The following is a 55498-nucleotide window of genomic DNA, read 5'->3' on the forward strand; positions in this document are numbered from 1 at the left end:
TCCAGAATTTTCTCATCCGCAGGCTCAAGTGGGGAACCTGTCGAGGATTCCGCCATCTCGGAGAATGAATCGAGGTTTTTCCGGTTTATACCGTCAGATAGTATCTTTACCAGTTGTTCGTCCTTAGTGATTTCTTTCTCCAGCTCAGGGAAATGTAGTGAGTAAAGATCCCGGAATCTTTCCATCTCGGCGTTGAAGTTCTTATTACTTTCATCAAGAAACTCTACGGCTTTCATCATGAACCTGTCACGGTTCTTGTTCTCCTTTAGCTTCTCTCTGGTCTTTTCCAGAGCTTTCTTCCTTTTATCCTCATTTGACATTGTCAGTCACTGAACTCCACGTCGAGCCCCAGCATTCTCATCTTCATTCTAACCTGTTTCTCGTTTCTTCCGAGCTCTTCTGCTATCTCGTCTGGCTCTCTGTTCAGATTGTTCTGTATCATGAATCTTTTCTCCCACTGGGAAAAGCCGTTCCACTCATCTATATCATCAAGTTCTTTCTGAAGATCAGATTCTTTCTCAAGAAATTCCTTCAGCTCTTGGTTGCCCATTTTTTTCCTGTTGTTTGTCAGGTGCTCTATTTCTCTTGGATCAAAAGCAGCCGGAATCTTGCTTTTTCCTTCCTCCTCTGCCTTTTCTATAATATCTCTTTCATTTTCTCGAGTTTCGATTTCTGTCTCACGTTCTTCCGGGTCCGAGGTTTGCTCTTCCAGAAGCTCCTTCGCCTTATCTGCGAGGTAATCCTGGTATTTGTCCTGTTCCATACAATATTATCACTCTAAAGCTTGAAAAAACTCAACCAAATCCCATCCAACTTATTTAAGAAAATAACGAGCAAACCCATCTACACAGTCATGCGGTGTTGGTCCAGCGGCTAAGACTCTGGCCTTCCAAGCCTCAAGTCCTCCGATAAAGAGGATGAGGACAGAGAAGAGGTATGCTCTTCGAAGAAGACAGCCAGCGACCCGGGTTCGAGTCCCGGACACCGCATGCAATAATTTCCAATAATAATTTAAATTCAAAACCTTCTTTCTAGAGAAGATGGCGGTATTTAATTTTTGCCTCTAGATATTCAGACAGACTAGTAAGATGTCAGATACGGACCTAGAAAGTTTCGAAGATTATATCCTTGAAAATACAGATTATACAGATAAGGTCAAAGCTTTTTCCGGTATGGAGTATGACGAGGCTGTCGAGGTAGTTGAAGCTCTCGAAGAAGAACCCGGGATGCAAGAGGTTCTTAGAGAACTAAAGACGGGTTCTCGTGAGATTGGGGAGATTTGGCAGGGTCCGTATTCTACTCACTATATCAACGAATTACAGTCTCGTGGACTTAATGATATAGAAGGTGTAAATGATATAGAAGTAAGAATTACTGTCCCCGGCCGTCTTTACATGGAGTACGTTTCAGAATATGAAAATCTTTAGCCCATGAACTGTTGTTCTTCCCCAAGAGGGCAGTCGTAATTTCGACCGGATTGACTGTAGAGAATTGCCCGGTATATCCGAGAATATCCATTGAAAAGTAAGGAGATAAGGGTTCAAATCTTGGACGCCGCAAATTGTTTCGGTTCGAAGTTAGTTCTTTACACTATTTCTTGTTGATCAAGTCTCTAAGTGTCGAGTATAGTTGTGTGCTTTGTTCTTCTCTTACGAGGAAGACTGTTTCTGTGTAAGTTGAGAACATCTCTAATACTCCTATTCCGTTGCCGATTATCTTCTCTGTTAGATATGAGAGTATGCCATTTGCTTCCAGTACTTCTTCCGGTGAATCAAGAACAACTATGGCAGCGTTTCTTTCTATATGTTTAATGTCTTTTTTGTCTACTTTGTTTTCGATCAGATTGAGGTTGCTTTTGTTTGTGACTATTCCGATTTCTGAGTCGGATTGGAGCAGGTAGATTCTGTCCCCACTTCTTCTATCAATTTGGTCGTATGCTTCCAGTACGAGTTCGTGGTACTTGCGTTCTCTAGGTAGTGTATAGTAGACTATGTCTCCGGCCATGGAAAGCTCTGAGCCCTCAAGAACTCTCTGTATTCTTTCCGTCCAGCTATCTTTCAAAGATAACTCGTCTTCATATCTTCTGATTGCTACAACTATGGAATCAAGATTTACTTGTTCTCTACCTGTTTTTTCCTCAACTTGTTCCTTGAAGTTCCTGGCAAGTCCCCGATAATTGACGGCATCCATATCCATTAATTCCTTTAGAAACGGTTTCTCCTCCAGCAAGCTTCGGGTCGCCTCAGCTACAGAAACATCTTTATTGTGTGATTTCATATAGAAAAATAGTATTTTGTTTGATTTAAAACTATAACTATAACAATTATACATTACAATACTTGGGTATGGACCGAACAACTTTAGGTGAACGCTTTAAATTCAGACGCTTACTTGACTGAAACTCGAAATCTTTACAGCTGTAGTTCTATTAATTCAGAGAACATCAGCCAAATTCTCAGGAGAGCCTCTATCCTTCCGAGCGATGGAGGCAGAAGCTATACTGAAGCCCGTGGAAACTATCATCCTCATTACCCTGAAGAAGGAGAGCAACTTGAAGTCTACCAAATAACACATAACTTCTGGGGAGAAGCTGGCTGTTTCAACCTCGAAACCCAGGATATTGACGCAGGCAGCGATACACTCAATTTCCAAGAGATCATAGAGTTCGATATTATAGGTGATCAAGAATGACAGATGAACGAGAAGAACGACTTGAACAGCTACGAAATCTCAGAGAAAACGACGAAGCCTACTCCTACAACTTCGACCGAAGCCATACGGTGGAAGAGCTAAAGGGATTTGATTCGGGAAGTGAGGAAAAACTTCCAGAAGATAACTTTTCGACTGCAGGCAGAGTAATGGAGATCAGAAACTTCGGAGAACTAGCGTTCCTCGATCTCAGAGGAGAAAAGGAAGAAGTTCAGGTAATTGTCAGAAATGACGAGGAACTACTGGAAGAAGTTGAGAACCTGTATGGAGGTGATATAATCGGAGTAGAAGGAACTCTGACATACACAGATAAAGGAGAGTTCTCACTGATGTCAGAGAACTTAGAAGTGCTCTCTCGTGGTGCGAGGCAAATACCAAAAGAACATTTTGGAGTAGAAGATGAAGAACTGCAGTATCGGGACAGAGCTCTACATCTGATAACAGACATCGATGCTAGAGACATTTTCAGAACAAGAAGCCAGGTTATCTCCGAAATCAGAGACTTCCTAGAAGACAGAGAATTTATGGAGGTAGAAACTCCGACAATCCAGCCTGTCTATGGAGGAGCAGCCGCAGAACCATTCACCACTCACGTCAACGCTCTGGATCAAGAGCATTACCTAAATATTTCGCCAGAGCTATATCTCAAAAGACTGATTATCGGCGGATACGAGAGAATCTTCGAAATCACGAAGAACTTCAGAAATGAATCTATAGACACGACTCACAACCCGGAGTTCACGATGATGGAAGTATATCAGGCTTATGCTGACTATGAGGATATGATGGAGCTGATGGAGCAGCTATATGAGCAAGTCGCTGTAGAAGCTACCGGCTCTGCCGAAGTTGAGTATCAAGGGGAAACTCTAGATTTCTCTGCTCCCTGGCCTAGAATGACGATGAGAGAAGCCATTCAAGAAAATGGCGGTTTTGATGTAACAGAGCTTAGAGATGAGGAAATTCGGGAAAGAATGGAAGAACACGGTGCCGAGCTTGACTCAGAATATGAAAGAGGGTTAGCAATAGCAGAACTATTTGAGGAAGTTGCAGAAGAAAACCTGATCCAACCTATACACATCATTGACCATCCAGAGGAAACTACTCCTCTATGTATGCAGCACAGGAATGAAGACGGATTAATCGAGAGGTTTGAGTCATTCGCAGCAGGCATGGAGCTATGTAATGCCTACACCGAACTTCGAGATCCGATCCGGCAGAGAAACCTGTTTGAGGATGAGCAGCGAAGGCAGGAAGAAGGCGATGATGAAGCACATCCAATTGACATGGACTTTCTCAAAGCACTTGAGCTTGGTATGCCGCCAACCGGAGGACTCGGAATCGGTATAGGAAGGATGGTGATGCTGATGACAGACCAAGAGTCTATTAGAGATGTGCTGCTATTTCCGATGATGAGGTAGCGGCTGCCCGTCTTTTCTACTTTAATTTTTCATTTAGCAGTTGGAAGGTTTCTGTTGTATCTTCTTCTATTATAAGATGAGTATCTTCTCGACAGAATATTACTTCCGTTAGATTGATTTCTCGTTCTGCAAGTATGAAAGAATATATGCTAAGACTCCGGGCGGTTCTTAAGGCTGTTCGGGCTTCTGAGCGTGATGACTACCTGTTTTTGATTGCTTCTCCTTTGCATTCCTGTTGGCGTGTAGACAGGTTTAATGAGGTAAACTGCGACATGTTCGATTCTTGTTCAAGCTTTTTTAGGAGGAGTTCAATTAATTATTATGGATTGGAAGAAAAGGATTCATGGTATTCTATCGAGAGAGGAGAAAGAGGAGGAATTAGAGAACAAGGTTGATCTCCAGATCAATACTTTAGAATCAAGTTTAGATAAAGGAGAGAATCCTTTGGATGAAACTGAAAAAGTTCTTTCTGAGGAGGAACATTTGGAAAGAGAATTACTCGACATTGAGCAAGAGCTACTTGACCTTCTAACCTTTGATGATTCAGAATTGGAGGTCGTATTGGAAAAATCTAAAGACTTCTTAGAGTGGAAGGCAGAGAGCCTGAAGGAAATCGAGGCCTGTCTCAAACCTTTGAAACAAATAGAAAATGGCTTGGCCAGTATCCTTAATTCCATAGAGAATCCTGGCGAAACGCCAAATATTGACCTCTACCAGGTTGGCTGGCAGGAAGTCGTGGAGAACTCAGAGCAAATCTTCGAAATTTTTGAAAAGTTGGAAGAAGAGGAGCAAGAAATCTTCGAAGAGTTCAACCAGAGGCAAGAGGATTCAGTTCGTCTCTTGGAGAAAATGGAGGAAGATAGACAGGCTATCAGCAGAATACAAAGTTTGGTTAAGCACCTTGACTCAGAACAAGGAGAGCTTGAAAGCTTAGAAACTATTCGGCAATCACCTGAACTGAAACAGAAACTAGGTGAGGAAGAAGACAGGCTTTCAACACTTACAAGCAATCTGGGAAGACTTGAAGAAATAGATGAAAAACTGGAATCAGTCGTCTGTAAAAGGAAAGAGCTTGCAGAAGAAGCTAACGAGCGGGACTTATCGGAGTTAGGGAATCTTTACCATATCATTGAGAACGAGTATGAGGGCATTATATCCGATCTTGGGAAGTTAGAGGAGATGAATCAGAAAAATTACTTCACAAGTCAAGAGGAATTAGAGCAACAGATAACCTTAGTGAGAGAATCAGTTGAAATGGTGAACGAGTATATTAACGAGAGATACAATTTTGAGGTAGATGGCGGAGTATCAAGACGCGATCTACTCAGAGGTATGGGAGCTGCACTTGGAGGCTGGACAGGCATAGATACTGCCATAAATGTCTTCAGACAGGCATCAGCAGGACAGTTAAAATTTATGAACCCGGAAGCCATAGGAGGATATGATCCAGCAATAGAGAACTCGTTAAATGGAAATCCCACAGATGTCCATATATTCAATTTATACTTCCAAGAAGGCGATCAGAGATATAACGGGCAGAAAGTGGCCAAGGAGGTAGAGGAGTCTATCAACACACTTGAAGGAGTCCAGTTCAGGGTAAACTGGCATGACTTAAGACCTTGTGTAGAAACAGTTATTGAAAGAAGTGAATATTCAAGATCGGAAATTACAGATGATGAATTAAAGTCGGCAGAACAGAGAGCAGATAAATTCCGACGTTTGGTGAATGACACTACTGTGGTTGCGGAGGATGCTGATGGTGCTAAAATTAATTCTATCAAGAGAATTAATGAAATAGAGGAGTGTTTAGACAATTACTTGCCTGAAGACGTCAGAGGAGTGTTTAGCGACGGAGCTATCAAAGTCATAGCATCAGATTTCAAATTAAAAGACGCATCAGGTGTGAGTTTTGGAGCTAATTCTAAAGATCATATAATCTTCGCAGCAAGGGTTAACGACCAGACCTGGCTAACTAACTTGATAACACATGAACTTGGTCACAAATTGAGCTTACCTCATACTGCTTCTCCCGATATTATGGGTTATTCTGTCACATCTCAGGCTCTGCAGAAGTTTTTCAAAGTTCCTTTCGGTCCAGAATCACAGGCCAATTGGGATAAAGCAAGAAAAATGCATGGAGAAGGGTAGAGAAATATTAAAATGTTTTCTCAGCTTGGTGACAGAATTTTATTCAGTGAGATTCGATCTATTGTGAACTGCCTGAAGTATATACTAAGGAAGCTAAAAATTTTGGAAACGGCGGTTATGGAGATGTATGAAGATGGACCTTTTAAGGAGAATATTTATAACTATGATTGAATAACAACATATCAGGTGGATTTACTGTCAGTTCAAACAGAACGCTCCATAATACCTCAACTTGAAGAGGAGAAAAAACCCGACAGCAAAGAAAAATTACAATCAGAGATAAAGTCTCTGCTAGAAGGAGAAGTAGAGGAACGAACAATATCCGAACAAGAGCTAAGGTACGAATTCCAAGAGGAAACAGAAGATGGAGCCGAATACGAATTAGTAAATAATGATGAACTTGATCTTGATAGTCTCCCAGGTATGGAAGATTTAGAGAATGATTTTACCGTCGTTACAGATACACATGGCGGGGTTGATAGGATAGGCACAGGAAGTAATGGCCATGTCACATTAGAGAATAATGCAGGAACTGAAGAGAAGTATTTCCTCGCAGCAGCCTTTGATGGAGAGATATTCATGAGGAATGATGGCAGTCACTTTGGTGATGGTGAACAAAGAATCTGGCATTATAGTCTGGAAACAGAGGAAATGAGATATGCTAAAGCCGCCACGATGGAATGGAAGGATTACGAGAACAGGGAATTAAAAAACCGATTTGAAAAGGTAGTAGACTTTCAACAGCAGCTCTGGGCTTTGAACCGAGCAAGGAATGAGGTTGAAGACTGGAGCTACAATGAGGGAGACAAAGGGGAAAGAGATAGATTGAAGAGTAGATTTGATACGGTAATGAATCAGCTCGCTTTGAATGGAAAGTATGAAGCGAATGAAACCGTATCGAGAGGTGGTGCTGCTAGTGGTGGAGATCTAGTAGATGACTTTGAGGAAGCCAGCAAAAGATTTCGAGCCTATGGTTTACTCAAATACGGAATTGATGCTTTGGACGAAGTAGAAGTAGCAGGAGACAGTTCAAAGGTTGAGTACTCACCAAGAGAATTCTAGCCTTCAATCATTCATTCTTATATATTGAGTGATAATCTATGGATATGACAGATAGATACGAAAATCTTGATGAACTCGATTTATTCGAGGAAAGAGATGTAGATATGGAACAGTATAGTCTGGATTCAGAATATATTAGTGATAGAGTCGAAGACGTTGACAAAATGTTCATAGATTCAGATCGAGAACCTTTGGTATATCCGGCTGAAGATACCTTACATTCAATTCTTGTAGAGGGCGATGTTCCTGAGGATGAAGATATAGTACTTGCTCTTGTAGGAGATTTCTCTGAATATGTAGGGGAACTGGACGAGGATGATTTTGAAAGTTATCATGGAGAGTACGTAATCCCGGAAGATGTTGATAATACTGTTCTCAAACTCGAAGTCCGAGAAACTGATTCCTTACCTGTCGATATTGATGTAGAGAACATCCGCTTTGAAATCCCTGTAGAACAGCCACCTTTCTATTAGATTAGGCTTCTCTGATACTATCTGTGTATTCCTTGGACAAAACTCCAAGCTGTTGACAAAATAGCCTTCACCGTTGGTTCAAGGTATTGCACGAGTAGTTTTCCTCGTACACAAGAATAAAAAAGAAAATCTGTCTTTGCAACCTGCCTGAATAAAAACACTAGCTCGAACCTACGAGTTTGTTCCCGCGTTCTATCGCTTCTTCCTTGCGGTCATAGTTTTCTAACAGTGTATCCTCATGGAAAGTGTCCCATGTCCCGTTTTTGAACTTCTTGACTTCGACTGTTTCTCCTGATTTTTGATGTTCCCACTTGCGTGGTTTTTGATCCGTTTCGTGTTTTTCGATTCTTTTCCAGATATTTATCACCTAGAGTTTGTTTCAAAGCTTTTTAATTCGTCAAAAGTTTGTTAACCGTCTTTAATCTATTCAAGGGCTGTTAAAGGCCTTAAAGAGCTTCAAACGGTTATTCTATTTTTGTATGGCTCGGTTTATAAAACTAAACTTTTACCGGAGAAAAGTCTTTGTTATAGTTTTGGAGTAGTCAAAAATATTTTAAATAATTTTCGTATCTATATGATCAGCCTTGGGCTTTCAGACAGGTTTCTGATAATTTTAAACGGCATATTATGCCCCTAATCTAGAAAACATTCATTCCCGGAACATTACCTAATTTATCCTTTGCCTCATCGCTCATTTCCTCTGGTGTCCACCTTGGTTCAAAGGTTAGTTCTACCTCAATATCTCCTGCATCAAGCTTTCTTACCTCTTTTTTCACCAGTTCATCAAATACTCCGTGAAGAGGACAGCCAGGTGTGGTTAATGTCATTAAAATATCTATATCTTCCTGTTCATCCACTTCTATCTCATAGATTAACCCCAAATCAACTATATTAACGTCCAGTTCTGGGTCTATGACCTGTTTCAGCTGTTCTCTGACTTCTTTCTCCTTGACCATAAACGATCATTGAGGACTAAATTATTTGAATTCGATCTCTCCTTTTGGACAGTGATTAAAAAGACTAACCATATTTTCGGATTATGGAATCTTTATCAAAAGGCGGGCCGCGTGGATTCCCATTGTCTAGAACTGCCGATTTAAAGGATATATTAGAGGCTCGATTTTTGAGATTAGAGGTTGATGTGGATGAACTCTAAAATCACCAAGGTTCTGTGGTTTGGTGTTTCAACTCTTCTACTTCTTGGTTTGGTTTATTTGGCGGATGCCTCATTATTTCTGGAGGCTATTAGTAAAGCAAATTTATTTTATCTTCTACCAGCTTTGATTTTTGGGATTTTGCCTCTTTCTATCTATAGTTTTACATGGTATAGATTTCTGAATAAAATGGGAGAGAATATATCTTATTTCATGTCCCTGAGAATGTTTCTCGGCGGACAGTTTTTGAACGCTATTACTCCGATCGGTCAGTTCGGCGGAGAACCATTCATGGCTTACGTAATTAAGGATAATACAGGTTTGGAGTATGAAGAGGCTTTTTCGACGGTTTTATCAGCAGACCTCGTTAATTCGGTTCCTGTAATCACATTTTTGTCGGGCGGTGTAGTATACATGCTGTTTCTGAGAGGTTTAAACAGCCTTCTAACGCAGTTCCTTTTTGCAGCTCTTCTTATGATTTTATTGGGTTCTTCCTTAGCTTATCTTCTCTGGTTCAGATCGGGAACTATAGAAAATGCCATATTAGGTATTTTGGGGTTTTTAGTTGGGATACTGGGCAGAGGTGAAAAGATTTATGAGGGGTTGGAGAACCGTTTTGAAGGAGTTGAGAAGGCATTTGAGACTATTGGGGAGGATCCGAGGCATCTTATTGTTACAGCTGTAGTTGTTCACCTGGAATTTATTTTTAGGGTGATAGCTCTGTATTTGGTGTTGTTTTCTTTAGGTGTGAAAACTGATTTTCCACCCCTGTATTTCGTATTGGCATTTGGTTCTGTAGCAAGTTTTGCTCCCACTCCGGGAGGTTCAGGTGTTGCTGAAGCTGCACATTCTGGCTTGATATCTTTCTTCTTGAATTTAAGTCTTGCAACTGCCGCTGCTGCGGCTATTTTGCTCCGGCTTATGATTTACTGGCCTAGTATTGTCATAGGTTATCTGGGACTTCTTTCTCTCAGGGGTGGTGATTAATCTATATATACCGGCTTGCAGGAGATAATCTTGAAATTGCGCGTACAGAGCTGAGAGGATTTCTTCACTCTCAAAATATCGGTGAACAGCCTATCTGGTTCGATCGATACGCTCTTACTAAGTCGGAGCCACAGCGGTTGAAGAGATTGGCTCTTGTACATGAAGCTGCAGAGATTGTAGAAGTATCGGAGGATCTGGAGATAAGTTATCGACCTCAGAAATCATTTGCGGTGAAATCGGAATGTTCGGAAGCTAATGTAGAGGAAGAATTAGGTAAAACTCTAGCGACAGAGGGAAACATTGTTGATCTTGAGGACCCTGATGAGGTTATCAAAGTCTATGAAATTGCCGATAATTACTGTATAGCTCGGATGATTGAGAATATAGATAGAAGCTTGTTTGAAGGACGGAAAAACCAGGAAAGACCTTTTTCCTCACCTATTTCACTTGACCCGGTACTTGCCCGAGTACTTGTCAATCTCTCAAAGGTTTCTGCAGGAGATTCCGTTCTTGACCCTTTCTGCGGAACCGGGGGTATACTGATTGAGTCAGGTCTTTGCGGTGTAGATATACATGGTCTGGATGTACAGCAGGAAATGGTTGAAGGAACTCGTGAAAATCTCGAGACCTATGGTATTATTGGCTATGATATTCGACAGGGAGAGATTTCTGAGGTAGATGAAATTTTTGATCAGGGGTTTGATGCAATTATAACAGATCTTCCATATGGTCAGGCTTCTAGGAAAGAAGGTGAACCTGTTGAAAAATTTATTGAAGTAGCTCCAGAGCTAGCTGATAAAGTTGTTTTCATGTCAGATCAAAAATCCTTGAATGGTTTAGAGCCTGAATTCAGTGTCTACGTTCATAAGAACTTGACTCGGTATATATATTTGATTGATTAGTAAAAGTGCCTTGATTTCTTTCTGGCCTTCGCTGAGTCAGAAAGTGCGGTTTCATCAGCCTCTGTTGATTTAGGATGGCCCATTTCAAGCATCTCAAAGGCACCTTCAATTCCGTATTCATCGACAAGTTGATCTCTAGACGTTTCTAGGCCTTCCGCTACGAGTTCAAGCTCTCTCTCGGATTGATATCTGTCTTCAACAGGATTTATCTCATCCAAGTTCTTGCCGTACTCTGTTCTGTTCAGGGTGTTGAAAATTTGGTCCTCGTAAAAGGTTCCTGCCAATCTGTCCAGGCATGTGTAATTACCGGTTTCTGTATCTGTAATTCCGAGAAGCGTATTCTGTTCAAGATCCATTTTCTCTAATCTTCCAAATGTAGCAACATATCTTCCGTTGCTGTCTATCGGTTGGTGCCGACCAATCTTCATAATGATTTGTTACTTCTTAGTACTTATATAATTTTTGCAGTTGCGGGGTTGAAGTCAAAAAGCTACATGATTAGTATCTTCTATGGATATCTGGACGGTCGGGACATCAAGTGCTGTACCTACTCGAGAGAGAGCTCTTGCATGTAACATGATAAATTACCAGGGAGAGAGAATTCTCTTCGATTGCGGTGAGGGCGCTCAGAGAAGAATAATGATGGACAAGCTTGGGCTAATGAAGATTGACAGAATTTTTATCAGCCACTGGCATGCCGATCACTTCTCTGGACTTCTTGGTTTGATCCAGACACTTGAGATGGAGGGAAGGGAAAGACCTCTCTATATCTACGGCCCTCCAAGAACTGAAGAATTTACTGACAGAATACTGGATACCGGCTACTTTAAACGTAGCTACGATATATTCGTAGAGGATTTAGTTGAAGGTGATGTGATTGCCGGGGACGGCTACGAAGTACATCCTTTCGAAGTTGAACACGGCGTGAACGCCTTCGGTTATGTGTTTGAAGAAAGCTCACAGATTAAGGCAAATAAGCAGAAGATGGAGAAGTTCGGACTTGAAAGCACACCAAAGATCGGAGATCTCAAAGCCGGGGAATCCATCGAATGGGAAGGCCAGACAGTCAAACCGGAGCAGGTCGTAGAGAAAGTACCTGGCCGAAAAATTGTTTACTCGGGTGATACCTCGAAATGTGACAATCTTATCAAGAATTCAGAGAATGCCGATCTCCTAATCCAAGAAGCGACCTGTCTCCATGAAGTTATTGAGGATAGAAAAAACCATACCTCTGCGAAACAGGCGGGCGAGATTGCGAGAAAAGCAGATGCCGAAAAGCTTGTACTCACCCATTTTTCTCGGAGGTACAGAGATGAAGAAGAAAAACTAAAAGAGGAAGCAGGGAAAGAATTTAAAAATGTAGAGTTAGGACAGGAAGGGAAAAGATTTGAGGTTAAACCTCACCGTCCTGAATGACTATCTTACATCTAGGTAACTCTCAACTTCCTCAACTTTTGAGGCGGGTCAACACTTTTTGAGAGAACTTCTAGATTTCTCTGAATTTTCAGTCCAAGTCAAGTTTCAGTTCTACTAGACCTCTTAATGCAGTATTTTATTTCTCTTTAGTCAGTTTTCTATCCTCACTAGGCTCAATCTCTATCTCGGCTCCCTCAAAACTATCCTTAATTTCGCCACATCTTAATCTGTCGAGAAAAACGCTGAGGGCCGCAATCTCGGAATGAGGCTGGTTTCCGACTGAGATGTTGTGGTCAACGTTTTTATAGACCCAGCGATCCACCTTTTCGGCTCCAACGATCACCAGAATATCGCCTTTACTTTCGTATTCCTGTTTCAACTCGTCTAGTTTCTCTCCTATCTTCCTTCCGTACATCGAAAGCTGTAATTTCAATCCGTCAAAATCCTTGATCTCTTTTTTCCATTCACCAGTGTATCTCAGCTCGATATCTCCACCCCACCGATCAATAATATCTCTCTGGCTCTCCATCATGTTTTCATCTTTCTCACCGGAGAAAACTATTTCATCCGCCCCCCACTGCCTTGCTGTTAGGCCAACATGAGTCGAGATTCTATCATCTCTTCCTCTTCTATGACCGAGTCTAAGGACTTTAATCATAACGAACCTTTCCTTCCCTTACCTTTAAATCTCAGAGTATGCAAGATCAGAATAATGAATTTACTTACTGAGTGGCTTAGGACGGCCAAATCAGTATTTACTTCTCCGGGAAAACATTTTCAGCAGGAACAGAGAATGAATGGTACAGATTATCCTCTCAAGTTCGCTCTTATTTCACTCGTGATTGCTGGAGTACTGGATTTCTTGGCAGGAATTATATCAGGAATCGCAGTTCCAACTGGCTCTTTGAGTTTTATTGCATTGGTAGCAGAGGTTATCCAGACAACTTTTAAGGGAATTATAGGTGTTTTCTTTCATGCTGCTTATCTCCACGTATTTGTCTACTTATTTGGAGGTAGAGGATATCAAAAGACACTGGCTGCAGCGGGGTACGCATATGCGGTACTTCCGGTGATATCGGCTATTTACTACCTAACTTTGATAGGGACAATTACAGGAATAAATATCCTTTGGTCTGTTGCAGCATTGCTGGCTATAGCTGTGTTTTTATGGGCGCTCGTGATAGAGTACCGTGCTGTTCAGAACTTTCATGGGTTAAGCTCTCTCAAGGCAGCAATGTCCATAATTTTGCCGATGGCGCTGCTTTTGCTTTTACTCATAGGAACTATTGCAGCTTCATATGCCACTTTAGCGCCCTAAGCTCACCACCATCTGAGCTTTCACACCAATTTCCACTATTCTCTTTCTCCATTCTCTAAAATAGAGCTGATTCTTTACTCTTGAAGCAAAACGTAATTAATAATTCTCCACGCGGTTTCAAGTATGGGCATTGAAGTAGAGCTTCCTGATGGATCAAAGCTAGAAGTAGATGAAAATGCGACAGTTGAAGACGTAGCGTACAAGATAGGGACAGGCCTCGGGGACGCAACAGTCGCCGGAAAAATTAATGGCAAACTTGCAGCCAGAGAGGAGGGAGTGAGCGACGGAGATGAAATTGAAATTGTCACAGATCAGAGCGACGAATATATTGATGTCCTCAGGCATTCGGCAGCACATGTATTTGCCCAGGCGCTGAAAAGAATCTACGGCGATGATGTAAAACTGACAATGGGTCCATGGACTGAAAAAGGGTTCTACTACGATATTGATGGAATAGATCTAGATCAGGAAGAGTTTCCAGAAATCGAGGAGGAAATGCAGGAAATAATTGAAGAAGACCTGGAAATCAAAAGAAAAGAAGTTTCAAGGGAGAAAGCAGAAGAATTCTTCGAAGATAACAGATACAAAAGAGAAATCCTTAAGGAAGAAGCAGGTGAAGGAAAAGAAGTTTCTTTCTACAAACAAGGAGAATTCAAGGATCTCTGTAGAGGACCTCATGTCTCCTCAACAGGCGAAATCGGAGGATTCAAACTCTTGGAGATCGCAGGAGCCTACTGGAGAGGTGATGAGGGAAATGAGATGCTTACCCGTATTTATGGAACGGCTTTTGACTCCGAAAAAGACCTAGAAGAATTCCTCGAAAGAAGAAAAGAAGCCGAAAAAAGAGATCATCGAAAGATCGGTAGAGAAATGGACCTGTTCTCAATTCCAGAACACTCGCCAGGATGCGCACACTATCACCCAAATGGGATGACTGTTAGAAGAGAACTGGAGGATTTGATCCGAAAGCGGAACGAAGAGCTAGGATATGAAGAGGTCTGGACGCCGGAACTCAACAGAAAGAACCTATGGAAGGAATCAGGCCATCTCGACTTCTTTGGTGATGAAGGAGAGTTCTTCCTATGGGAGGAAAATGATGAGGAGTACGGCCTAAAACCTATGAACTGCGCCAACCACGCCTATATCTACCAGAACCAGAAAAGAAGCTACAAGGAACTCCCGATTAAACTTTCAGAGTTCGGAACTTTGTATAGAAACGAACAGAGCGGAGAACTGTCTGGCCTTCTCCGAGTAAGAGGTATGACACAGGACGACGGCCACGCTTTCATCAGGGAAGATCAGATAGAGGGGGAACTGGTCAGAACACTCAATACTACAAGGAAAATCTATGACGAGTTCGGACTCGACGTACGTCTTGTGCTTGAGACAAAGCCTGACAACGCTCAGGGCCCTGACGAACTCTGGGAGAAAGCAGAGGGCACACTCAAGGATATACTTTCAGAAAGAGACGAGGAATACGAGATAGAGGAGGGCGAAGGATCTTTCTACGGCCCCAAAATCGGCATTGAGGCTCACGATGCGATTGGCAGAGAATGGCAGGTCGGTACGGTACAGCTTGACTTTGTTCTGCCCCGAAATCTCGATCTCACCTATGTAGGTGAAGATAATGAGGAGCACACACCAGTCATGATACACCGTGCACTCCTCGGTTCTATAGAGCGCTTCATGGGTGTCACGATAGAACACTTTGCCGGAGACTTCCCAACATGGCTTGCTCCAAAGCAGATAAGGATTCTACCGGTCTCGGATGACAGCCTAGATTATGCCCGACAAGTTCAGGAGAAGCTTTCTGATTTCCGAGTTGAAGTGGAGGATCGAAGTTGGACAGTTGGAAAGAAAATTCAGGCAGCTCACGATGATAGAGTTCCTTATATGATAATTGTTGGAGGCGATGAGGAAGAAGCAGGAGAAATCTCGGTTAGAGACCGGGAGGAAAATGAGGATCGAGGCTTCACAGTAGACGAGTTCAGGGATCATCTTGAAAAGGAAGTTGAGGAGAAAAGATTGGAGCCTGACTTCCTAAGGTAATTATTCTCATTTAATTTCTTTTCCTCTAATCCTTCTCCATTATCGCAACACCAATAAGAGTTATCTACTCAGACTCTTCTGATGGCTTCTACAGAGGTACAGACTGATGGACATATTGAGGTTATAACCGGTTCAATGTTTTCAGGTAAGACCGAGGAACTGATCAGAAGGATTGAAAGAGCTGAGATCGCCGGTCAGGATGTAAAAGTATTCAAACCCTCTATTGATGATCGTTACAGTGAGGAGGAAGTAGGCTCTCATAATGGCTCGAAATGGAAAGCCTATGTTGTAGATCAGGACGAAGATATAGACTCTGTTTTCTCCAATGTAGAGGCTGATGTAATTGCTATTGACGAGGCCAACTTTTTCGATAATTCCCTTGTTGAAAGATGTCAGCAGCTGGCAGATGGCGGAAAAAGGGTAATTGTGTCGGGTATTGACCAGACTTTCAGAGGAGAACCCTTTGAACCTGTTCCAAGTCTGATGGCATCAGCCGAGTATATTGACAAGCTGAGAGCGATCTGTACAGAATGTGGTAAACCAGCGACAAGAAACCAGAGGTTGATCAATGGCGAACCCGCTCATGCTGACGCTCCAACTGTTGATGTCGGAGGAAAGGAAAAGTATCAGGCTAGATGCAGGCACTGCCACGAACTTAAAACCGATTAAACCCGTTCAAGCTGAACCTCTAATAGTCCATTTAAAAGTTTTTGAACTAACTGTCCTTTGTATGACAACTGTATACGATGTAAAAGCAGAGCCTCTCATCAACGAGACTGCGAAGGAACTGGGGGAAAAGTTTGAAGCCCCTGAATGGACACAGTTTGTGAAAACCGGAGTTCATAAGGAAAGACCTCCACAGCAGGATAACTGGTATCACATCAGATCTGCGGCCGTTCTGAGAAAAATCTATATGGATGGACCGCTAGGAGTGTCAAAACTGAGAACTATCTACGGAGGAAACAAAAACAATGGACACGGACCAGAGCACCATGAGAAAGCATCAGGCAAAGTAATCCGAACAGCACTCCAGAATCTTGAAGAAGCAGGACTAGTTGAAGAGGAAGAAGGAGAAGGAAGAAAGATCACAGAGAAAGGACAGTCATTCCTTGACCAAAAAGCTGATGAAGTTCTAGTTTAAGTAAATCTCCGTGACAATGGAGGACGACGAACTGGAAAAACTCCGGGAAGAAAAGAGAGAGGAGATAGAAGAAAACCAGGAATCCCAGGAAGAACAGCAGAAGGAAATGGAAAAACAGGTCTGGGGAAAAGCAAAACAGTACATGACCTCAGACGCAAAAGACCGGCTATCCAACATCAAAGCCGCAGATAAAAGGAAAGCACTAAGCGTTGCCCAGCAGATCGCCCGGATGGGAGAAACAGGCCGCATCAATAAAATAGACAGTTCACAGATGAAAAATATACTCAGATCAATCGAAAACGAAAAGCAGGAAAGCCAATCGGATATAAAGTTCAGGAGGTGAACAAATTATCATGTCATCTAACAAGTCGAAAGGAAAGAAGAAAAGACTGGCAAAAGCAGCCAAGACAGCTAAATCAGCTCCAAGATGGGTATCGCTCAAGGCATTCGGACTAGGAAAAGCAAGAAAGAAATCCATCAAGCCAAGAAAGTCCCGGCACTGGAGAAGAAACGACACAGACGAGTAAAAACTTCTTTAGTCACATATTCTATCCCAAATTTTATTCTGAGGAGAAAAGAAAATGGAAATAGAAAAATACAACTACCAAGGCGATACCAACGTAGGATTCTACGCAACAGTCAACAACAGTTATGCAGTAATCCCGAGACAGTTTGAGGAGAAAGAGTACTTCCCAGAGAAAACAGTACAGACAAGGATCGCAGGAACAAACCTTGTAGGGCTATTCACCGCAGGAAACTCCAACTGCCTGCTTCTACCCGAATCAGTAAAAGAAAGGGAAGTGGAGAAGATCGAGGAATCCGGAATCAACTATCATATTCTGGACTCCATAGAAAATGCGCTCGGAAACATAATTCTAGTGAATGACAGAGGAGCAGTTATAAGTCCAGAACTTGAAGATCGGAAAAAGGAAATAGCAGAAGCACTCGGGGTTGAAGTAGAAATCGGGGAAATCGGTTCAATCGAGAACCCCGGAGTATGCGGCGTAGTAAACTCAAAGGGAGCAGTAATCCATCGAGATGCCTCAACGGAGGAGGCTGAACATGTTAAAGAAGTGCTGCAGCTGGAAGACATCAACATCGGAACAATCAATATGGGGTCTCCATATATTGGCTCAGGATCAGTTGCTTCCGATGACTTCATTCTCGTAGGTCACGATACAACGGGCCCCGAAATCGGAAGACTGGACAGGGTGACGGTAGAAAGAGATTAAACTGAATTTAGTCTTATTCTCCCGACTCTTGGGGAACTTCACCAAAGCGGGCATAGCCGCAACGAATGGGTTTAAAAAGTTGAGAGCGACTCTATTCAGTATGACAACTTATAGATTCTCAGGTGAAATAGATCTCGGGAGAGATAGTCCGGTCTTTGAAAGAGAAGTAAATGCTGAAAGCGAGAAACAGGCGGAAGATAAGCTTTATTCCCAGTTGGGAAGCGAGCACTCGCTGAATAGAGAAAAAATTACTGTAGAAGAAATGGAGGAGGTCTAATTTCTATGCCAGAACAACAGCAGGCTCAGCAGCAGATGCAGCAGTACCAGCAGATCCAGCAGCAGATGGAAGAGGTTGAAGATTTCATTGAGCAGGTACAGGGAAACATCGAGGAAATGGATGAAACTATGAAAGCAATCAACCAGCTGGAAGACCAGGAAACCGGAAGCGAAATTCTGGTTCCTATCGGTTCAGGCGTGTTTGTAACCGGGAAACTTAAAGAAAATGACAAGGTAGTCACCAACATCGGGGGAGAAGCCTTTGAGAAGAAAGATTTGGACTCTGCTGAAACATTGATTCATGACAAGAAAGACGAATTCGAAGATACAAAAGAAGAACTTCACTCCACGATGCAAGAACTCCAGCAGCAGATGCAGCAGATCCAACAGCAGATCCAACAGCAGAGACAGGGAGCAGCTGAAGAATAAGGAAGATGCTTGGAAAGTTCAAGGACTCGGTTAAAGAATTCTCTGAAAATGTCAAATCAACAGTCGCAGAGAAAGAACTTGATGAAGAAACCCTTGATCCACTTCTGGATGAACTTAGACTAAAGCTTCTGCAGAATAATGTTTCTCTCGAGGCTTCGGAGGCAATTGAGGAAGAACTGAGAAGCCAGCTTCTAGGAGAAAAGGTTAAGAGAGGTTCAACCGAGGAAAAGGTAAATAATGCGGTTAAAGAAACATTGCTTGAACTTCTAGATGACGGCTTTGATTTTGAAGCAGAACTGAATGATATAGAAGAACAACCACCTGTAGTTTTCATGGTGGGATTCAACGGCTCGGGAAAGACAACTACCGCTGCTAAGCTAGCTCAAAAACTGGGCAGGAATAGTAGAGAAGTTGTTCTCGGAGCAGGCGATACATTTCGAGCGGCTTCAATTGAACAGCTGGAGGAACATGGTGATGAACTCGGAGTGGAAGTTGTCTCACATGAGTACGAATCAGATCCGGCAGCAGTAGCATATGACGCAGTCGAGCACGCAGAGAAGGAAGATAAAACTGCTCTGATAGATACGGCGGGTCGATCCCATTCAGATGAGAACCTTATGGGTGAGCTTGAGAAGATGATCCGGATAAACGATCCTGATGTAACTTTTCTCGTTGTTGATGCGCTTTCAGGAAACGATGTTTTAGAGCAGTCGGAGGCATACGAAGGTATGTTCGATGCCGTAATTGTCACCAAAATGGATATTGACGAGAACGGCGGCGCAATAATATCAATTTCAGAGAGAAGCGGTAAACCAGTTGCCTATATTGGAACGGGACAGGGTTATGAAGATATTGAAGACTTTGATAAAGAAAAGTTTGTGGAAGAGATTATTGAGTAGAAACCAGTTTTCTTTGGCAAGTTCAAGAAGAATTAGTTAACTGTATGCCTTCTGTTCGTCTAGCCGTTTCTGCATTGATTCTTCCAGTTGCTGTAGCTTGGCTTTTAGAGGTTCGAGATCCTCTTCGAAATCGTCCATTTTTATCTGTTCTTTCCTGCTGTCTTGCTGAATTCTTTCCTTTCTCATCTTGGACATCAAATGATTGATCTCAGCTACAAACTGTTCATATTCTTTCATCTGTGCTTCAATGTATGATATTTCCTCGGTGAATTCTTCCCGAAGCTCCTCAGTTACCTCGTCCTTAAGCTCTTCTTTCATCTGTTTCTTTTCTACTCCGAAAGTCTGCCTCACCGTTCTGTAGAATTTCTCCATTCCCATCAAAATCAGCCTGTAATTACTAGTTAATCGTAAAACTCTTTTAAGTCTTGTGTTGTTCTAGATGTTCTCCGGTACTACCACTCCTGAATGGGTGTACTGGTTCTGTGAGTAGAAACGGGCTGTTATAGCGCCTACAACAGCATCAAACTCACGGGAAGAACCAATATTTGAAGTATCAACTCCGAGCGACTCAACTGAGTCATCACTGTTTAAACTGAGTTCCCTGGAGCTGATAAATGGGTCGAAACGGATGATTTCCGGAGGATTATCCATATGATGTTTTATAGATCTCTCTATCGCTCTTGTTGTCTCCACCTTCTTCTTTTCATTATTAGAGGGAGTGAAACTATAGCCTTCCTCTTTCAGTTCTTCCTCATCCTGTGTTAGATTATCTCCATTTAATTCGGTACCACAGTTAATCGCTAGAATTTCCGGATTTCTATCCACTATCATATCTATCAATTCTTCTGTATTGTTTATCGAAAATGTTTCTGTACTACTGTCTCCTATGAATGCCAGTGATGACTTGTTCCCCTTTCTTGATGCCAGCATCAGTCCTGCAATCATTTTTTCCTAACTTCTACAGCGTTCTTTTCATTTTCACCGAACTCTATTAGCGACCGGTTTTCCTCCGCTGATTTCGTTATCTCTTCTTTCCTGATTTTCTCCTCAACTATATCGAGGAAGTCATTCAATGCCTTGTTGTAGTCTTGTGGTTTCTCGTAGAAGCTGAAAGTACCTGCACGATTTATCATGCTCAATCGAGCATTCAGTTTCCTTGCCTCCTTTATTTCTGAAAACCTATCCTCCTCAGCGTTTATTATGAGGGAGAGGTTATCGGTCTCCACCATATCTTTATTCATAAATGACTCTATATCACTGTAATCAGGCACGTCAAGCTCTCTGACAAACTCTTTTAGAACTCTGTAATCAGTGTATCTCGAGAAAAGACTTTTTCTTAACATTTTAGGATTTCTCTTCGCCATCGCCCAGAAACCCCTGTAAACAGCTTTTGGAGGTAAATTATTTGATCCAAAACCTGTCATGATTGTGGTCTGAACAGATTCATGTCCGCTCAGAGAGCTTATAACAGAGTTTCCGACCGGATTTGATACGAGGACGGCGTTCTGTATACTTTCCTGTTCTAGCACTGCTTCCAGACCTTTTCTTTCTCCTACAAAATCTCTGTAGCTCTCTGTGGGCTGAAATGCAATAGTTCTGTACTTCTTGGAGAAATAACGCAGCTGGTTCTCCCATAGACCTGAGTTAAAGCCTCCTGGAGCAAATATCAGCTGTATATTTGAATCCATCTCTGCCTCTGCGTACTGGATGTTCTCTCCGTTAATTCTCCTCAGTGAGAAATCCATGTAATCATGATTGGGGCATCAAACTCTTATATCAATTTAATGAGAACTCTGGACTATGGATACAAGACTGGTAGCACTAGGGCTTGTGGGAGCGGTAGCAGGTATTGCAGCTTTCCAGGTCTACGAGACAGCGGGGATACTATCAGCTGTAACAGTACTGATTTTCTGTACTTGGGTCCTTTTCAAACTTAGAAGTCCTTTAGGAGTCTGGAACTCGGTTTCAACGCTTTTAAATCCGTTCATCAGCTTCTTCAACATATATCTGATATCATTTACATATCTCTCGCTTCAAGGACACCGGTTTGCGTACTCGGCTTACAGATCGCTGGGATTTGCGCTTCTTGGAACAGCGCTTTCAATGCTGATTTACAAGTACTGGAACATCTAGGTAAACCATTTATGCCTTAGCCCAGAATGGTAGAACATGTTTGACAAAATCAAAGAATCGGTTCAGAAGTTCTCTTCAAAGAGTGTAGCGGATGAAGAAGCAGTAAATCAGCTGGTAAAAGATATACAGAGAGACCTCATCAGGGCGGATGTGGATGTATCTCTCGTATCCGAACTGAGTGACGAGATAAGGGAGGAGGCGCTGAGAGAAGACTTACCGAAAGGATTAAGCCGCAAAGAGCATGTTCTGGAGATAGTTTACAACAAGCTGGAAGAACTGCTCGGAGAAGAGGCAGAAGTAGAGATAGAACCGAAAACCATTCTTTTATGCGGTCTATACGGTGCAGGTAAGACAACGACCGCAGGTAAGATAGCCGATTTCTATAGGAAAAGAGAGCTTAAACCTGGGCTTGTATGCGCTGACACGGATCGCCCTGCCGCGTACGACCAGCTAAAGCAGATAGCCGAAGATATTGGTGCGGAGTTCTATGGGGAGAAACATGCTGAAGATCCTTTAGAAGTGGTTAGAAACGGTAGAGAAGAGCTCAATGTCGATGTACTTGTAGTTGATTCGGCTGGTCGAAACTCGCTTAACGAGAATTTAAGAAAAGAGCTATCAGAGATTGATGAGGTGCTGGAGCCTGAGGACAAGTATCTTGTGATGCCTGCGGATATAGGTCAGAGCGCTCGCGATCAGGCAGAAAGTTTCAACGAAGCGGTCGGTATAAACGGAGTTGTAGTAACAAAAATGGATTCCTCTGCTAAAGGTGGTGGTGCATTGGTTGCCTGCCAGAGATCAGGAGCCTCAGTCAATTTTATTGGAACTGGTGAGCAGATGGATGATCTTAAGGTCTATGATCCGGTCGACTTTGTCTCGGACATGTTGGGGCAGCCAGATCTTGGATCACTTCTTGAGAAGATAGAAGAAATGGATACAGATCCAGAGGATATCTTGGAGGGAGAGTTCACCCTGAAAGACTTCCAAGACCAGATGGAGTCTGTAACCGGTTCAGGTATGATGGAGGAGATGATGCAGCAGCTACCTATCGGCGGAAACCAGATACCGGATAATATAAGCAACCTGACCGAGGGTAAGATCGGAAGCTACTCGGTTATAATGGATTCGATGACTAATGAGGAGATGAAAGATCCTTCTATTATCAGCAAGTCTAGATCGGAGAGAATAGCGGAAGGTTCTGGAACCACGAGAGGAGAGGTTAGAGAGCTAATCAAGCATTACCGACAGACCAAGAACATGGTTGATAAGTTCGATAAGGGATCGATGAAGAGAGGAAATATGCAAGATATGTTTCAGAAGCTGGGGATGTGAATATCAATATTGCTCTTGTTCGCATTGAGGTCTTCAAACTCTTCTTGGCTGTAGAACTTTTGGTTACCCAGTTTTTTCTCCATCAATTCCTCTTTTTCAAGAAACTCTTTCTCAACTTCTTCATCTACTTTTGAAAGCTTATTGTGGGCGATATCGGAGGAAATCCTTATGTTTTCAAGGACTGCAATCCATTTGCTTGGTATCGAGAATTCTGCCTTGGATACTACACGGGTTAGCCCAAGTAAGGCTAATAGAGACTTTCTATACGCTTTTTCTGCAGTCTTTTTCATCCTTTATTGTGTATAATGTCACTCCTCATACTAATCCGTAGCCCCCGTATCTGTAAGTGTTAAGCGGCGCCATATAAAGATTGTCGGAATGTTTTAATCCTCAACTTACAATGGTGGTGTATGATAGCAGTAATCTCTGATTCACATGTTCCAAACCGGGCACCTGAAATACCGAAAAAGATAATCGAGAAAATTGAGGAAGCTGAACTAGTGATTCACTGTGGAGATCTTGCGACTGAAAAAGTATATCAGGAACTGGAACAGTTCAATGAAAATCTAATCTTGGTCAAGGGTAACTGTGATTTCTTCGACCTTCCTAGCTCCGAGACCTTTGATAGAAAAGGCATAATATTTGGAGTATATCACGGTACAGGTATTACGCCTAGAGGGGACCATGAAACACTTCTCGACATAGCCAGAAACAAGCTAGAAGCAGACATACTCCTTCACGGTCATACCCACCAGGAGGAAATCCTCCGAGAAGATGATGCCCTGCTACTGAATCCAGGTTCATGCACCGGAGTAGGCGGAGGCTCGGCACGCCCCTCCAAACCGACCATGATAGAGATTGGGATAGAGGATGAGCTCGAGATAAAACTTCTAAAACTGGAAGAGGAAGAGATGAAGGTCGAGAGAAAGGAAAGCTATCCGTTGCAGGAGTTTAAAAATCCGAAGAGAGAGTGATTGTTTGTAAAATTCATTAAGCTGAATTCCAGGATGATGTATCCCTTTTGTCTCTGTGGAAAATAGAAAGCAGGGCTTTTCAGGTCACAGCTATTTGACAGCTTCAAGAAATCCCTTCTAAAATAGCTTTCACTATATAAAAATAGGACTGAAGTCTTTGCTGTATGTACACGGTTCAGGAAAAACGGGACTTACTTCTCGAAGAAGATCTATGTGATCACTGTCTGGGAAGACAGTTCGCTAAACTTGGGCATGGACTGGAAAACTATGAGAGAGGTGCAATAATTCGGGAAAAAGATGAGGTCAACGAGAACTCTTTCTCAAGAGATAATATTCCGGAAGGAGCTGAACTTGGAGGCTCGTGTCATGTCTGCCAAGAAGTTTTTGAGAAGATGGATCACTGGGTTGAACTGGTTGAAGACTCATTTGAGAGATATGAACTGGACACTTTTCTAATCGGTATAAGACCTCCAAGCGATGTTCTGAAAGCAGAGGAGGAACTATGGGAGGAGTACGGCCTTGAATGGGTTGAACCTATCAAGACCGAGCTATCCCGGTTGATAGGGAAAAGGCTTGAGGAAGAACTGAGGATAGAGGTTGATTTCAAACGGCCCGATATTAATGCGATAATCGAAATGGAGGAATCAAAAGACCGTGTGGAAATGCAGGTCAACTCTCTACTGATCTACGGTCAGTACAACAAATACTCCCGAGAAATTCCGCAGACAGAATGGCACTGCCGCAATTGCAGGGGTGACGGATGTGATGAATGTGACTGGACCGGCAAACAGTATCCTACTTCTGTGCAGGAGGAAATACAGGATCCCTTCATGAGAGAGACAAAAGGTATAGAGGCAAAGTTTCATGGAGGAGGCCGAGAAGATGTGAATGCTCGATGTCTTGGGAAGCGGGAGTTTGTACTTGAAATAATTGAGCCTCTTAACCGTCACCTTGATCTAGATGAGCTCCAAGAAGGGGTTAATGATTCCACGGATAAGATTGAGGTTTTTGAACTTCAGTTCACTCATAAAGACAAAGCAGCTGATATCAAGCAGAAACATGCCGACAAGGAGTATAAAGCATTTATTGAAACTGAGGAAGAGATATCAGAGGAGGACATACAAAATATATCAGAAGTTGTTGGAGAGATAAAACAGGATACTCCGGAAAGAGTCGAGCACAGAAGAGCGGATAAGACCCGTGAAAGAGAGGTGTATGAGGCCAGTTGGGAGAGAACCGGTAACAAAGAGTTCGAGTTAACAGTCAAGGCAGAAGCTGGAACATATATCAAGGAACTTATTCACGGAGATGAGGGCAGAACGCAGCCTAATATCTCAGATTTGATAGGAACTCCGGCCGAATGTGTGCAGCTGGATGTCACATGGATAGAAAAATAACCGTTCACTGAACTACTTTAAAAAGATTTAGCGTAGCATACCTTTTCATAGGTGAACACTTAATGAACAAAAATCAAGGATTTTCAGTACAAGCAGAAAATAACCGCAGGTGACTTTCAAGTGGCACAGAAATCCAGTGGATCACAGCAGGGAGCGAGGAAAAAGCTCTCCAAAGACGGAAGAAAGAAACCAACGGTGAATGATCACTTTAAGGAGTTTGAAGAGGAAGAGAAAGCACTTCTCAAGATCAATCCATCAGTTCAGGAAGGAAGAGTTCATACCCGTTACCATGGGAGAACAGTTGAAGTAACAGGGGAGAAAGGAGATTCCTATGAGGTAAAGTTCGAGGATCAGGGAAAAGAAAAAACTCTGTATATCAAACCAATCCATCTGGAGAAAATTGAGGGATAAGCATGGAAGTAAAAGATGAAGAATACATCTACCCGGCAGAGGCGCTGGAAGCACTTGAAAACAAAGATGAAGAAGAACTTGTCCATGAACAGAAAATCGCACTGGAAAATCTTACACGTCACACAAAAGTGAAAGACCTTGAAACACTTCAAGAGCTTAACGAAGAGCTTTCTGAAATTGAATCACTTAAGCAGAAACATGTCTACAAACTGCTGGAAGTCGTTCCACAGCACGAATCAACAGTTAGAGCCGTATTCTCAAAGGAGAGAGTAAAACTGGAAGACTCCGAAATAGAGGATATTCTGGATATCTGTCATTCAGTTGAGACAGAATAACGGCGGTAAGCTTTTAACTTACAACTTCTCTTTTGTTTCATACCTAGAAGAGAAAAAATGAGCGGAAAAGATGAACACATAAAGGTCCTGGACTTCCTTGAACACGGAAGATCGGGCGAAAAAGACGAGCCCATAGCGCAGGGATTAGGAACAGAGAATTTCAACCTTCTAGAAGTTGTGATGCGTGAGGATGAAAGACCGAAAGGAGGAGAAGAAATCTACATTGGTGAAGGAGAAAGAGAAAAGGTAAAGTACATCAAGACCAAGCTAGAATATGATGACCTGACCGGAAGCGCAAGAAGCGAGATGAAGTACGTGCTCAACGCCCTGGTAAACGAGCAGGAAGACGAATTCGTTGAGTTCTTCAACGAGGCAACACCTGTGACACCTAGAAGACACGCATTTGAACTTCTACCAGGAATCGGAAGCAAACATATGCAGAGGCTTCTGGACGAAAGAGAGAAAGGCGACTTCGAGAGCTTTGAGGATATCAAGGATAGGGTCTCCAGCCTTCCGGAACCAAAAAAAGTGGTCAAAGATAGAATTATAGAGGAGCTGAAGGGCGACGTCAAGACAAACCTCTTCATCTCCTGAAAAATAATTTTTCTCAGCTGAAATAATGGATACAGAAAAAACACTCAGAGAGCTTGGAATAAAGCCGGTTAAAGGCCAGAACTTTCTGATCTCCGAAATAATAGTTGAGGCACTTGTCGAAGCCGGAGAGGTAGAGGATAAGCAAGTACTGGAAATAGGCGCCGGGACAGGCGCAATAACATCGAAGCTCTCCAAGAAGGCAGAGAAAGTCTATGCGGTCGAGAACAACTCGGTGCTCGCAAACCATCTAAAAGAGGAGTTCGTTAGTCTGAATCTGGAGGTCGTTGAAGAAGATATTCTTGAATACGACTTCGAGAATATTGACCGCTGTGTCGCAAACATCCCATTCCATCTCTCTTCAGAAATTATCGAGGAACTAGGCCAGAAACAGGTGCAGAGCGCACTTATAATACAGGAAGATCTGGCGGATAGAATAGTTGCGGAGCCAGGGGAACCAGATTACGGAAGATTCACAGTTCTCGTCAACTACTACTTTATCCCGGTTAAACTGAGAAAAGTTCCGGCATCGAGCTTCAAACCTGCGCCCGATGTAAATGCTGCGATAATCAAACTGTATCCAAACAGGGACAGGCATGGAGTGGAGAACGAGGATTTCTTCTTCAAGATTGTCAGAGCTTTATTCACACACAAAGGGAAGAAGACAAGGAATGCGTTTGTCGACGCCCGGCATATTCTGGATATCACCAAAGATGAGGCGAAGAATCTCAGAGATGAACTACCTAACTCTGAGAAAAGAGTGAACAATCTGAAGATCATAGAGCTGAAGGAGATCGCCGATTTTCTTCAGGATAGAATCTAAGGATTGATCAACCATTTCATATTTATTTCCAGTTGATCGAAATATGTTATGACGAAGTGGATTTTCGTTACAGGGGGAGTTCTTTCAGGTCTAGGAAAAGGACTGGTAAGCGCAAGTATTTCAAAACTTCTACAGCTCCGGGAACAGGAAGTTGTTCCGATTAAGTGTGACGGCTACCTGAATGTTGATCCCGGGACGATGAATCCTCACGAACACGGCGAAGTATTCGTCTTGGAGGATGGTACTGAGGTCGACATGGATTTCGGCCACTATGAGAGATTTCTCGGCATTGAAACAAAAGGAGATTGGAATCTGACCTCGGGAAAAATGCTCCAGAATGTAATAGAGAGGGAGAGGAAAGGTGAGTACCTCGGGAAGACCGTTCAGATGGTTCCTCATGTAACCGATGAGATAAAGAACAGCTGGAAGGAGTCTGCTAAAGAGGAGAATACGGATACCGTTATAATTGAAATTGGTGGTACGGTCGGTGATATGGAGAACCAGTTCTACCTTGAGGCGGCTAGACAGATGCGTTCCGAACTTCCAGAGGAAGATACCTACCTAATTCATACTACACTGGTTCCCTATCTGGAGACAACCGGAGAGCAGAAAACTAAACCAACACAGCACTCTGTGAGAGACTTGAGGGAGGTAGGACTTGAGCCAGATATGATAGTTGGTAGAAGCAAAGATTTGCTGGAAGAATCTGTTCAGGAGAAGATAGCACTTTTCTGCGATGTTGATCAGCGGGAAGTGGTGTCCGATCCTAACGTAGACACAGTGTATAGGCTGCCGATACTTTTCGACGAGCAGAACGCCGATAAGATGATATCGGAGAAGCTGGAGTTACCGGAGAGAACTTCCGGCCTCGGTGAATGGAAGACGCGGGTTGAAAATCTTGCATCAGAATCCATTGCCTCCGTAGCCATATTCGGAAAATACACAGCGATGAATGACTCCTACGCATCAATCGAAGAAGCATTAAAACATGCCTCTGCCGAGCTCGGAGGCTCAGTGAAGATAGATTACAAGGATGCGGAGAATCTGCAACTGAAAAACATAGATGATTATGACGGTATAATCATTCCTGGCGGATTTGGTTCTAGAGGAGTTGAAGGGAAGATGGAGGTAATACGTTACTGCCGGGAGAATGAGATACCGATTCTTGGTTTGTGTTACGGTATGCAGTTAATGGTGATCGAGTATCTCAGGAATTTCAAGGGAATGGATGCGGTCTCGGAAGAGTTCGAGAACGGTGAGGAACGCAAGGTTATTGCGGAGCTTCCAGGCCAGAAAGATATAGAGGAGATGGGAGGAACCATGAGGCTTGGAGCCTACGAAGCCGAAGTAGAAGGGAAGATTAAGGAAATATATGGATCTGAAAGAGCTGTAGAACGCCACAGACATAGATACGAGGTGAATCCAGAGTACCATGACAAGCTTCAGAATGGCAATATAAGAATTTCAGGATTCTCCACCGAGAACAAAGATCTCGCCGAGTATCTAGAAAAAAGGGATCACCCGTTCTTTATCGGAACGCAGGCACACCCCGAGTTCACTTCAAGCTTTGAGGAACCAAATCCTCTCTACCTCGAGTTCGTAAAACAGATCAGTAAATGACAGTTTACAAACCAGATGAGGATTCATTTCTTTTGAAAAACTATGTATCAGAACTGGATCTTGAGGGAAAGAAAGCTCTTGATATGGGAACGGGTTCAGGCGTCATAGCTCTGGAGATGGCAAGTAAAGGAGCTGAAGCCACAGCTATTGACATTAACCCTGAGGCTGTAGAGAAGGTTTCTAGGAAATCAAAGGAGGAAGGTCTGGAAATTCAAGTTATTGAGTCAGATCTATTTGAGAACTTGGGTGAAAGATTTGATCTGATAGTATTTAACCCTCCTTATCTTCCAGGAGAAGAAACTGATGATGATAGAATTTGGTGCGGAGGAAAAAAGGGAACTGAGCTAACTGAAAGATTTCTGGATAAAGTTGATGACTACCTCAAAGAGGACGGATACGCATTAGTTGTTCTCTCAAGCAGAGCTAATTATGAAAAAGTCATTGACGGTTACAAACTTAATATAGTGGAATCTAAAGAGTTATGGTTTGAAACTCTCTACGTTGCGCTCTACAAGTAGATTTTTTAACTACACAAATCCAATTCAATAATATATGTCTGCCAAAAACAGTATTTTCAGTTCTCTGATGCTTACAGCTTTGATTGCCTCTTTGATAGGAACAGCTTCAGCCTATACCATAACTCCCTTAGATGAGCCATATTCTACGGAGTATGTGGGCGATCTTACAGATTCCTCTAGAATGATTAACCTTACCGATAGTGGAGAGCCAGCGAATCCAGATGACATATCCGGCTTCAATTTTACCCACAAATACGATGCTTCAGGAGGAAATAAGGTCAGTATGCAACACCTTTCGGAAGGATACTGGTACGCGGATATCACTCCAGATAGTTTGAAAGGAAACACGATAAACTACACACTTCAGGAAACATCAGGTACAGGAGACGAGTTCTACAATACTGAAACCCTCAAGTTTGGAAACTACAGCGTTGAACTTCTATCCAATACTGGCACCAATCTACCTCCTGGAGGAACTGTCAATGTACGGGTTGATGTGACTGATGAATGGAACAATGAACCAGAGAAAGGCGCCACCGTAAATGCCTACTTTACAAACGGTACGAAGATACATGAAATACAGGAGCTTGGAAATCAAGATGGTTCGGAATACTACAACTCCAAAGTCAATGTACCCGATGTCTACGATACCAGTTATCTGTTGCATGTCAATGTAACAAACAAAGATGATTCCATCAAAAATTCTGATGCATCTTTTACTCATCCGGTTGAAACTAGTCCGGTGATGTCGGGAGAGATAGAAGAGCTAGAATCTTCGGGAACCTGTAACAATTCTTCATTCTTCACTGAATGTGAAAGGGAGGCGGAGATCTCCACAGCATACAACGTGACTGGAGACACACCTAAATCTGTCAATCTTTCATTGAACGTATGGAACAGGTCAAATAGTTCGTGGCAAAATTTTACAGTCAAGGAAATGGGGCAAAACAATAATCTCTATCGATCAGATTTAACTCTTCCTGACCTCAATACCACTGCATTCAGTGAGGAAGTCCAGTTAGTGTACAATGCAACAGGCCCTGAAAAGAATGCTGTAACTGAAAGAAATATTACGGTCAGAACATATGATATCAGCTTCGGAGCATCTTCGACAGCACAACAAGGAGGAGAATACAATCTGGAGATAGCTTTCGGAAAATACTTCTCCTCAAAACCTCTTGATCCATCAAGAATTGACGCAAATATAACGGTGAAAAACTCGACGGAAAATCTTTCGGAATTCAATCTGGAAGATATGGATTATCGAGACGGAGTTTTCCAGAGGGATGTTGACATAGGATCAGACTGGGAGGAAGGTACTTATATTCTGGAAGTAGAGGCAGAAGATATCTACGAAAGTATGAAAACTGACTCAGACAATTTCTTTGTAGAAGATGTTAATCGAACATTCAATATTTCGGGCGAGATCGATGATACAGTTATTACAGGAAAGAATTACAGTTACAATTTTACCGTTGAGAACCTTCAGAACTCGGAGTTAGAGCTTGATGCGGAATACTCTGATGAACTTGAGGGCTTCACCTGGGTAAACGGATCAGACAATCTATCCGTACCTGCTGATTCTGAAATCAATGTAACAGCATTATTTAACATGACAGAAGTTGTGGAGAGATCAGGAGAGATAACACTTACGGATAATTCTTACAATGATTCAGTGGGGGTAGATCTCAATATTCCGGAATGTGACTATCGGAATGGAAGTATCTGTGTGGAAACCTTGGGAGATCTTAACGCAAGCACAAATGAAACCGGAGAAATTGAGAAAGATTACAAAGTTCATTACCTTGCACCTAAGAATGATTCCACACAGCTTAACCAGACATCTAGCGGCAACATATCTTCAATGATATCTTTCAATCCTACAACTGTAGAAATGAATTCTAGCAACAATCAGCAGTTTGTTGACCTAAATTATACTGTTTCAGGATCAGGTTACTTTGTTGGAACAGTTCAGGTTGAGGATGCTGGAATCCCGGTTGAACTTGATTCAGATGCAGAATCCCAAGAGGTTCAGTTCTCTGTTACTTCTACACTGGACCTCGGCACTATAACTAGTGATGAATCAGTGACGGAGCAAATAGAAATTGAGAACACGGGATCTGCATTGATTAATTCTACAAGCTTTGAATCAGATCAGATGACTGTAAATGCTGATTCGGTACAGATCGATCCAGGGGAAAGCAGAGATGTTGAACTCTCAATATCGGAGGTATCTTCCACAGGTTCAGTAAGGGTTACAGCTGAATCATCTGATGATCAAGCTGTTGAAGTAGTAGAAATTACGGGGGATGCCGTGACTGATTATTCGGAGCAGGCATCTACGCTAAGAAATAGAATTAACAGGTTACAGTCACAGGTCTCGGATGGTGAGAATCAGAATATACTGAATACTGCATCGGTGAATGTGTCAGAGATCGAAACCTTATACCAGGAAGGTAGTTATGAGGAAGCTGGGAGAGTTTATGAGGCAACTGAGGCAGAGGTAAACCAAGTTGAGTCTAGAGTTAATTCAGGTAATCAGGGACCTGCACTTGGGGAATCTTCGAGACCGTCCTCGGACGAAAGTTCTATGCTTCCGATTATAGCTGTAGTCATCTTCGTGCTCTTGATTATAGGATTTATAGCATACACCAGTATTGTGCCTGAAGAAGGCGATCCGCTTTACAAGGTGTTAGGCAGATGAATATACCGGTTATATCACAGCTACCCCAGGACGTGGCAACTGTGGTCCTGATACTGTTACTTGTAGTTGTATTTGTGTTAGCATTCAAGGTAATGAGTATGGTTTTCGAGACAGTAATGGTTTCTGCACTCTCTGCAGGTTTCTACGCAGCTCTATCTCAGGTATTGAATTACGGTTTCTCATTTAACCAGATGCTTACATATGCATTCCTGGGAGGATTGTTGTACTTGACGTACAGTTTTCTGGCCTCAGCTTACTCAATAGCAAGAACATTGCTTAAAATACCATACCACCTACTCCAACTGGTAATCAAACCATTCACGTGGCTTTATAGAAAAATTAGGAAGAAGGTAAAGCTGAAAGAATACCAGAGAAAAATAGAGAGAAAGAAAGGCTCAAACTCCTCAAGTCACACAGATTCTAATTCGACGAAGGAAGTCGTCCTTGACAAGGTAAAGAAGGATTCAGAAGACGAGTAGGTTTTATATCCGCAGGTACTCAACTTGTTAATATGTTAGACGGCAAAATTCTTGCAGCGGTTTTGACAACGCTGACAGCGATAGCGATTACAACAGGTCAGGGAGCAAACACTCAAAACATGGATCTGCAGGCACCTGAGTTAGATGAGTTTAGTCCTGAAGGATTGATGGAGAATCCGCTGCAGAAGGTTCGTAACATTGTTACAGATACACCTGAACCTGAAAACAGCGTTAAAGCTAACCTAAAAGTACAGGATCTTGAAGAAGAAACAGTGAATATAGAAGGCGGTGCAAGGGTTAGATCCAATTCGACAGACAGGGTTCAGCTCGGAGATAAAACAATCGAATCAGATACAGAAATAGAATTCTATGGTTTTGAGGGAACTGTCAAACCTGTGAATGAGACTACTATATCTGGTACAGTCCAGGGTGTTTTAACATCAGATGTAAATATTTCCGGTCAGGCGCCCGTAAGCCAGAGCTTCAACACCACCAAACTAGAGGTAAAAGGAGTTGAAGAATCAACTATCAATCTTGGTCAGGTATTAGGATCAATAGAATCAGAGAATGCATCTACGAGCTTCAATTCAGCGAGGCCTCTAAACATCAACTCATTCTCCGGCGATATCATAGTTTATCCAAGAAATTCAACTTTTGTGTTGGATGGAGAAGTTGCAAGACTGGAAGCAGGTTCCTTTACGTTCGGTGGCTAGAAAAGAGTTTTCAAACAATTGTTTTTCCCTTATGGAACGAAAAATAATCCTTGTAGAACCTGAGATACCTGAGAATACAGGCTTTATAGCTAGGTTATCCGCTAACTTCGGATATGATATCCGAATTGTGAATCCTGATTTCAACCTGGCTGAGGCCAGAAAAACTGCATCTAGCGCTCAAGACAAGCTTCGGGAAGCCAGAATTTTTGATTCTGTGAAGGAAGCGGTTAAAGACCTCGATTATATGGTCGGTACTAAACCCGGTAGAGGTGTCTCAGCTAAAGAGTTCCAGCCCTCTGATGAAACATCTCTTATGATTGGAAGAGAGAGCTCAGGCCTAACTGATGAAGAACTTGAGCTATGTGAAACAGTTTTACATATCGATACCGGCAAATATTCCTCGATAAATCAGAGTCATGCATCAGCGATACTAATGCATTGTTTTCATAGCCCGGATCAGAAAGAATCTGTAAGAGAGGGCCAGAAAAGAGCACTTAAAGACAGGCTTCCGGGCAAAGTTTTCTCAGCTGTCTTAGCTTCGAATCCTTCGCCGGATCAGGTTGATTCAATGCTCGGAGAGCTGAATAAGAATTGATCAAGTTACTCTGTAAAATTGAATGTAAAGTGAAGGAGTTTTCAGGTTAGAGAATGAACTAGGTATGTCAAAGAGAATCCTGATACAGACTGATCCGAACAGCGGAATATCATAACTGATTCCAACTTAAATCAGTCAGACAGAAAAAAGCAGATTATCTTATTCTATAAAGTGATTAATAGGCCTTTTGAAACTGTTTTAGCATCTTTTTGGTTCTGAAAAAGTGTGGTTGACAGCAATTATAAAGGTTTAGATTAACGGTCTTCTATGGTCTTTGACGCACTTTTTGCGATAGGTGGTGATGGAATTTTACAGCAAATCTTTATGATTGTACAGATACTTTCATTCCTGATACTTCCGGCTCTGCTAGTATTCTTCCCTAGGATAATGATCTGGCAGGCCGACAGGAAGCTGGAGTCAGCCCTAGTTGACCTAGAGGCATACAGAAACGATACCGAGATCTTGTTCCTGGACAAATTTGCTTCAAACATAGAAAATGACACCAGACAAAAGTTTGACTCCTTGAGAGACTTCAAGTTCTCAGCGCCAACCGGTATTGACCCGGCCGGGATGGTCGGAAAACTGGAAAACGTTCTAGACTCATCAGAGAACAAATTCAATCGGTTCGTTGAAGGAAACGCGGAAACAGAGGATGAAGAAGAACTTGCGGATCTTAACATGGCTTTCAAAGGAGTCATGGGCACGCACCAAATCTTCAAGGTAATGAGACATTTTAGACAGCTGATCAAAAAGACAAAAATGATCTACCTTGTCCAGATGGTTACAATGATGATACCTATCTACAAGGAGCTTGCGGAGGCGCAGAAAGAGGCCACAAGAGCATTTCTCGATCAGGCTCCGATTGGAGACACTATCGGCCCTCTTGTGGCAGCAAAACTGATTGAAAGCGATAAAGGAGAGATTGAAGAAATTGCAGAAAACATAGTTTACAGTGAGGAGGAAATCGACGGATCAAAAGTTCATGTACTGAAGAGTAGCGGTCCAGGCGCCCGATTAGGTAAATACGGTGACGCACTGGAAACCGTTGCTGATGAAAATGATCTCGACGCAATTATCAGCGTTGATGCGGGAGCGAAATTTGAAGGAGAGGAAACAGGATCGCTTTCCGAGGGAGTTGGAGTTATGATGGGCGGTCCTGGAGTAGAGAAATCCAAGATCGAGGATGTAGCGGTTGAACACGATGTTCCGCTCGAAGGAATAATAATTAAACAGTCGCCCCCCGAAGCCTCCAAACCTATGAAGAAAGAGATCTATGAGGCGTATAAACCAGCGGTTTCGAAGGTCAAGGAAATTGCCTCTGAGTTCGATGGCGAAGTAGCCATTGTAGGAGTCGGTAACACCTGTGGTGCCGGAGATACTAGAGATCAGGTTGCCGGAGTCCACAACAGGCTGAGAAAGTACTGGGAAGAGTACGAAGAAAAGGAAGAAGAGGAAGTCTCCTACATGGGAGTGATGGGAGCAATGCCTTCCGGCGGAGAACAGGCTGAATTGCTTCAGGCAAGAGACAACCTGATCTGGAATATGATCAGGTAAAAACTCCTACTTCATCCCTATATTCCGCAGGAGTTAAATCAATTTTTCCAGAAACTGTAGATATGGAAGCAACCATCATCCAGAAAAACGAGACTCCGACCTCTAGACAGTTCTACTTCGTATACAGTGGTGAATTGGGAAAAGGCAGTTTTGTCGAATACGAGAACAATGGAAAGGTAATTGGCAGGGTCTCAGAGGTTTTCCGATTAAATGAATACTTTGAAAATGCGGAGAACGTATCGGAATCTGCCGGGGATCTGAAAGAGAAATTCCCTGTTGATGAATGGGAGGTAAGGATTGCCCGTGCCGAAATCATGGGAAAGTTCAAAGACAGTATGATTAAAAGGGTTTCAGCCTCGCCTTCTCCGGGAATGGAAATTGATGATGCTGATCCTGAGAGAGTAAAGAAGTTTCTGGGACTGGATGAAAATGGCCTTAATCTGGGAACTGTACAGCAACAGAGTATAGATGCATTGGTCAATATGACCGATACGCTTCAGAAACACTTTGCAATACTCGCCCAGTCTGGAGCCGGAAAGTCTTACACCGCCTCCGTTATCCTGGAGGAAATTCTTGATAGAGAGTATGCGCCGGCAATACTGGCAGTAGATCCACACGGTGACTACACATGCTTCGCGGAGGATGAAAACTACATGCAGGATGTGAAGGTCTTTAATGAGAAAGATATTCAGATCGCAGCCAACTCACTCTCAGCAGGACAGATAGCATCATTCTTCACAGGTAACTTTTCCGGAGCACAGAGACAGGAACTAGCCAAAGTCTTTTCGGCTCTCAGCAGAGGAGAAAATAATGATTTCAGTCTAGAAGATGTTATTGCCCGGGTAGAATCTGAGGAAATGAATGAGAAGACAAAGTATGCACTTCTCAGAAAATTGAAACAGTTGAAGGCTATGAACATATTCGGAAAATCGAACAGGCCTTCATCAAAAGACCTTGAACTTGGCAAACTGAACATACTGGATTTGAGCAGTATGATTGATAACCAGAAGAAACAGATTATCACCGCTTTCTTCGGCAAGTACTTCTTCCGCAAGAGGCGAACCGGATCAATTCCTCCGTTCTTATATCTTCTGGAAGAGGCCCACAACTTTGCTCCGGAGAAAACGCCGTCTGCGTCCAAAAATGTATTGGAGAAGATGGCAAGAGAGGGAAGAAAGTTTAACGCATCAATAGGACTGATCTCCCAGCGACCGGTAAAACTCTCCACAACGGCTCTGTCCCAGTGTAATACCAAAGTAATTCTCAGGGTCACCAATCCAAACGATCTTGACCACATCAAGACTTCCTCCGAAGGTATAACTTCTTCTGTTGCATCCCAAATACCTGGACTGAAAACAGGAGAGGCAATTGTCATGGGAGAAGCAGTGAACTACCCTACGTTCGTAGATATGAGGGAGAGAAGATCAAAAGAATCAGACTCTGGAGAAGGACTAGAAGATACACTGAAAGAATGGAAAGAAGAGTTGGAACAGATAGATGAAGACGTAGAAGCATTCATGTAAAGTTTGAAGGGCTTATCCGAACAGAATTTATTAATTCACTTCTTCCACTTCTGTCAGTCCTGTTTCAGTGTTTTTCTTCTCCAGCCTATACAGTTTGCCGGTTGCAGCTGATTCCAGCGCAATGTCGTGAGTTACTATAAACATCTGTTTCAGAAGATTGTCCGAGTTCTGTCTTAGTGTCTCCGCCAGCTTCTCCACAGCTGCCGAATCCATGTTGTGCGTGGGTTCGTCCAGCATCAGTAACTGTATCTTCGGAGATATTGTAAAACTCAATGCCAACCTCATCACGAGCGCTGCAGAATGCCTTTCTCCGCCTGAGACCTCTGCTTCTGCGGATATCCAGTTATTATCAGAGTCCAGGATCTCGACGAGATAGTCTTCCTCCACGTTCAGCCTTATAGAGTAGTAATCGTTATACGGATATACCTGTGTCCAGATATCGTCCATCAAATCATTTAACCGGGCGACGAACTTCTGCCTTAGCTCTATCTGTGTCTCCTTTAAAGCGGTCTTGTAGCTGTAGACATAGTCAAGTACCTGATCAAGCTTCTCCACTTCCTTCTCCAGCTCATGTTTTTTCTCAACCTGTGACTGCATCTGCTCTAGGCGTTTCTCTTTTTCCTCAACTATTTCTTTATCCGATTTAAGCTCTTGTTTCTCCGCAGATCTTTTTTCTTTGAGCTCTGAGATTTCGTCTCGCAGGGTCTCAAGCTTTTCCTCGTCGAAATCGATATCTTCAAGCTCCTCAGCTGTTTCTTCAAGTTTCTCTTCAATGTGTTCTTTCTTTTCCTCAAGTTCCCTGATTTCCTCTACGGATTCCAGTTGATCTATTTTCTTCTCCAGTTCTTCCAGTTTTTCCTCGGAAAATTCTTCTCCAAGTTTCTCAACCTCTTCGACAATATCCTGCAGTTTCTCCTTTTTCTCCTCGAGTTCCTCTCGTTCCTCTTTAAGTTTATCTTCAGAGGACTTGTATTCCAGAAGCTCGTCCCTTTTCTCTACAACTTTCTCTTTTCTTTCATCTTTATCTTCGAGTTTCTGCCTCAACTCTTTCTCCTTCTGCTTCAGTTCTTGTATCTTCTGCTTTCTCTCCGATACAACTTTTTCTCTATGTTCTTTGTCCATTTCCTGTCCGCATGTAGGGCAGTCTCCATCGGTTTCCTTTAGTGTCTTCAGACTTTCCTCTAAGTTGGTTCTTTCGGCGTAGTAGCTGTTTCCTTTCTTTTTTATCTTATCTGTTTTCTCTTCCAGTTCCTCGAGTTCTTCCTCCAGTTCTTCGAATTTTTCAAACTCCTCAGCTTCTTCTTCTAGCTGTTCTATCTCTTCACCGATTTCTTCAGTATGTTTTTCTAGGTACTTCTTTTTTTCTCTGAGTTTCCCGAGTTTTTCGTTTTTATCCTCCAGCTTTTCTTTCTGTTTCCTGTTCTTTTCCAGTTCTCTCTCCGGGTCCTCAATTCCTTCAATTTTTTCCTCAGCTTCATTGATTCTCTCCTGTATTGATTGTTTCTTCGTCTCCAGCTTGGTCTTTTTTTCCTCTAGTTGCTCAACTTCCTCTTTTTTATCCTCAAGTTCTTTCAGTTCTTTATTTCTGTTCTCCAGTTTCTTTTCTCTCTCTTCAAGCGATTCCTGAAGCTTCTCGATTCTCTCTTTTTTACTTTCTATTTCCTTTTCAAGTTCTTCCAGTTCTTCCTCATCTATCTCATCTTCAAGTTCTCCTAAGGCTTCCTGGCGATTCTCCAATTCTTTCTTCATGTTGTTCTCCACTTTGACAGTGTTCTTTCTGGCATCTTCAAACCGGTCGATATCTAACAGTTCATCGATTCTTTTCTTCCGGGTTCCGGGTCTCATGTTCAGGAAGAGATCGAGGTTGTTCTGCTCTGAGTAGATCGCGCGGGAGAAAGCCTTGAAGTTTAAGCCAAGCAGTTTCTCAACCTGCTCTGTTACTTCCCGGGTAGAAGGTGCTTCGATCAGTTCTCCTTCTTTTCTTAGTTCGCTGTGTGTTGTTCCTTTGTCTCTCTCGATTTCTCTTCTGACAGAGTAACTTTCTTTCCCTATCCTAAATTCGATCTCCACTATAGCCTTATCTGCCTGTGAAGGGTTCCTCCTGATCAGATCATCCAGAGTTATATCCCGGGAATTATGTGAGGGAGTAGTTCCGTAGAAAGCAAAGACGACAGCTTCCATGACGCTGGATTTTCCCGATCCCATCGTTCCAATTAAAGCGTTAACGCCTTCATCAAACTCTAGCTTTGTTTCATGGTGAGATTTCCAGTTCTTCAGTTTTACTCTTTCAATCATTCATTTTTCACCTGTTTCTTCAGGAAGCCACTTGCCTCATCCGGGTTTCCTTGTTCCAGCATCTCCAGAAGCTCGGATTCGTCCACTTCAAGATCGGAGTTAACCTTTTCGGAAAGTATTTTTTTCCCCTCGTTCCATGGATCATCCACTTCATTCAGTGCGCTGCTTTCACCATTATCCATTACGGAGTTGAGCGATGAGTTCACGTTCAGGAACATTTCATCACGGAACATCTTTTTGAGTTCTCGAGGATTTATCCTTCCCGAGGTCTCTCCCTTTATCTTGAGATTGGTCAATGGCTTCTTCTCGGCGTCAATATCTTCCAGTTTCTCAATAGCTCTTTCCTTGACTTCTGTCCATTCCTCACCCTTAACCTCTACTTCAATGTAATGTACGTTCCGGGTGTTCTCAAGCTCACAGAACTCCAGTTCCTCCTTCTCTGTGTCTAGTCTTACAAATCCCTTTGGCTTCTCTGCCTCAATCTTGTTCATCTGCGTTGTCACAGTCGAGCCAGGTAGAATTAGAGGCTTTTCGCCCGGGAATCTTTCCAGGTTGTACCAGTGAATATGACCGTTAATTATCAGGTCGAATCCCTCCGGGAAGTTCTCAAGGGAAAGATAATCGTGGTTATCGTCTGTATAGACGAATCCCTCGATCGACTGATGAACTACTAGAATATTGAACGCATTCTCTATTGGCTTTGGAGAGAACTTTTCCAGTGCTTTTGGAGCATATCTCTCTGGTACTCCGCTTAAACCGAACACAGCTACTTTCTCACCGTTTTTCTCAAAAACTGTTCTCTCGTTATCAAGATGATGAAGGTGGCCGGTGTTCGACATCAGTTCAATGGGATTGGTATACTTCCGTGGTCTTCTTTCATGAGTTCCATGGATTGCAACTGTCGGCACTCCGGATCCGTGAATTCCAATTGCTTTGTCGGCCTCTACTGTTCTTTCTCCTTCCATGGCTGTTTCCAGGACATCCGAGGCTTTATCCAGTACTTCCTGTTTCGGTATTTTCTTATCGAAAATATCTCCCGGCAGCACAATTAGGTCGGCGTCTAGAGAACGTTCAAATGCTTCCTTAGCGTTTTCAAAGCTGTCCTTTCCTCTTTCCTCATTCCATTTGTAGCCGAAGTGAGTATCGCTTATTATAGAAATCTTCATCTATACAGTTAGGAGAGGAAGAATCTTTTATCTGTGTTGCTCTCACTCGAGTTCTTTGCCGTCGCTCATTCTCTGCGCGGCTTCTATACCTTTATCAGGGATAATGTATGCATCCTCGAATTCTACGAGAATTGATTCTATTTCTGTGAAGTTTTCCGCTCTTTCGACCTCACTGTCAAAAATAAATCCGGGTATGTGGTTAAGTTTATATCTTTCTACCAGCTTTTGCCCCTTCTCTGATCGGTAGTCAACTTCACGGTAATCGGCTTTCATTATGGAGTTGGTTTCCTCCCTGAATCTGGAGTAACTACAGTTATCACAGGTCACAACTGTTATCTGAACGGTTGGCTCGGTTATATCATCGTAGTAGGAGCCTAGGTTTTCACCTATATTAGGGACGGTATCTCCGACATCAAACTCCGCACTTTGAACGTAGTTGACTCCCGAGATGAAGAAAGCAGCTAGCAGGAATCCTAGGAAAGCCCCTATTACTTGTTCTCTATCCGGCTTCAGATCATTAATATTTTTGTTCCTTTTCTCTTTGGCATAGGTGTCGTGCTCTATTTCCTCGTGTTTCTCAAGGATATCCTCTGATCCAAAGTTCTTACCGCACTCCCCGCACCTATGTTCTTCAGGCATGTCTAATGGTTTGTCGTCCACATTAAAACCGGTTTCCCGACCTCTGTCTTAATTGTCGCTCTTCTCTGTATTCGAATTTTCGTTTCGCCTCCCATTACACACATTAATCTTTCCAACTGAGTCTTGAACATGTCGCAGGAACTCGGGATAACCACGGACAAGCAGAAGAATCCAAGTGAATGGTATACAGAAGTAGTTAAGAAGGCTGAACTAGCAGATTATGCACCTGTCAAAGGCTGTATGGTTATCAAGCCGTGGGGAATGAAACTCTGGGAATCAATAAAAGATGATTTCGATAACAAGGTTCAGGAGACCGGAGTTGACAATGCTTACTTCCCGCTTTTCATTCCAGAATCATACCTCGAAAAAGAATCAGATATTGTTGAAGGTTTCGACCCTGAAGTTGCCTGGGTTACCGAAGGAGGCAACAAAGAACTAGAAGAACGGCTGGCTGTAAGACCTACCTCAGAGTCAATTATTGCTCCTTTCATGAGTGACTGGATTCGTTCCCATAGAGATCTACCTATGAGACTTAATCAATGGGCGAACATTGTCCGCTGGGAGGCGACCGATACAAGGCCTTTCCTGAGAACACGGGAGTTTCTTTGGCAGGAAGGCCACACGGCACACCAGACTGAGAAAGAGGCAGATGAAGAAACAATGTTGAGACTGGAACAGTACCGGGAAGTGATAGAGGATCACCTTGCAATTCCATCAATCCTGGGCTACAAGCCGGAACACGATAAGTTCCCAGGCGCAAAGTATACTACTACAATTGAAACCCTGATGCCTGACGGCAAAAGTATTCAGTCAGGCACGTCGCATCAGTTGGGCCAGCACTTCGCAGAAGCATTTGAAATCACATTCGAGGATGAGAGCTCTGACGAGTCTGTATGTTGGACAACCAGCTGGGGCCTTAGTACCAGAACAATCGGAGCTTTAATCATGGCACACGGAGACAATGACGGTCTCCGGTTGCCTCCAACCATTGCTCCTGTCCAGATTGTAATTGTTCCCATCCACCAAGGAGACAACCAGACAGAAGTAGTTGAATACGCTGAAGAGATAAGAGAGGAACTGAAAGACAACTTCAGAGTAGAGCTTGACAACCGGGATCATAGAACTCCTGGCTACAAGTTCAACGAATGGGAGCTGAAGGGAGTGCCTTTAAGGCTTGAAATCGGTCCGAATGAAATGGAAGAAGAGGAAGTTACAGCAGTCAGAAGAGATAATGGAGAACAGGAAACCATTGGACTTGAAAGGGCTGGAGAAGAGGTCGGAGAGCTACTTGATGAAGTCCAGGAATCAATGTACAGCGAACTGGATGAATACCTGCATGAAAACATTAGGGAAGCTGAATCCAAGAACGAGATCCTTGGCACGATAGGGAAAAATCGTGGATATGTAAAGATTCGCTGGTGCGGAAATGAGGAATGTGAGGAAGAAGTGAAAGATGAGGTATCAGCGGAAATCGTGGTTCTGCCGTTCAGAGAGGGCTCCAAACCGGGAAGCATTCAGGAGGAAGACGAAGAAACTGATGGAAAATGTGCGGTCTGCGGTGAAGAAGCGAAGCGGTGGGCATACTTCGCGAAAAACTACTGACAGTAGTTTTTCTAAAATATTCTCCATGAAAGATTGTTGAGACATATTCGGCTTTATGTCTTGACTTTTCTTAGATCGAGTTTGTCTTTGTCCATTCTGGAGATACCGTCTTTCTTTCTCTTGATTCTTCTGAACTTGGAGTGTTCATCGCTTTCCAGTAATGTGATCGCTTCTCCTTCCTTACCCTGTCTACCTGCTCTTCCGACTCGATGAGTGTACGTATCCGGTTTATCAGGAACGTTGTAGTTGAAGACATGGGTAACATCTTCCACATCCAGTCCTCTGGCTGCGACATCCGTTGCGACGACTACATCAAACTTTCCTTCCTTGAAGTCTTTGATCGTCTTTTCTCTCTGATTCTGGCTCATGTCACCGTTTAAAGTTCTCGCTCCTATACCGTTCTTCTTCAACTTGTCCGTCAACCAACGAGTCGTCGCTTTGGTTCGACAGAAAACGATCGATAGATCAGTTTTCCTTTCCTTTAGAAGTGTGTAGAGTGCTGATATCTTCCTGTTCTCATCCACGTCAATATATTTCTCATCCAGGTTTCTGGTGTGATGTGAGGCCTTGATTCTGATTGTCTCTGGTTCGATCGAATATCGGTCACACATCTTTTTGAGCTCCCGGGGAATGGTTGCGCCGAACAGAAGGTTTTGACGCTCTTTAGGACAGAATCCGATAATCTGCTCTAACTCGTCTTGGAAGCCCATGTCAAGCATTCTATCCGCTTCATCCAGTACGAAGTAACCCAGATTATCAAGATTAACTTTTCCTTTTTTCAGTAGGTCGAGGGTTCTTCCTGGTGTTCCAACCACTATACTTGCTGTCTTTGCTCCCTCGATCTGTGGTTCGTAGTCGACTCCTCCGTAGATTGTCACAACATTGACGTCTGAAGCCATCTCTATCTCTGCCGTAATCTGTTTTGCAAGTTCCCTAGTGGGAGAAAGAACTATTGCCTTTACACCATTTCCTCCCTGAATATTTTCGATTATTGGTAGTGAAAATGATAGTGTTTTGCCTGATCCTGTTTCCGATTCTACAAGCACGTCTTTTCCATCAAATATTTGTGGTATTGATTTTTTCTGTACTTGTGTTGGATTTTCGATACCGTTCTCCTTCAGGTTCTCTACAATATTTCTTTTAATTCCAAGTTCTTTGAATTTCATGCTGCTAATTTTAACCTTTCACAGATTAGTTCGCCGGGTAAATTTTAGAAGCTGGTGGTTGATTTTTTCCCAAGCGGAATACCTATTTAAAACTGAAAGATATATAATGATTAGAGGATTCATTTTCCGGTTTCTGGATGTGATGATCAATGCAAAGCACTAAACTAGACAATGAAGATAACAAAGCAGAAGAGTTCAAAACAGGAACAACAACTATAGGACTAACCACAGAAGATGGAGTAATACTTGCTGCAGATAGAAGAGCGTCCTTAGGCCATCTTACATCTTCAAAATACGCAAAGAAAGTCTACAAACTAGATGATAAGATCGGTCTAACCATCGCAGGAAGCGTTGGTGACGCACAGAAGATCGTCAGGGTAATGAGATCACAACTAAAACTCCACAGATTGGAGACGAAAGAACTTACCGTGAAAGGAGCAGGAACACTTCTAGCGAACATCCTCCATGGCAACAAGATGATGCCTTTCATGAACCAGTTTGTCCTAGGTGGAATTGAGGATGGAAAAGGAATTATTTACGATCTTGATCCGGCAGGTGGACTGATGAAAAATGAGAGATTTACAGCTACGGGATCAGGAAGCACAATGGCATACGGAGTACTGGAAGACAGCTACGAGGAAGGACTTGACCATGAGGAAGGAAAGAAGATCGCTGTAAGATCAGTTCAAGCAGCAATGGAGAGAGACACAGCATCCGGAAACGGCATTATGGTCGCAGAGATCACTGAGGACGGATTTGAAGTCCTCGAGGAGAAAGAGGTTAAGTCAAGACTTGAATAGAAGTTTTTTATCCAACCTATCTGTTTCACTAATATCTATACTAGAATCAAAAGGATTGAATCATTATGCCAGCAGAAGAACTAGAAGAAGTCAAAGACTATATACCATCAGGAGTATCTGTGGATGATCTAAGGTTTGAAGGATCCGATATTGTTATCTACACTGACTCCGAAGAATTCTTTCTTGACAACTCAGATACTGTAAAAGAAATGGTTTCAGAACTCAAGAAAAGAGTTGAGGTCAGGCCCTCAAGCAAACTTTTCCTTGCACCGGAAAAAGCGGAGAAGAAAATAAAGGAAGTTGTAGAAGATAAATCAGGCCTTGAAGATCTGATATTTCAGCCTTCTCTTGGTAAAGTTGTAATTAGAGCAGAAAAACCGGGCAATGTTATCGGTTCCAATGGAAGCGGTCTTCAGGAGATCAAAGAGGAATCCCTGTGGGATCCACAGGTAGAAAGAGTGCCTGCTATCAGCTCAAAAGTGGTTGACAGAGCCCGAGAACTAACAGTTGAGGATCCAGAGTTCCGCAAGGATTTTCTTCATGAGGTAGGAAAGAAGATTCGACTTGAGAAATCGGTTGGAGATGAATGGATTAGAGTCTCCGGTTTGGGGGGATGTCGGCAGGTCGGAAGGTCATGCTTCCTTCTCCAGTCCGAGGAGTCCAACATTCTGATGGATGCAGGAATAAACCCGAGTGTTGAGTCAGGATCACAGGGAAACTTTCCATATCTTGATGCCCCGGAGCTTGACCTAAAGGCACTTGATGCAGTAGTTCTATCACATGCACACGCCGATCACGCCACGATGATCCCTTACCTGTATAAGATGGGTTATGATGGTCCTCTTTACTGTACAAAGCCTACTCGAGACCTGATGATTATGAACACTCTAGACTATATAGGGATTGCTCATTCTGAGGGAGCGAGCGCGCCTTACGATTCATCCCATATTAAACAGGCTGTAAAGAGAACGATTACACCGGATTATGGCGAGGTAACAGATATCACACCGGATATGAGATTAACCCTCAAAAATGCGGGGCATATCCTCGGTTCTTCACTTGTACATATCCATATTGGAGAAGGGCTTCATAACATTCTCTACACCGGCGACTATAACTATGATCAGTCCGAAATGCTGAGGCCTGCAGATACTAACTTCCAGAGAGTTGAGACAATGATCACCGAATCCACTTATGGTGGAAGAGAAGATGAACAGCAACCACGAGATGAAGCACAGAAAAAGTTCCTCTCTAAGATGAAGCAAACCCTGAACAAGGGTGGGAAAGTGATCGTTCCAGTGTTTGCAGTAGGTCGATCCCAAGAGATAATAGGAATGCTCGCAGATGAGCTTGACCGGGATTACTTCGACTACCCTGTCTACCTAGATGGAATGATCAACGATGCTAACGCACTTCACACTACTTACCCTGAATACCTATCCGAAAAAGTGCAGGATAAGATACTGGAAGAAGACGACTCACCGTTCCTGAAAGAAAATCTTAATCCTGTTGGAAGCCACAACGAGAGAAAAGAGGCAATGGATTCTGGCCCTGCCGTGATTTTGACAACCTCCGGTATGGTTACAGGAGGACCGATCATGAGCTATCTCCAGAACCTGGCGATGAACGAGAAAAACACCCTGATATTCGTTGGTTATCAGGCAGAAGGTACACTGGGCAGAAAAATACAGAACGGTGTCGACAGCATCGAGGTAAACGGCAAAAAGATTGACGTGAACATGGACACAGCCACAGTTTCAGGCTTTTCCGCTCACTCTGACAGACAGCAGATCATCAACTTCTGCAGAAATCTACGTTCCTCACCAAACAAAGTACTGACAAACCACGGTGAAGAGAAGAAATGTTTCCAACTGGCCTCTGGTATACACAAGGCACTACACATAGATACTTCAGCTCCTCAGAACCTGGATATAACCCGGTTGAATTAACTTCAATTGTTCGATCGGGTGTGCCTAGAGAATTTTTATGACACTCTCTATTAGTTATCTGGCTGTTACTGGATAGATCAGTTTTTTAGTCGGGGAATACAAATTGTTATTCCATGGTATACGAGAAGAAATGTTCGGAGTGTGGGAAAATAATGGATTTCGGGGGAGCTGATCCTGAGGAAGATGATTTTACGCCTGATGGTTTACCTGATGATGCTACGCGTTTTAATGGTGATCTTTACTGTCGAGAATGTGTTAACAAGTTTGTGGAGTTTGGAACCGGCAGTTTGATGGAGAGAATGGAAAGCCTTGAGCAGAATTTGGATGATATTAGAAAAGAACTGGGTATGGAGAAAAACTTGAATACCTGATTTTAAAGAAGCATTCCAGGCGTCGTATAGTTTATAGGAAAACTGAGAAAGTCATCGTCATAGGTAGCAATTACAGCATTCTCTTCATATCCAAAACCTGCGATTCTCTTATCTCGGTGATCGGCGTGGCCGACCTCCTTGAATCCTTCTGGAATATCCAAATTATGTAGATCAACATAAGTTGAGTTGCCGTCAACTACGTCAAGTCTTCTGCGGATTTCTTTCTCCTCCAGGCTTCTTCCAAACTTTCCGGTTCTGAGGTCTTCAAATCTTTCAGGAATAGCTATTTTGTTAGGAAAGTTCTCAAGTAATTCTTCAATATCCTGAGGTCCTTCAAAATAGCTGTCTCCAAACATCCGGTTTTCTGTTTTTCTGCCCCGATTTTCTAAGTAATCAATTATAGCTGATTCATCCAGAAAAATCACCTGCGGTGTTCCCTCATAAGAAACTCTAAGTTCAGGGTTGTAGCCCTCTACTTCAGTCAGATTTTCAGCTAAAGAGTCTATTGAATGACTATGAGTATCGAAAAGATCGCTGGACATATTGGATCAAAGATAAATTTGAATTTGTCTCATTGTTCTACTTTTTCACTGCTTCTTGCGATCTGTGCGTATTCAGGGCATGTAACGATCCATTCCTCGTCTACTCCGGCCATGTCGCCGTCAATTGACTTGACAGTTTTTTTTAGTCTCTTGACTGCTCTTTTTAGATCTGCCATGTCCTTGTTCTTTAGTGGTTGGATGTTCACCCACACGATGTGATTATTGCGCAGGTGTTCTTGAACATTCTCTACATCATTAAATTCCTGAAGGGTTTCTGCTCTGATGACCACTTTCTGGTCTGTTTCTGTCATTTCTGCGTCGAGTTCGACAAAGTCGTCGTCAATTATATTGTCTGTTTGGTCATTGCCTGAGTTAAGAAATCCTAGCGCCATATTTTGATTACCTCTTAGTTAAAAATTGACGGCTGATATTTTTATAGTTTGGCTTCAGTCGTTAAGATTTTCTACCTGTGATACAAGGTTCCATATCTCTGTTCTCGTGTGCTGTTTAATGTTAGGATCGTTGCTGATTTGATCTAGCAGTGATCCTGCGGTGTTGACTCTAACCGATAGATCTTTGTCTTTTTCTTCAAGTTTGTCCGCAGCTTCTTTCAGCATCTCGGAGACATTGGAGGGAAGTGGTCCCTGATCTGCCATGTCTCTCATTTTATCCGCGAGGGCGGAAGCGTTTTTCAGCATGTTTTTCACCCTTGTTGTTGCATCATTTGCTGCTGTGCTTCTTCAAGCTTACTTTGAAGCTGTTCTTCTTTCTTTGAGAGGCTTTTCTTCCTTACTTCTAGGTCCTCTACTCTTTCTTCAAGTTCGTCTCCAAGTTTTTCCCGGTCCTTTGCGACAAGAATGTTGCCGACCTGTCGGTATACCTCTCCTTCTTCTTTTTTCTCCAGTTCTTTGAGAGCTTTCTTTGATTCTTGGAGTTCTGACTCGGTTTCTTCTTTCTGCTGTACTATTTGTTGCATCTGCTGTTGGTTTTTCTGCATTTCCATCAGCATCTGTTGTGCGTCTTCGTTTTCCATAGTATCACCTTTCAAGTATTTTTTTCGATAACGTGGCTAATCTAAAAACTGTATCTGTGCATCCTCTCAACTGTCCCACTGTTTCGGTCTCTGTATTAACCTTAACTGATTCTCTGTTCTGTGTCGATCTGTGTTTTATTGGTTCGTTTGTCTCAAGGCTTTGATCAAGGACCTGTTTCAAACTTTCCGGTTGTTCTGTCTCTATCTTTACTTCTGACTTCATTACACTGCTTTGACAGTTTTGTCTTGTTCAGGTCTTTCTTTCAGCAGTACTCTGTGTGAGCATGACGGGCAGATGATCTTATCCTCCACAGGGTTGATCTCTACTTCTTCCTCACAGCTTACACAGACATAACCCATTTTCATGTCCTTGTTGTTCTCCTCAGGTTCCTCAATTGATTCTATTTTATCTTCCTCTTTTTCGTCTGCCATTTATTGAAACACCTCAGTTTTTCTGGTAATCCGAAAATTTTCGATTTTCATGTTACTCATCACCTTCAACTATTTCCTGTGCTTCTTCCAGTTCTTCTGTTCCAACTTGAAGCGCTTTGTCGAGCATTTCCTCTGCTCCGGTATCCGCCCTGTAGGCACCACCTGCAGTTTTCTTTCCGCATTCTGTGCATTTCCAGATGCCTGCTGCTTCTCTTTCAAGTTCTCCTTTGCATTCTCCGCAGACTGAGTTTCTTTCTTCTGCTTCGTCTACGTTTCTTCTGGTCTTGCTTCCGTATCTTGCTCCAAATCTTTTAGACGAGCTGTTTTGACGTGGCATTTTATTTGTTCACCTTTATGGAAAGTAAACAGGGAGAAAAACTTTTTATTCTCCTGTCGCAGTTTCCAGTTGCTTTCGTAGTTTCTCGGTTTTGTTCTCTGCTTCGTCTACGATGTCCATGATCTCCTGCTGTGTGAATGGATGGGTTTCTCCCTTCTGCATTGCGACAATGTTTCCGTGTTCGTTAATTGAGACTGTTAGTCTTGATCCCTGTGCATCTTCCTCCGTTCCTGTTGTGTCCCAGACTATTTCGCCGTTTATCTTGTGAGCTGTGACTGTTACTGGTTCTTCTTGGAGCGGAATTTCTCTTTCCCGATTGTCTCTTTTGAGAGTGTCTGTCTCTTCATCATATTTTGGAAGTGTACCTGTCATAAGTGCAGTCATTGCTGCTAGCGAACATGCATCAATTAGGCTTCCATCATCGTTCAGGATGTGTGCGTCGATGAATACTGTCATTACTTTCTCTCCTGATTTGATACATAGCTCTTCAAGGTCAACTGCTTCTGCTTCCCTGATTCCTCTGTCAACGACTCTTGCGAGTTCTACTCCATCTTCCTGTGGTGGTCCTGACTCGTATTCTTTGTGAGCCATTGGAGCAAGTTCTGCGTTCGTCACAATCGTACCGGAGTCCGGTCTGTCAGAATATGGTTCTTCCAGACTGACTGAAAGACCTATTACGACCTGTGTATTTCCGATTGTGACTTTTGCGCTTCCTGCTGCTGTCTCACTGATGAAGTCCGGGATGATTTCTATTTCTCTGTATTCATCAAGTTCTCTTCCATCAAGTCTTTCTCCATTTTTGACCATCTTCTGAATCTTCTTTTGATTAAGTTTCATTTTCTGTTCACCTCTATTCGTAATCCTCTCGGATTGCTTCGTATCTTTTTAGAATGGTTTTTCTCTGCTGTTCATGTAGCTGTTTGCAGCCGTCTTTCGCAAGCGAGAGACATTCGTTAAGCAGTTCCTTGCCGATATCTCCGTCCATCTGGAGAAGTGTAATCTCTTCGCCTCCATTGATCAGTGCGATCGGAATGTCTGCGTTTCCTTTCTTGTCCTCTAACCCATTGACATCGAGAACCGCTGTGTCTTCAACTACTCCTGCTGCTGTGGATGATACAAGTCCCTTCATCGGTATTCCTGCATCAGCGAGTGCGAGTGCTGCTGCGTTAATTCCTGTTACCCTTGTTCCTCCGTCGGATTCGATTACCTCCATTGAGATATCGATCCCTGCTTTGGGAAAGTTCTCAAGCTCGATCGCTGGTTCAAGTGCTTTTTTTGCCACCAAACCGATTTCCTTAGCTCTCCGGTTTGGTCCGGGATTCATCCTGTCGTCAACTGAGAACGGAGCCATGTTGTATCGCATCTTGATCACGGCTCTATCTGATTCTTGAAGGTGCTTTGGGTGGAGCTCCTGAGGACCAAATACTGAGGCAACCACTCTTGTGTTACCTGTCTCGACAAGTGCTGATCCGTCTGCTTCGTCAAGTACTCCTAATTCCATGCTGGTAGTTCTCAGGTCGTCTTTTTCTCTTCCATCGACTCTTTTCCCGTCTTCATCGAAAAACTGTATTTCTTCTTCACTCATTCTGTTTCACCTTCTAGCTGTTCCTCAAGCCAATCGCTGATTTTGTCCGTTAATCCTTCTACATGTGCTTCTTCCTCAATTTTCCTGATTGTCTTTGCTGCCAGATTTTCCTTCTCTCCCTGGATCCAGACAAGTCCATTCTGCCCTACGATTATCTTGCATCCGGTTTTTTCTTTAATCTGTTTTATCATGGTTCCATTACTTCCAATTACTCTTGGAACTTTTGAGTTATAGATCTCGATTATTCTTCCACCTCTCAGTTTTCTACATCTTTTGTCTTCCATTGAGAGATTGACATCGTATCCTGCTGTTACACTGGAGATCTCTACAACAATCGCATCGCCAACATCAAAGTAATCGGTTAGATCGTCTTCGTCCAAATCAATATACTCGTCTACCGCGACATCGATCCGCAGCATGCCATCGTAAGCCGAGTTGAGGTCTGCTCTCCAGTTGTTGTATCCTACGCTGGAGATCTCTGCGATGATGATGTCTCCTTCTTCCGGCATATATCTTCCCGACATAGGGACAACTCTCACAGAGTTCTGACCGTATTCTACAGCTCCTATGTATTTTGAAATGATTTTATCGTCTTCTTCGTAGACACCGGAGTTCGGATAAAGTTCATCACCACTGTAGATGGCATCTCCTGGTGTCACTAGTTCTTTCTCTTCTTTTACACGTGACATTTTAGATTTTACACCTATCTATTCAGTTTGAATCTATTCTTCTTCACAGAAAAATCTGCTCTTATACAACACAATAGTGTGGAAAAGCTTAAATACGAAATTGTATTCGCTGTCGTACTTTTCATTACTTGACTGGGAAAAATTCCAGTCTGATACTACTAGAGATAATGTCTAGATTCCTAGACTTCCTTCATCTCTGTCTTCCCCGAAGTCATATCCTGCAGTTCATCGATTAACTCGGAAAGAACTCCTGCTGGAAGTGTAACCCTTGCTGTAAAGTATTCGTTACCCCACTGCTCCTCCTCAATTTCTGCGGCTTGCTGAAGCTTGTCGTATGCTTTTCCGGCCTGGTCGTTTGGAATCCTGATGGCGACGGTTTTCTTATCCAGCGATACAGGGATGATTGGTCTCAATTCGTCGATTGCGTCTTCAAACTCTTCCTCAAGATCAGAGTCCCAGTTGATGTTGAAACCGGTTTCTTCCAGACCGTTTTCAACTCTATCAGGTGGGTGTGGATTACCTGTTTTCGGATTTTGGACTCTGCGCGAGATCATGCTGATCAGTTGTTTCCATTTCTCCTCTCTCATTTCAGCTTTCTGTTCAGTGGTCAACTGCATATCTCCTTTCTCAAATATTTCTTCCGCAGCCTCCATGATCTGTTTGGTTCCAAATTCTTTGTCTATTTCCTCTGTTGAAGCTCTTTCTCCTTCCCCTGCATCAGTGAATATTTCCTGTACGAAAAGCATTCGCTGGATTTCATGCTCTTTGCCTTCCAGTTTAGATTCCTTCGCTAAATCTGGTTCAACAAGAATTTCGAACTGTTTGTTTCCGCGGTACTGTAACTTGATCGCATCAGAGGTTTCCATGTTTAGTGCTTTACTTGAAAGAAGTTAAACGGTTTTCGACTGTAATGCTGGAATCAAAAAGAACAAAAATGATAATATGATTAGAGGATTCTACTCGAGTCCTCTTTCCTCAAGTTCTTCGGGTTCTACTCTGTGGTACTTGTCTTCCTCTCCCACGATTGCTAGTTCAATGTTTTCGACTCCGATATCTTCTTCTCCTTCTCTAAGGGAATCTACTGCTAGCTCTACTGCGTCTTCCTCAGAAATATCCTCTGACCATTCTTCCTCTAAGTGTTCTTGGGTCTCCGGCCCTCCCTTTCCGATTGCGACTGCGTTCCACTGGTTGAGCGTGCCGGATGGATCGGTCTGGTAAACCTTCGGGTGTCCATCTTTAATTCCCCCAGTAATCGTTGAGACTCCGTAAGGTCTCACTCCTCCATACTGTGTGAACTGCTGGCATCTATCCGCAATAAATTTTGCGAGAACCGGTGGAGGAATTTCCTCATCGTATGTCATGAGGTATGTCTGTGCCTCGTTCCTTGTTTCATCAACCAATGTTCTTCCATCAGCTACAAGCCCTGAGTTAACTATTCCAAGATGGTCTTCCACCTTGAATACTTTTTCCGGATTTCTGACTTTTAGCTGGTTGTTTGATCTTGTTGCTGCCAGGACTACACCGTTCTCGTATGTCAGTCCCAGTGCTGTTGCTCCTTTTTTGACCGCTTCCTTCGCATATTCTACCTGGAAAAGCCTTCCATCTGGTGAGAAAATCGTGATTCCGCGGTCATACTGTGCCTGCTTTTGGTTAGTCATCTGCATTATTTAGAATTCACCTTTAGTACCTATATTGAAATTAAGGTTTGGAAGATTTATTAACCTGTTCCGGAAAAATCCTCGTTAACAGTATTGATGCTTACAGGAATTGGAAAGCCTTTTTTAGATTACCAGGACAGTTGATGTTACAGGGAATGAGAACCGGCTAACCGGTCGACCCTACTGACAGCTCCACTAGCTCAGTGGTTAGAGCACCGTCCTTATACGGATCTTGTATCGAAATAATTGCTGAGATAAGCCGATGCACTGGCCTCCTAAGCGAGGCGGCGGTCCCGGGTTCGAGTCCCGGGTGGAGCAATTATTCCTATGGAACAAATCAAGAAACAAGAGCTGAGGAACGAAGTGGAAAAAGCTAAGGATTTCCATGGAAGAAATTTCTCACAGCTGACCGGTAATTTTTACATCATGAGAGCAGCCATTAGATACTACTCGGTAAAACAGGGACGTTCCGTGACCTCTGCCAGGATTTCTGAAGACTTTCCTTTAACAGCTCCGGTAGCAGGTGCATGTCTGACAGTTCTTGAGGCTCTGGAAATCGTTGAGAAACGAAATGAGTCCAGCTCCAAAAACAGATATCTTCCAGGAGATATCAACATGGAGAAAATGAAAGAGCTTGAAAAAATTCTCAAAGATAACTATGAAATAGAGAGCTTTTGACCCCGGAATCTTCAGTGAGCAAAGACCGGACAACTCTGCATCTAGGAAACTGACTTTAAACAGAGAAATCATTTTTTCATACATGAAAGAGTTCGACCTAATTGTAATTGGTGCGGGCTCCGGTCTTGAAGTGGCTTCGGGGTACGCAAACAGAGGAAATGATGTGGCTGTAATCGAGCCTGGACCATTAGGAGGCACATGTCTCAATAGAGGCTGCATTCCATCGAAAATGTTGATTCACAGAGCCGATGTTGCAGAGGAAATACGAGGTTCGGAAAAATTTGGTGTAGAATCTGAAATTAATGATATAGATTTTAATTGCATAATTGAAGAGATAAACTCTGAAGTCTCCGGTGATGCCGAGAACATCAAGAAAGGACTGGAGAACTCAGACAGACACACTCTTTTTAGGGAAGAAGCCGAGTTTGTCGACGAGAAATTACTTGAAGTCGGAGATGAGGAGATTGCTTCCGAAAAAATAGTCATTGCCGCAGGTTCAAGGCCTTTCAAACCGCCGATTGACGGTTTGGATGAAATTCACTACTGGACCTCAAAAGAAGCTTTAAACCCTGATTACCGCCCGGAAAGACTCATTATGATTGGTGGAGGCTATATCTCACTGGAGCTGGCTCACTTCTACGATGCGATGGGAACGGATGTAACTATACTTGAGAGAGGGGACAAGTTACTGAAAAGAGAGGACAGCGATATATCAGGAAAAATTACAGAGATAGCAAAAAGAAGATACAATGTAAATCTTGGGCTTCCAGCCACCGAAGTTAGAGAAAAGGATGGTGAAAAGATTGTAGTTGCCGAGACTGAGGACGGAGAACAAAAGGATTTCCGTACCGATGAGTTACTGGTCGCAGCCGGCCGAGTATCGAACACTGATAAACTGAACGTAGAGGAACAAGGCTTTGAAACTACGGATGGAGGTTTCCTGAAAACAGATGAACATATGGAGACAAATGTTGAAGGGGTCTACGCTCTGGGAGATATCGCTGATAACTGGATGTTCAAACATTCAGCTAATTACGAGGCAGGAACTGTTTACCGAAATATCGTAACCGATAATGACTACGAGGTCGGTCAAGTAGAAATGCCTCACGCAGTATTTACATCTCCGCAGATAGCCAGTATCGGTAAGACGGAGCAGGAACTGAATGAAGATGGAACGGATTATGTCAAATCCAAATACGATTACTCTGACACCGGTATGGGAATGGCGCTGAAAGCAGAGAATG

The 55498-nt window shown here is 42.9% G+C and carries 68 protein-coding genes and 2 tRNA genes (2 of these 70 cut by a window edge); 43 read left to right on the top strand and 27 right to left on the bottom strand.

Annotated features, from left to right (window positions below):
• Together BRC29_02645 and BRC29_02650 are read right to left on the bottom strand one after the other, a co-directional pair.
• Positions 1–320, bottom strand: partial view of a hypothetical protein gene (locus tag BRC29_02645; protein ID PSG99004.1) — the 5' portion only. The gene continues 439 nt to the left of window position 1, outside the view; the window shows 320 of its 759 coding nt (coding positions 1–320); it begins with the start codon at positions 318–320; its stop codon lies beyond the left edge, outside the window.
• Positions 321–322: 2 nt separating this feature from the next.
• Positions 323–763: a hypothetical protein gene (locus tag BRC29_02650; GenBank protein PSG99005.1), complete on the bottom strand. Its 441-nt coding sequence runs from the start codon at positions 761–763 to the stop codon at positions 323–325.
• A gap of 92 nt (positions 764–855) precedes the next feature.
• On the opposite strand from BRC29_02650, the gene BRC29_02655 reads away from it, so the two are divergent.
• Together BRC29_02655 and BRC29_02660 are read left to right on the top strand one after the other, a co-directional pair.
• Positions 856–989: transfer RNA gene (locus BRC29_02655), tRNA-Gly, on the top strand.
• Positions 990–1088: 99 nt separating this feature from the next.
• Positions 1089–1427: a hypothetical protein gene (locus BRC29_02660; protein PSG99006.1), complete on the top strand. Its 339-nt coding sequence runs from the start codon at positions 1089–1091 to the stop codon at positions 1425–1427.
• A 163-nt stretch (positions 1428–1590) separates the two neighbouring features.
• Here the strand turns inward: BRC29_02660 and BRC29_02665 are convergent, their stop codons facing one another.
• Entirely contained in the window at positions 1591–2277 is a 687-nt protein-coding gene (locus tag BRC29_02665; protein PSG99007.1) for a hypothetical protein, read from the bottom strand.
• An 87-nt stretch (positions 2278–2364) separates the two neighbouring features.
• Between BRC29_02665 and BRC29_02670 the strand changes: the two genes are divergently transcribed.
• The 5 genes from BRC29_02670 (at position 2365) to BRC29_02690 (ending at position 7810) form a co-directional block, all read left to right on the top strand.
• Positions 2365–2691 (top strand): hypothetical protein, encoded by a 327-nt coding sequence (locus tag BRC29_02670; GenBank protein ID PSG99008.1) that lies wholly within the window; start codon positions 2365–2367, stop codon positions 2689–2691.
• Entirely contained in the window at positions 2688–4127 is a 1440-nt protein-coding gene (lysS, locus tag BRC29_02675) for a lysine--tRNA ligase (protein PSG99009.1), read from the top strand. Before BRC29_02670 ends, lysS begins: the two co-directional genes overlap by 4 nt.
• Positions 4128–4448: 321 nt before the next feature.
• Positions 4449–6275 carry a hypothetical protein gene (locus tag BRC29_02680; protein PSG99010.1) on the top strand — a complete coding sequence of 609 codons (1827 nt, stop codon included), beginning with the start codon at positions 4449–4451 and terminating at the stop codon, positions 6273–6275.
• 186 nt (positions 6276–6461) lie between these two features.
• A complete protein-coding gene (locus BRC29_02685) occupies positions 6462–7337 on the top strand; it encodes a hypothetical protein (GenBank protein ID PSG99011.1) in 876 nt (291 codons plus the stop codon).
• Between the two features lie 38 nt (positions 7338–7375).
• The gene (locus tag BRC29_02690; protein ID PSG99012.1) at positions 7376–7810 is read left to right on the top strand and encodes a hypothetical protein; all 435 of its coding nucleotides are present in this window, start codon (positions 7376–7378) and stop codon (positions 7808–7810) included.
• Positions 7811–7970: 160 nt separating this feature from the next.
• Here BRC29_02690 and BRC29_02695 read toward each other — a convergent pair whose 3' ends face one another.
• Both BRC29_02695 and BRC29_02700 read right to left on the bottom strand, forming a co-directional pair.
• Positions 7971–8177, bottom strand: coding sequence for a hypothetical protein (locus tag BRC29_02695; protein PSG99013.1), 207 nt, complete (start codon positions 8175–8177; stop codon positions 7971–7973).
• Positions 8178–8448: 271 nt separating this feature from the next.
• The gene (locus tag BRC29_02700; GenBank protein PSG99014.1) at positions 8449–8766 is read right to left on the bottom strand and encodes a FeS assembly SUF system protein; all 318 of its coding nucleotides are present in this window, start codon (positions 8764–8766) and stop codon (positions 8449–8451) included.
• A gap of 183 nt (positions 8767–8949) precedes the next feature.
• Here BRC29_02700 and BRC29_02705 point away from each other — a divergent pair, with 183 nt between their 5' ends.
• Positions 8950–9951, top strand: coding sequence for a hypothetical protein (locus BRC29_02705; protein ID PSG99015.1), 1002 nt, complete (start codon positions 8950–8952; stop codon positions 9949–9951).
• A gap of 146 nt (positions 9952–10097) precedes the next feature.
• Positions 10098–10853, top strand: a complete 756-nt coding sequence (locus BRC29_02710) for a hypothetical protein (GenBank protein PSG99016.1) — start codon at positions 10098–10100, stop codon at positions 10851–10853.
• On the opposite strand, the gene BRC29_02715 is transcribed toward BRC29_02710, so the two are convergent.
• Positions 10850–11281: a hypothetical protein gene (locus tag BRC29_02715; GenBank protein PSG99017.1), complete on the bottom strand. Its 432-nt coding sequence runs from the start codon at positions 11279–11281 to the stop codon at positions 10850–10852. The genes BRC29_02710 and BRC29_02715 overlap by 4 nt on opposite strands.
• A gap of 82 nt (positions 11282–11363) precedes the next feature.
• Here BRC29_02715 and rnz point away from each other — a divergent pair, with 82 nt between their 5' ends.
• Positions 11364–12269: a ribonuclease Z gene (rnz, locus tag BRC29_02720; protein PSG99018.1), complete on the top strand. Its 906-nt coding sequence runs from the start codon at positions 11364–11366 to the stop codon at positions 12267–12269.
• Positions 12270–12405: 136 nt separating this feature from the next.
• Here rnz and BRC29_02725 read toward each other — a convergent pair whose 3' ends face one another.
• Positions 12406–12927 (bottom strand): tRNA (cytidine(56)-2'-O)-methyltransferase, encoded by a 522-nt coding sequence (locus BRC29_02725; GenBank protein ID PSG99019.1) that lies wholly within the window; start codon positions 12925–12927, stop codon positions 12406–12408.
• Between BRC29_02725 and BRC29_02730 the strand changes: the two genes are divergently transcribed.
• The 10 genes from BRC29_02730 to ftsY all read left to right on the top strand — a co-directional run bounded on the left by BRC29_02730 (position 12868) and on the right by ftsY (position 19613).
• Entirely contained in the window at positions 12868–13587 is a 720-nt protein-coding gene (locus BRC29_02730; protein PSG99020.1) for a hypothetical protein, read from the top strand. The genes BRC29_02725 and BRC29_02730 overlap by 60 nt on opposite strands.
• Before the next feature lie 123 nt (positions 13588–13710).
• Positions 13711–15636, top strand: a complete 1926-nt coding sequence (locus BRC29_02735; GenBank protein PSG99021.1) for a threonine--tRNA ligase — start codon at positions 13711–13713, stop codon at positions 15634–15636.
• Between the two features lie 81 nt (positions 15637–15717).
• Positions 15718–16305, top strand: a complete 588-nt coding sequence (locus BRC29_02740) for a thymidine kinase (protein PSG99022.1) — start codon at positions 15718–15720, stop codon at positions 16303–16305.
• Positions 16306–16366: 61 nt separating this feature from the next.
• Positions 16367–16777 carry a 30S ribosomal protein S19e gene (locus BRC29_02745; protein PSG99023.1) on the top strand — a complete coding sequence of 137 codons (411 nt, stop codon included), beginning with the start codon at positions 16367–16369 and terminating at the stop codon, positions 16775–16777.
• A gap of 16 nt (positions 16778–16793) precedes the next feature.
• The gene (locus tag BRC29_02750) at positions 16794–17120 is read left to right on the top strand and encodes a hypothetical protein (protein PSG99024.1); all 327 of its coding nucleotides are present in this window, start codon (positions 16794–16796) and stop codon (positions 17118–17120) included.
• 10 nt (positions 17121–17130) lie between these two features.
• Positions 17131–17304, top strand: a complete 174-nt coding sequence (rpl39e, locus tag BRC29_02755; protein ID PSG99025.1) for a 50S ribosomal protein L39e — start codon at positions 17131–17133, stop codon at positions 17302–17304.
• A gap of 54 nt (positions 17305–17358) precedes the next feature.
• Positions 17359–18009: a translation initiation factor IF-6 gene (locus BRC29_02760; GenBank protein ID PSG99026.1), complete on the top strand. Its 651-nt coding sequence runs from the start codon at positions 17359–17361 to the stop codon at positions 18007–18009.
• 100 nt (positions 18010–18109) lie between these two features.
• Positions 18110–18286, top strand: coding sequence for a 50S ribosomal protein L18a (locus tag BRC29_02765; GenBank protein ID PSG99027.1), 177 nt, complete (start codon positions 18110–18112; stop codon positions 18284–18286).
• A 5-nt stretch (positions 18287–18291) separates the two neighbouring features.
• Positions 18292–18714 carry a prefoldin subunit alpha gene (pfdA, locus tag BRC29_02770; GenBank protein ID PSG99028.1) on the top strand — a complete coding sequence of 141 codons (423 nt, stop codon included), beginning with the start codon at positions 18292–18294 and terminating at the stop codon, positions 18712–18714.
• A gap of 5 nt (positions 18715–18719) precedes the next feature.
• Positions 18720–19613, top strand: a complete 894-nt coding sequence (gene ftsY, locus BRC29_02775) for a signal recognition particle-docking protein FtsY (GenBank protein ID PSG99029.1) — start codon at positions 18720–18722, stop codon at positions 19611–19613.
• 36 nt (positions 19614–19649) lie between these two features.
• Here the strand turns inward: ftsY and BRC29_02780 are convergent, their stop codons facing one another.
• From BRC29_02780 to BRC29_02790, 3 genes are read right to left on the bottom strand one after another with little or no spacing between them, the layout of a single operon-like run.
• Positions 19650–19991, bottom strand: coding sequence for a hypothetical protein (locus BRC29_02780; protein PSG99030.1), 342 nt, complete (start codon positions 19989–19991; stop codon positions 19650–19652).
• Between the two features lie 57 nt (positions 19992–20048).
• Positions 20049–20558 carry a hypothetical protein gene (locus tag BRC29_02785; GenBank protein PSG99031.1) on the bottom strand — a complete coding sequence of 170 codons (510 nt, stop codon included), beginning with the start codon at positions 20556–20558 and terminating at the stop codon, positions 20049–20051.
• Positions 20555–21358 carry a hypothetical protein gene (locus BRC29_02790; protein PSG99032.1) on the bottom strand — a complete coding sequence of 268 codons (804 nt, stop codon included), beginning with the start codon at positions 21356–21358 and terminating at the stop codon, positions 20555–20557. The genes BRC29_02785 and BRC29_02790 overlap by 4 nt, the downstream gene beginning before the upstream one ends.
• 55 nt (positions 21359–21413) lie before the next feature.
• On the opposite strand from BRC29_02790, the gene BRC29_02795 reads away from it, so the two are divergent.
• The gene (locus BRC29_02795; protein ID PSG99033.1) at positions 21414–21746 is read left to right on the top strand and encodes a hypothetical protein; all 333 of its coding nucleotides are present in this window, start codon (positions 21414–21416) and stop codon (positions 21744–21746) included.
• Positions 21747–21782: 36 nt separating this feature from the next.
• Positions 21783–23075 (top strand): signal recognition particle protein Srp19, encoded by a 1293-nt coding sequence (locus tag BRC29_02800; GenBank protein PSG99034.1) that lies wholly within the window; start codon positions 21783–21785, stop codon positions 23073–23075.
• Here BRC29_02800 and BRC29_02805 read toward each other — a convergent pair.
• Positions 23057–23365, bottom strand: coding sequence for a hypothetical protein (locus BRC29_02805; protein ID PSG99035.1), 309 nt, complete (start codon positions 23363–23365; stop codon positions 23057–23059). The two genes, BRC29_02800 and BRC29_02805, sit on opposite strands and share 19 nt — an antisense overlap.
• Positions 23366–23485: 120 nt before the next feature.
• Here BRC29_02805 and BRC29_02810 point away from each other — a divergent pair, with 120 nt between their 5' ends.
• The 14 genes from BRC29_02810 (at position 23486) to BRC29_02875 (ending at position 37312) form a co-directional block, all read left to right on the top strand.
• Positions 23486–24049 carry a YfcE family phosphodiesterase gene (locus tag BRC29_02810; protein ID PSG99036.1) on the top strand — a complete coding sequence of 188 codons (564 nt, stop codon included), beginning with the start codon at positions 23486–23488 and terminating at the stop codon, positions 24047–24049.
• Between the two features lie 164 nt (positions 24050–24213).
• Positions 24214–25446: a tRNA pseudouridine(54/55) synthase Pus10 gene (locus tag BRC29_02815; protein ID PSG99037.1), complete on the top strand. Its 1233-nt coding sequence runs from the start codon at positions 24214–24216 to the stop codon at positions 25444–25446.
• 72 nt (positions 25447–25518) lie between these two features.
• The gene (locus BRC29_02820; protein ID PSG99038.1) at positions 25519–25857 is read left to right on the top strand and encodes a 50S ribosomal protein L21e; all 339 of its coding nucleotides are present in this window, start codon (positions 25519–25521) and stop codon (positions 25855–25857) included.
• 2 nt (positions 25858–25859) lie between these two features.
• Entirely contained in the window at positions 25860–26192 is a 333-nt protein-coding gene (locus BRC29_02825; protein PSG99039.1) for a hypothetical protein, read from the top strand.
• 57 nt (positions 26193–26249) lie between these two features.
• On the top strand, positions 26250–26786 hold the full coding sequence (locus BRC29_02830; GenBank protein PSG99040.1) for a DUF655 domain-containing protein: 537 nt from the start codon (positions 26250–26252) through the stop codon (positions 26784–26786).
• Between the two features lie 25 nt (positions 26787–26811).
• On the top strand, positions 26812–27606 hold the full coding sequence (gene rsmA / locus BRC29_02835) for a ribosomal RNA small subunit methyltransferase A (GenBank protein ID PSG99041.1): 795 nt from the start codon (positions 26812–26814) through the stop codon (positions 27604–27606).
• 48 nt (positions 27607–27654) lie between these two features.
• Complete coding sequence (gene pyrG, locus BRC29_02840; protein PSG99042.1) at positions 27655–29226, top strand: CTP synthetase; 1572 nt, start codon at positions 27655–27657, stop codon at positions 29224–29226.
• Positions 29223–29744 (top strand): hypothetical protein, encoded by a 522-nt coding sequence (locus BRC29_02845; protein ID PSG99043.1) that lies wholly within the window; start codon positions 29223–29225, stop codon positions 29742–29744. Before pyrG ends, BRC29_02845 begins: the two co-directional genes overlap by 4 nt.
• Positions 29745–29778: 34 nt before the next feature.
• The gene (locus tag BRC29_02850; GenBank protein ID PSG99044.1) at positions 29779–32448 is read left to right on the top strand and encodes a hypothetical protein; all 2670 of its coding nucleotides are present in this window, start codon (positions 29779–29781) and stop codon (positions 32446–32448) included.
• The gene (locus BRC29_02855) at positions 32445–32927 is read left to right on the top strand and encodes a hypothetical protein (GenBank protein ID PSG99045.1); all 483 of its coding nucleotides are present in this window, start codon (positions 32445–32447) and stop codon (positions 32925–32927) included. Before BRC29_02850 ends, BRC29_02855 begins: the two co-directional genes overlap by 4 nt.
• Positions 32928–32959: 32 nt before the next feature.
• A complete protein-coding gene (locus BRC29_02860; protein PSG99046.1) occupies positions 32960–33640 on the top strand; it encodes a hypothetical protein in 681 nt (226 codons plus the stop codon).
• The gene (locus tag BRC29_02865; GenBank protein PSG99047.1) at positions 33591–34235 is read left to right on the top strand and encodes a hypothetical protein; all 645 of its coding nucleotides are present in this window, start codon (positions 33591–33593) and stop codon (positions 34233–34235) included. Before BRC29_02860 ends, BRC29_02865 begins: the two co-directional genes overlap by 50 nt.
• A gap of 267 nt (positions 34236–34502) precedes the next feature.
• Positions 34503–35789 carry a hypothetical protein gene (locus BRC29_02870; protein PSG99048.1) on the top strand — a complete coding sequence of 429 codons (1287 nt, stop codon included), beginning with the start codon at positions 34503–34505 and terminating at the stop codon, positions 35787–35789.
• A gap of 62 nt (positions 35790–35851) precedes the next feature.
• The gene (locus BRC29_02875) at positions 35852–37312 is read left to right on the top strand and encodes a hypothetical protein (protein PSG99049.1); all 1461 of its coding nucleotides are present in this window, start codon (positions 35852–35854) and stop codon (positions 37310–37312) included.
• Between the two features lie 30 nt (positions 37313–37342).
• Here the strand turns inward: BRC29_02875 and BRC29_02880 are convergent, their stop codons facing one another.
• From BRC29_02880 to BRC29_02890, 3 genes are read right to left on the bottom strand one after another with little or no spacing between them, the layout of a single operon-like run.
• Complete coding sequence (locus tag BRC29_02880; GenBank protein ID PSG99050.1) at positions 37343–39607, bottom strand: hypothetical protein; 2265 nt, start codon at positions 39605–39607, stop codon at positions 37343–37345.
• Positions 39604–40773 (bottom strand): hypothetical protein, encoded by a 1170-nt coding sequence (locus BRC29_02885; GenBank protein PSG99051.1) that lies wholly within the window; start codon positions 40771–40773, stop codon positions 39604–39606. Before BRC29_02885 ends, BRC29_02880 begins: the two co-directional genes overlap by 4 nt.
• 42 nt (positions 40774–40815) lie before the next feature.
• Positions 40816–41412, bottom strand: a complete 597-nt coding sequence (locus BRC29_02890; protein PSG99052.1) for a hypothetical protein — start codon at positions 41410–41412, stop codon at positions 40816–40818.
• A 129-nt stretch (positions 41413–41541) separates the two neighbouring features.
• Between BRC29_02890 and BRC29_02895 the strand changes: the two genes are divergently transcribed.
• Complete coding sequence (locus tag BRC29_02895; protein PSG99053.1) at positions 41542–43014, top strand: proline--tRNA ligase; 1473 nt, start codon at positions 41542–41544, stop codon at positions 43012–43014.
• Between the two features lie 53 nt (positions 43015–43067).
• Here the strand turns inward: BRC29_02895 and BRC29_02900 are convergent, their stop codons facing one another.
• Complete coding sequence (locus BRC29_02900; GenBank protein PSG99054.1) at positions 43068–44180, bottom strand: ATP-dependent RNA helicase; 1113 nt, start codon at positions 44178–44180, stop codon at positions 43068–43070.
• A gap of 149 nt (positions 44181–44329) precedes the next feature.
• Here BRC29_02900 and psmB point away from each other — a divergent pair, with 149 nt between their 5' ends.
• From psmB to BRC29_02915, 3 genes are all read left to right on the top strand, one after another.
• Complete coding sequence (gene psmB / locus BRC29_02905) at positions 44330–44980, top strand: proteasome endopeptidase complex, archaeal, beta subunit (GenBank protein PSG99055.1); 651 nt, start codon at positions 44330–44332, stop codon at positions 44978–44980.
• 65 nt (positions 44981–45045) lie between these two features.
• Positions 45046–46929: a beta-CASP ribonuclease aCPSF1 gene (locus BRC29_02910; protein PSG99056.1), complete on the top strand. Its 1884-nt coding sequence runs from the start codon at positions 45046–45048 to the stop codon at positions 46927–46929.
• Positions 46930–47042: 113 nt separating this feature from the next.
• Positions 47043–47300: a hypothetical protein gene (locus BRC29_02915; GenBank protein PSG99057.1), complete on the top strand. Its 258-nt coding sequence runs from the start codon at positions 47043–47045 to the stop codon at positions 47298–47300.
• Positions 47301–47302: 2 nt separating this feature from the next.
• Here BRC29_02915 and BRC29_02920 read toward each other — a convergent pair whose 3' ends face one another.
• From BRC29_02920 to BRC29_02975, 12 genes are all read right to left on the bottom strand, one after another.
• Positions 47303–47842 carry a hypothetical protein gene (locus tag BRC29_02920; GenBank protein ID PSG99058.1) on the bottom strand — a complete coding sequence of 180 codons (540 nt, stop codon included), beginning with the start codon at positions 47840–47842 and terminating at the stop codon, positions 47303–47305.
• 29 nt (positions 47843–47871) lie between these two features.
• The gene (locus BRC29_02925; protein ID PSG99059.1) at positions 47872–48234 is read right to left on the bottom strand and encodes a hypothetical protein; all 363 of its coding nucleotides are present in this window, start codon (positions 48232–48234) and stop codon (positions 47872–47874) included.
• Between the two features lie 54 nt (positions 48235–48288).
• Entirely contained in the window at positions 48289–48540 is a 252-nt protein-coding gene (locus tag BRC29_02930) for a hypothetical protein (protein PSG99060.1), read from the bottom strand.
• Between the two features lie 5 nt (positions 48541–48545).
• Positions 48546–48875 carry a prefoldin subunit beta gene (locus tag BRC29_02935; GenBank protein ID PSG99061.1) on the bottom strand — a complete coding sequence of 110 codons (330 nt, stop codon included), beginning with the start codon at positions 48873–48875 and terminating at the stop codon, positions 48546–48548.
• Positions 48876–48879: 4 nt separating this feature from the next.
• A complete protein-coding gene (locus tag BRC29_02940; protein PSG99062.1) occupies positions 48880–49098 on the bottom strand; it encodes a hypothetical protein in 219 nt (72 codons plus the stop codon).
• Positions 49098–49235, bottom strand: coding sequence for a DNA-directed RNA polymerase subunit P (rpoP, locus tag BRC29_02945; GenBank protein PSG99535.1), 138 nt, complete (start codon positions 49233–49235; stop codon positions 49098–49100). Before rpoP ends, BRC29_02940 begins: the two co-directional genes overlap by 1 nt.
• Positions 49236–49359: 124 nt before the next feature.
• Positions 49360–49644 (bottom strand): 50S ribosomal protein L37ae, encoded by a 285-nt coding sequence (locus BRC29_02950; protein ID PSG99063.1) that lies wholly within the window; start codon positions 49642–49644, stop codon positions 49360–49362.
• Positions 49645–49689: 45 nt separating this feature from the next.
• Positions 49690–50481 (bottom strand): RNA-binding protein, encoded by a 792-nt coding sequence (locus BRC29_02955; protein PSG99064.1) that lies wholly within the window; start codon positions 50479–50481, stop codon positions 49690–49692.
• A 13-nt stretch (positions 50482–50494) separates the two neighbouring features.
• Entirely contained in the window at positions 50495–51229 is a 735-nt protein-coding gene (locus BRC29_02960; protein PSG99065.1) for an exosome complex exonuclease Rrp41, read from the bottom strand.
• Positions 51226–51918, bottom strand: coding sequence for an RNA-binding protein (locus BRC29_02965; protein PSG99066.1), 693 nt, complete (start codon positions 51916–51918; stop codon positions 51226–51228). The genes BRC29_02960 and BRC29_02965 overlap by 4 nt, the downstream gene beginning before the upstream one ends.
• 179 nt (positions 51919–52097) lie before the next feature.
• Positions 52098–52784 (bottom strand): ribosome assembly factor SBDS, encoded by a 687-nt coding sequence (locus tag BRC29_02970; protein ID PSG99067.1) that lies wholly within the window; start codon positions 52782–52784, stop codon positions 52098–52100.
• A gap of 90 nt (positions 52785–52874) precedes the next feature.
• Entirely contained in the window at positions 52875–53582 is a 708-nt protein-coding gene (locus tag BRC29_02975) for a proteasome subunit alpha (GenBank protein ID PSG99068.1), read from the bottom strand.
• Positions 53583–53765: 183 nt separating this feature from the next.
• Here BRC29_02975 and BRC29_02980 point away from each other — a divergent pair.
• The 3 genes from BRC29_02980 to BRC29_02990 form a co-directional block, all read left to right on the top strand.
• Positions 53766–53894, top strand: a tRNA-Ile gene (locus BRC29_02980).
• A gap of 9 nt (positions 53895–53903) precedes the next feature.
• A complete protein-coding gene (locus tag BRC29_02985; protein PSG99069.1) occupies positions 53904–54254 on the top strand; it encodes a hypothetical protein in 351 nt (116 codons plus the stop codon).
• Between the two features lie 82 nt (positions 54255–54336).
• A protein-coding gene (locus BRC29_02990) for a dihydrolipoamide dehydrogenase (GenBank protein PSG99070.1) crosses the window boundary here: on the top strand, positions 54337–55498 show its 5' portion. 197 nt of this gene lie beyond the right edge of the window; only the first 1162 of its 1359 coding nucleotides appear in the window; its start codon is at positions 54337–54339; its stop codon lies beyond the right edge, outside the window.

The organism is Nanohaloarchaea archaeon SW_7_43_1, assembly GCA_003009795.1.
Lineage (GTDB): Archaea > Nanohalarchaeota > Nanosalinia > Nanosalinales > Nanosalinaceae > SW-4-43-9.

Coding starts and splice junctions, on each gene's coding strand:
- BRC29_02650 (PSG99005.1), bottom strand. CDS start 763: ATGGAACAGGACAAATACCAGGATTACCTCGCAGATAAGGCGAAGGAG.
- BRC29_02660 (PSG99006.1), top strand. CDS start 1,089: ATGTCAGATACGGACCTAGAAAGTTTCGAAGATTATATCCTTGAAAAT.
- BRC29_02665 (PSG99007.1), bottom strand. CDS start 2,277: ATGAAATCACACAATAAAGATGTTTCTGTAGCTGAGGCGACCCGAAGC.
- lysS (PSG99009.1), top strand. CDS start 2,688: ATGACAGATGAACGAGAAGAACGACTTGAACAGCTACGAAATCTCAGA.
- BRC29_02680 (PSG99010.1), top strand. CDS start 4,449: ATGGATTGGAAGAAAAGGATTCATGGTATTCTATCGAGAGAGGAGAAA.
- BRC29_02690 (PSG99012.1), top strand. CDS start 7,376: ATGGATATGACAGATAGATACGAAAATCTTGATGAACTCGATTTATTC.
- BRC29_02700 (PSG99014.1), bottom strand. CDS start 8,766: ATGGTCAAGGAGAAAGAAGTCAGAGAACAGCTGAAACAGGTCATAGAC.
- BRC29_02705 (PSG99015.1), top strand. CDS start 8,950: ATGTGGATGAACTCTAAAATCACCAAGGTTCTGTGGTTTGGTGTTTCA.
- BRC29_02715 (PSG99017.1), bottom strand. CDS start 11,281: ATGAAGATTGGTCGGCACCAACCGATAGACAGCAACGGAAGATATGTT.
- rnz (PSG99018.1), top strand. CDS start 11,364: ATGGATATCTGGACGGTCGGGACATCAAGTGCTGTACCTACTCGAGAG.
- BRC29_02730 (PSG99020.1), top strand. CDS start 12,868: ATGAGTCGAGATTCTATCATCTCTTCCTCTTCTATGACCGAGTCTAAG.
- BRC29_02725 (PSG99019.1), bottom strand. CDS start 12,927: ATGATTAAAGTCCTTAGACTCGGTCATAGAAGAGGAAGAGATGATAGA.
- BRC29_02735 (PSG99021.1), top strand. CDS start 13,711: ATGGGCATTGAAGTAGAGCTTCCTGATGGATCAAAGCTAGAAGTAGAT.
- BRC29_02740 (PSG99022.1), top strand. CDS start 15,718: ATGGCTTCTACAGAGGTACAGACTGATGGACATATTGAGGTTATAACC.
- BRC29_02745 (PSG99023.1), top strand. CDS start 16,367: ATGACAACTGTATACGATGTAAAAGCAGAGCCTCTCATCAACGAGACT.
- BRC29_02750 (PSG99024.1), top strand. CDS start 16,794: ATGGAGGACGACGAACTGGAAAAACTCCGGGAAGAAAAGAGAGAGGAG.
- rpl39e (PSG99025.1), top strand. CDS start 17,131: ATGTCATCTAACAAGTCGAAAGGAAAGAAGAAAAGACTGGCAAAAGCA.
- BRC29_02760 (PSG99026.1), top strand. CDS start 17,359: ATGGAAATAGAAAAATACAACTACCAAGGCGATACCAACGTAGGATTC.
- BRC29_02765 (PSG99027.1), top strand. CDS start 18,110: ATGACAACTTATAGATTCTCAGGTGAAATAGATCTCGGGAGAGATAGT.
- pfdA (PSG99028.1), top strand. CDS start 18,292: ATGCCAGAACAACAGCAGGCTCAGCAGCAGATGCAGCAGTACCAGCAG.
- ftsY (PSG99029.1), top strand. CDS start 18,720: ATGCTTGGAAAGTTCAAGGACTCGGTTAAAGAATTCTCTGAAAATGTC.
- BRC29_02780 (PSG99030.1), bottom strand. CDS start 19,991: ATGGGAATGGAGAAATTCTACAGAACGGTGAGGCAGACTTTCGGAGTA.
- BRC29_02785 (PSG99031.1), bottom strand. CDS start 20,558: ATGATTGCAGGACTGATGCTGGCATCAAGAAAGGGGAACAAGTCATCA.
- BRC29_02790 (PSG99032.1), bottom strand. CDS start 21,358: ATGGATTTCTCACTGAGGAGAATTAACGGAGAGAACATCCAGTACGCA.
- BRC29_02795 (PSG99033.1), top strand. CDS start 21,414: ATGGATACAAGACTGGTAGCACTAGGGCTTGTGGGAGCGGTAGCAGGT.
- BRC29_02800 (PSG99034.1), top strand. CDS start 21,783: ATGTTTGACAAAATCAAAGAATCGGTTCAGAAGTTCTCTTCAAAGAGT.
- BRC29_02805 (PSG99035.1), bottom strand. CDS start 23,365: ATGAAAAAGACTGCAGAAAAAGCGTATAGAAAGTCTCTATTAGCCTTA.
- BRC29_02810 (PSG99036.1), top strand. CDS start 23,486: ATGATAGCAGTAATCTCTGATTCACATGTTCCAAACCGGGCACCTGAA.
- BRC29_02815 (PSG99037.1), top strand. CDS start 24,214: ATGTACACGGTTCAGGAAAAACGGGACTTACTTCTCGAAGAAGATCTA.
- BRC29_02825 (PSG99039.1), top strand. CDS start 25,860: ATGGAAGTAAAAGATGAAGAATACATCTACCCGGCAGAGGCGCTGGAA.
- BRC29_02830 (PSG99040.1), top strand. CDS start 26,250: ATGAGCGGAAAAGATGAACACATAAAGGTCCTGGACTTCCTTGAACAC.
- rsmA (PSG99041.1), top strand. CDS start 26,812: ATGGATACAGAAAAAACACTCAGAGAGCTTGGAATAAAGCCGGTTAAA.
- pyrG (PSG99042.1), top strand. CDS start 27,655: ATGACGAAGTGGATTTTCGTTACAGGGGGAGTTCTTTCAGGTCTAGGA.
- BRC29_02845 (PSG99043.1), top strand. CDS start 29,223: ATGACAGTTTACAAACCAGATGAGGATTCATTTCTTTTGAAAAACTAT.
- BRC29_02850 (PSG99044.1), top strand. CDS start 29,779: ATGTCTGCCAAAAACAGTATTTTCAGTTCTCTGATGCTTACAGCTTTG.
- BRC29_02855 (PSG99045.1), top strand. CDS start 32,445: ATGAATATACCGGTTATATCACAGCTACCCCAGGACGTGGCAACTGTG.
- BRC29_02860 (PSG99046.1), top strand. CDS start 32,960: ATGTTAGACGGCAAAATTCTTGCAGCGGTTTTGACAACGCTGACAGCG.
- BRC29_02865 (PSG99047.1), top strand. CDS start 33,591: ATGGAGAAGTTGCAAGACTGGAAGCAGGTTCCTTTACGTTCGGTGGCT.
- BRC29_02870 (PSG99048.1), top strand. CDS start 34,503: ATGGTCTTTGACGCACTTTTTGCGATAGGTGGTGATGGAATTTTACAG.
- BRC29_02875 (PSG99049.1), top strand. CDS start 35,852: ATGGAAGCAACCATCATCCAGAAAAACGAGACTCCGACCTCTAGACAG.
- BRC29_02880 (PSG99050.1), bottom strand. CDS start 39,607: ATGATTGAAAGAGTAAAACTGAAGAACTGGAAATCTCACCATGAAACA.
- BRC29_02885 (PSG99051.1), bottom strand. CDS start 40,773: ATGAAGATTTCTATAATAAGCGATACTCACTTCGGCTACAAATGGAAT.
- BRC29_02890 (PSG99052.1), bottom strand. CDS start 41,412: ATGCCTGAAGAACATAGGTGCGGGGAGTGCGGTAAGAACTTTGGATCA.
- BRC29_02895 (PSG99053.1), top strand. CDS start 41,542: ATGTCGCAGGAACTCGGGATAACCACGGACAAGCAGAAGAATCCAAGT.
- BRC29_02900 (PSG99054.1), bottom strand. CDS start 44,180: ATGAAATTCAAAGAACTTGGAATTAAAAGAAATATTGTAGAGAACCTG.
- psmB (PSG99055.1), top strand. CDS start 44,330: ATGCAAAGCACTAAACTAGACAATGAAGATAACAAAGCAGAAGAGTTC.
- BRC29_02910 (PSG99056.1), top strand. CDS start 45,046: ATGCCAGCAGAAGAACTAGAAGAAGTCAAAGACTATATACCATCAGGA.
- BRC29_02915 (PSG99057.1), top strand. CDS start 47,043: ATGGTATACGAGAAGAAATGTTCGGAGTGTGGGAAAATAATGGATTTC.
- BRC29_02920 (PSG99058.1), bottom strand. CDS start 47,842: ATGTCCAGCGATCTTTTCGATACTCATAGTCATTCAATAGACTCTTTA.
- BRC29_02925 (PSG99059.1), bottom strand. CDS start 48,234: ATGGCGCTAGGATTTCTTAACTCAGGCAATGACCAAACAGACAATATA.
- BRC29_02930 (PSG99060.1), bottom strand. CDS start 48,540: ATGCTGAAAAACGCTTCCGCCCTCGCGGATAAAATGAGAGACATGGCA.
- BRC29_02935 (PSG99061.1), bottom strand. CDS start 48,875: ATGGAAAACGAAGACGCACAACAGATGCTGATGGAAATGCAGAAAAAC.
- BRC29_02940 (PSG99062.1), bottom strand. CDS start 49,098: ATGAAGTCAGAAGTAAAGATAGAGACAGAACAACCGGAAAGTTTGAAA.
- rpoP (PSG99535.1), bottom strand. CDS start 49,235: ATGGGTTATGTCTGTGTAAGCTGTGAGGAAGAAGTAGAGATCAACCCT.
- BRC29_02950 (PSG99063.1), bottom strand. CDS start 49,644: ATGCCACGTCAAAACAGCTCGTCTAAAAGATTTGGAGCAAGATACGGA.
- BRC29_02955 (PSG99064.1), bottom strand. CDS start 50,481: ATGAAACTTAATCAAAAGAAGATTCAGAAGATGGTCAAAAATGGAGAA.
- BRC29_02960 (PSG99065.1), bottom strand. CDS start 51,229: ATGAGTGAAGAAGAAATACAGTTTTTCGATGAAGACGGGAAAAGAGTC.
- BRC29_02965 (PSG99066.1), bottom strand. CDS start 51,918: ATGTCACGTGTAAAAGAAGAGAAAGAACTAGTGACACCAGGAGATGCC.
- BRC29_02970 (PSG99067.1), bottom strand. CDS start 52,784: ATGGAAACCTCTGATGCGATCAAGTTACAGTACCGCGGAAACAAACAG.
- BRC29_02975 (PSG99068.1), bottom strand. CDS start 53,582: ATGCAGATGACTAACCAAAAGCAGGCACAGTATGACCGCGGAATCACG.
- BRC29_02985 (PSG99069.1), top strand. CDS start 53,904: ATGGAACAAATCAAGAAACAAGAGCTGAGGAACGAAGTGGAAAAAGCT.